This window comes from Klebsiella sp. G-Nf4 (genome assembly GCF_002810615.1).
Taxonomy (GTDB): domain Bacteria; phylum Pseudomonadota; class Gammaproteobacteria; order Enterobacterales; family Enterobacteriaceae; genus Klebsiella; species Klebsiella variicola.
Genome location: NZ_PION01000014.1, coordinates 55845 through 112776, shown reverse-complemented (window position 1 = coordinate 112776; position 56932 = coordinate 55845). Strand labels below are relative to the sequence as shown.

The window sequence follows — 56932 nt, the reverse complement described above, 5'->3', positions numbered from 1 at the left end:
TACGAGCAAAAAGCCCAGCAGGCGAAGCTGGAGCAGGCGCGTAACGAACGGAAAAAGACCCTTTCCGGGCTGGAGTCCTCCATTCAGCAGGGTCAGCAACAGTTAAGTGAAATGCGGGCTAACGAATCGCGCCTACGCGGTCGTATCGCCCAGGCGGAGGCTGCCGCCAAAGCCCGAGCCGATCGGGAAGCACGCGATGCACAGGCGGTGCGCGACCGCCAGCAGGAAGCGTCGCGCAAAGGCACCACCTATAAACCAACGGAAAGCGAACGTTCGCTGATGTCACGCACCGGCGGGCTGGGCTCGCCGCGCGGCCAGGCGTTCTGGCCGGTTCGCGGTCCGCTCCTTCATCGATATGGCGAACAGCTGCAAGGTGAACTACGTTGGAAAGGGATGGTTATCGCCGCGTCTGAAGGCACCGAAGTCAGAGCCATTGCCGATGGTCGGGTCATTCTGGCCGACTGGCTGCAGGGCTATGGTCTGGTGGTGGTGGTCGAACATGGCAAAGGCGACATGAGCCTGTATGGCTATAACCAAAGCGCGCTGGTCAGCGTCGGTACGCAGGTTCGTGCCGGTCAGCCTATCGCGCTCGTAGGCAGCAGCGGCGGTCAGGGCCGTCCGTCGCTCTATTTCGAAATTCGCCGCCAGGGTCAGGCGGTCAATCCACAGCCGTGGTTGGGAAGATAAGTTTTGCTTCAATTTCGCGCAATTGCTCTTGCCGTAGCCGGTTCGCTGGCTCTGGCGGCGCCAGCGTTCGCTGGCAAACTCTCCATCGTTATTGACGATTTTGGCTACCGCCCGCAGACCGAGAATCATGTGCTGGCGCTGCCGTCAACTATCTCCGTCGCCGTGCTGCCGAACGCGCCGCACGCCCGGGAAATGGCCACGAAAGCGCATAATCTGGGCCATGAAGTGCTCATCCACCTGCCGATGGCGCCGCTCAGCAAACAGCCGCTGGAAAAAGACACCCTGCGCCCCGAGATGAGCAGCGAGGAGATCGAGCGCATCATTCGCGAGGCTTACGGCAAAGTCCCCTACGCCGTCGGGCTGAATAACCATATGGGCAGTGCGATGACCTCCAACCTGTTTGGCATGCAGAAGGTGATGCAGGCCCTGGAGCGCTACAATCTCTATTTTCTCGACAGCGTCACCATCGGCAACACCCAGGCCATGCGCGCCGCGCAGGGCACCGGGGTGAAGGTGATTAAGCGCAAGGTGTTTCTTGACGATACGCAGAATGAAGCCGATATCCGCACCCAGTTCAATCGCGCCATCGCCCTGGCGCGGCGCAACGGTTCGGCGATAGCCATTGGCCATCCGCATCCGACGACGGTGCGGGTGCTGCAGCAGATGGTCTATAACCTGCCGCCGGATATCACGCTGGTGCGCCCGAGCAGCCTGCTCAACGAGCCACAGGTCGACAACTCGACGCCAAACTATGCTCAGCCGCCTGCGCAACAAACGCTGCCAACGCCGCAGAAACCGCGTAATCCGTTCCACGGCGTGAAGTATTGCAAGCCGAAGCGCCCGCTGGAGCCCGTGAACGCCAGCCGCTTCTTCACTATCCTCAGCGACAGCATCAGCCAGAGCGCGCTGGTCCAGTACTATCGCCTCAAATGGCAGGGCTGGGACAATCCCGGCAACTAGACCACTCAGGGGTCCGTTCGCTTTTGCGCGACGGGCGCCTGGTTATCTTCGTGGGCGTACCACGCCTTAAAATATTTGAGAAAGCTGTAAAACGTGGCGTACAGGCCAGTGACTACGCCGACCTTGCCATAGCGCCATGCCCCGCTAAACAGATACCACTTAAAGAAAGCGCCAATCGCGCTGACGATCCCCCGCGTCAGCGAAGGTTTGACCGGCTGGTGCTTCACCAGCCGGGTGGTATAGCTGTTCAGCTTATTAAACACTTCATGCAGCGAATAAAAGGTGTCATGGCGAACGAAGCCCGGCAGCCTGACGGAGCGTGCGTGTCCAACCACCTGGTCATCCACCGGCCGGTCGTTAAACCGCGCCTGCTGGCGGTTAAAGAGTCGCACCGGGTAATCCGGCGAGGAAATGGGGTAGATCGTCCGCACCTGCGTGCCGAGCACAAACCAGTAGCGCGGCAAACGCCAGGCGCAGGTTGGGTCTGGCTCCTCGCCCGCTTTTAACGCCTGAATGGCCGCCACTACGTCGTTATCAAGAATCTCATCGCTGTCCATGCACAGCACCCAGTCATGGCTGGCCAGCCCAATGGCATAGTTCATCTGGGCGCCGTGGGCTTTATAGGCATGATGATGGACGGTGAGACCAAACTGCTGACAAATAGAGACCGTTTCGTCGGTGCTGCCGGAGTCGACGACGATACATTCATCGGCCACCTTCAGCAGCGGCGGCAGCACCTCCATCAGCAGGCGCGCAGAGTTACAGGTCAGTAAGCATACGGAGAGTTTAAGCATGATAGTTACAAAGTTAAACCGCGACTAAACACACTGTATAAGCGAATAACCGTAAAATCGATGTAGAAATTGTGCGCTTAATATTAAGCAGGCTAAAAATGTTATCCAAATCTAAATTAAGGCGCCCGCAGGCGCCTTTTTTGCTGATTTTTACAACAGACCGGAGGCGTTATTCCCAGCTCAGAACCACTTTACCGGACTGGCCGGAGCGCATCGCGTCAAAACCTTTCTGGAAGTCATCAATGCCGAAGCGGTGGGTGATGATGGGTGAAAGATCCAGACCAGACTGGATCAGCGCCGCCATCTTGTACCAGGTCTCGAACATTTCGCGACCATAGATACCTTTGATAAACAGCCCCTTGAAGATGACCTTGGTCCAGTCGATGGACATATCCGACGGCGGGATACCCAGCATCGCGATGCGGCCGCCGTGGTTCATGGTATCGAGCATGCTGCGAAACGCCGGCGGCGCGCCGGACATCTCCAGACCCACGTCAAAACCTTCGGTCATGCCCAGCTCGGCCATCACGTCATTGAGGTTCTCTTTCGCCACGTTCACCGCGCGGGTCACGCCCATTTTGCGCGCCAGCTCAAGACGGTACTCGTTGACGTCGGTGATCACCACGTTACGCGCGCCGACGTGTTTCGCCACCGCCGCCGCCATCACGCCGATCGGACCGGCGCCGGAAACCAGTACATCTTCCCCGACCAGATCGAAGGAGAGCGCGGTGTGTACCGCGTTGCCGAACGGGTCGAAGATAGACGCCAGGTCATCAGAAATATTGTCCGGGATTTTAAAGGCGTTAAAAGCCGGGATCACCAGATACTCGGCAAAGCAGCCCGGGCGGTTGACGCCCACGCCGATGGTGTTACGGCACAAATGGGTGCGGCCCGCGCGGCAGTTGCGGCAGTGGCCGCAGGTGATATGCCCTTCGCCGGAGACGCGGTCGCCAATCTTAAAGCCGCGCACTTCCTGACCAATCCCCACCACTTCACCGACGTATTCGTGACCGACCACCATCGGCACCGGAATGGTCTTCTGCGACCACTCATCCCAGTTGTAGATGTGCACGTCGGTTCCACAAATGGCGGTCTTGCGGATTTTAATCAGCAGATCGTTATGGCCGACTTCCGGTTCCGGTACGTCGGTCATCCAGATGCCTTCTTCCGCTTTCAGTTTGGATAACGCTTTCATCTCACACCCTTATTAGGCGATGACGCCCAGTTGTTTGCCGATGCGGGTAAAGGCTTCCACCGCACGCTCAATTTGTTCAGGGGTATGCGCCGCCGACATCTGGGTGCGAATACGCGCCTGGCCTTTCGGTACCACCGGATAGAAGAAGCCGGTGACATAGATCCCTTCTTTCTGCAGCTCGCGGGCAAAGTTCTGCGCCACCACCGCTTCACCCAGCATCACCGGAATGATGGCGTGGTCGGCGCCCGCCAGCGTAAAGCCCGCCGCGGTCATTTTTTCGCGGAACAGACGCGCGTTAGCCCACAGGCGATCGCGCAGGTCTGCGCCCTCTTCAACCATCTCCAGCACTTTGATGGAGGCGGCCACGATGGCCGGCGCCAGAGAGTTGGAGAACAGATACGGACGGGAACGCTGGCGCAGCCACTCAACCACCTCTTTACGCGCGGCGGTGTAGCCGCCGGAGGCGCCGCCCAGCGCTTTACCCAGCGTGCCGGTGATGATGTCGACGCGACCCATCACGTCGCAATATTCATGAGAGCCGCGGCCATTTTCGCCGACGAAGCCGACGGCGTGGGAGTCATCGACCATCACCAGCGCATCGTATTTATCCGCCAGGTCGCAAACGCCTTTCAGGTTGGCGATCACGCCATCCATCGAGAAGACGCCATCGGTGGCGATCAGCACGTGACGCGCGCCGGCCTCGCGCGCTTCTTTCAGACGCGCCTCCAGCTCCTGCATGTCGTTGTTGGCGTAGCGGAAACGCTTCGCTTTACACAGACGCACGCCGTCGATGATCGAGGCATGGTTCAGGGCGTCGGAGATAATGGCGTCTTCCGGCCCGAGCAGCGTTTCAAACAGGCCGCCGTTGGCGTCAAAGCAGGAGGAGTAGAGGATCGCGTCTTCCATACCGAGGAAATCGGCCAGCTTCTTCTCCAGCTGCTTATGCGTATCCTGGGTGCCGCAGATGAAACGGACGGAGGCCATCCCGAAGCCGTGGCTGTCCATGCCGGATTTCGCCGCGGCAATCAGTTCCGGGTGGTTCGCCAGACCCAGATAGTTATTGGCGCAGAAGTTAATCACGTGGCTGTCGCCGACGGTAATGTCCGCCTGCTGCGCCGAGGTGATGATCCGCTCTTCTTTGAACAGGCCTTCGGCCCGAGCGGTTTCCAGATTACTCGTTAACTGTTTGTAGAAATCACCACGCATTGCAACTCTCCAGATTCGGCAAAATTTGGCACATATTACCCAAAGCTATACGCTGATACGAGATGATGCAGGCCTGAATGAATTATTTGCAGCATAAATCACGTCAGCCCAGCACCTTATTCTGCGAATGGCTGTAGGCTTGCTCATGTGGTGATATGATATGAGCATTCATGCCCGGATTGTCTTCGGGCTCCCAACTTCAAAGGTACAGTTATGATCATCGTTACCGGCGGCGCAGGCTTTATCGGCAGCAACATCGTTAAAGCGCTGAATGACAAAGGCATCACCGACATTCTGGTTGTCGACAATCTGAAAGACGGCACCAAGTTTGTGAACCTGGTTGACCTGAACATCGCTGACTACATGGATAAAGAAGACTTTCTGATCCAGATTATGGCGGGTGAAGAGTTCGGTGAAATCGAAGCGATCTTCCACGAAGGCGCGTGCTCTTCCACCACAGAGTGGGATGGCAAGTACATGATGGACAACAACTATCAGTACTCTAAAGAAGTGCTGCACTACTGCCTGGAGCGCGAGATTCCGTTCCTGTACGCCTCTTCCGCGGCCACCTACGGCGGGCGCACCAGCGACTTCATCGAGTCCCGCGAGTACGAACAGCCGCTGAACGTCTACGGCTACTCCAAATTCCTGTTCGACGAATACGTCCGCCAGATCCTGCCGGAAGCCAATTCGCAGATCGTCGGCTTCCGCTACTTCAACGTCTACGGGCCACGCGAAGGCCACAAAGGCAGCATGGCGAGCGTAGCTTTCCACCTCAACACCCAACTGAATAATGGCGAAAGTCCGAAACTGTTTGAAGGCAGCGACGGCTTCAAGCGCGACTTCGTCTACGTGGGCGACGTTGCCGCCGTTAACCTGTGGTTCTGGGAAAACGGCGTTTCCGGGATCTTCAACCTCGGCACTGGCCGCGCGGAATCCTTCCAGGCCGTCGCCGATGCGACCCTGGCGTACCACAAGAAAGGCAGCATCGAGTACATCCCGTTCCCGGACAAACTGAAAGGCCGCTACCAGGCGTTCACCCAGGCGGATCTGACTAACCTGCGCAAAGCGGGCTATGACAAACCGTTCAAAACCGTTGCCGAAGGCGTAACGGAATATATGGCCTGGCTGAATCGCGACGCGTAAGAAACAAGCATGAAAATATTGGTGATAGGCCCGTCTTGGGTGGGCGACATGATGATGTCGCAAAGTCTTTATCGTACGCTCAGGGCGCGCTATCCCCAGGCGATTATCGACGTGATGGCGCCAGCCTGGTGCCGTCCGTTGCTATCGCGCATGCCGGAAGTGAACGAAGCGATCCCGATGCCGCTGGGCCACGGCGCGCTGGCTATCGGCGAACGCCGCAAGCTCGGCCACAGCCTGCGCGAGCGTCGCTACGATCGTGCCTACGTGCTGCCGAACTCGTTTAAATCGGCATTAGTCCCTTTCTTTGCCAACATCCCGCTGCGCACCGGCTGGCGCGGCGAGATGCGCTACGGCCTGCTCAACGACGCCCGGGTGCTGGACAAAGACGCCTGGCCGCTGATGGTGGAACGCTACGTGGCGCTGGCCTACGACAACGGCGTGATGCGCTGCGCCAAAGATCTGCCGCAGCCGCTGCTGTGGCCGCAGCTGCAGGTCAACGATGGCGAAAAATCACAGGCCTGCAACGCCTTTAATCTCTCAAACGAGCGGCCGATCATCGGCTTCTGCCCCGGTGCGGAATTCGGACCGGCAAAGCGCTGGCCGCACTATCACTATGCTGCGCTGGCGAAAAAGCTTATCGACGATGGCTATCAGATTGCGCTTTTCGGCTCGGCCAAAGACAACGATGCCGGCAAAGAGATCATCGCCGCCCTCAGCAGCGAGCAGCAGGCCTGGTGCCGTAATCTGGCGGGTGAAACCCGGCTGGAACAGGCCGTGATCCTGATTGCCGCCTGTAAAGCTGTAGTGACTAACGATTCGGGACTGATGCACGTCGCCGCCGCGCTGGACCGCCCGCTGGTGGCGCTGTACGGTCCGAGCAGCCCGGACTTCACCCCGCCGCTGTCGCATAAAGCGCGCGTGATCCGCCTGATTAGCGGCTACCACAAAGTGCGCAAAGGCGATGCCGCGGAAGGCTATCATCAAAGCCTGATCGACATCACGCCAGAACGCGTCCTGCAAGAGCTGAACGAATTGTTGACGGAAAAAACCGAGCACGAGGAAGCGTAACGGATGCGGGTATTGATCGTAAAAACCTCGTCCATGGGCGACGTGCTACACACGCTGCCCGCGCTAACCGACGCTGCGCAGGCCATCCCCGGCATTCGCTTCGACTGGGTGGTTGAAGAGGGTTTCGCGCAGATCCCCTCCTGGCATGAAAACGTCGACCGGGTCATTCCAGTGGCGATTCGCCGCTGGCGTAAAGCCTGGTTTTCCGCGCCGATTAAAGCGGAGCGTCAAGCCTTCCGCGAGGCTGTTCAGGCGGTAAAGTATGACGCCATCATCGACGCCCAGGGGCTGGTGAAAAGCGCCGCGCTGGTCACTCGCCTGGCACACGGCGTGAAGCACGGTATGGACTGGCAAACGGCCCGCGAGCCGCTGGCGAGCCTGTTTTACAATCGCCGCCATCATATCGCGAAACAGCAGCACGCGGTGGAGCGTACCCGTGAGCTGTTCGCCAAAAGCCTCGGCTACGCGAAACCCCAGACCCAGGGGGATTACGCCATTGCGCGCCATTTCCTGCAGCACGAGGCTAGCGCTACCGCGCCCTATCTGGTGTTCCTGCACGCCACCACCCGCGACGATAAACACTGGCCAGAAACCCGCTGGCAGGAGCTTCTCGATCTGCTGGCCGACAGTGGCGTCCGCATTAAGCTGCCGTGGGGCGCCCCGCACGAAGAGTCGCGGGCAAAACGACTGGCGGAAGGACGTGAGTATGTTGAAGTGCTGCCGCGCATGAGCCTTGAGCAGGTGGCGCAGGTCCTGGCCAGCGCCCGGGCCGTCGTCTCGGTCGATACCGGACTGAGCCATTTGACCGCTGCGCTGGATAAACCGAACTTCACGCTCTACGGCCCGACCGATCCGGGGTTGATTGGCGGATACGGTAAAAACCAGCATATCGTCAGGCCGGAAAACAGCACCAGCACCAGCGATATTCCGGCCAGTCGGGTTCATCTTCTCCTGCAAAATCAGGGGCTGCTCTGATGGGATCCCTGTTTAAACAGATCTACCGCTATACACGCCCTCGCGCTTATCGCCACAATGAAAATCTGTGGCCTTTTACCCGCATTACGCGCGCGCCGAGCGGCGAAATCAGCGCGTTACGCTATAAAGGGAAAACGGTGCCGCTGGTCAGCCTGAGCGCGCTGAAAAACAGCATGCAGGGCGAAGTCCTGCTGACCGCTACCGGCCCCTCGACCCGTAATATCGACTTTTCCCTGTTATCGAAAACGATCCCGGTAATGGGCGTCAATGGCGCCTGGCATCTTGCCGACCGGCTGCACTTTTCGCTCTATACCATCGTCGACATGGAATTTTTCGATAAGAAGCCTGATATTATCCGCGCCATTGTCAGCCAGCCGGAGATTCTGCTGTTCACCACCATGCACGGAATTGCCAAGATCCTCGATCGCTATGGGGACGCACTACGCTGCCGTTTGGCGTTGATTGAGGACGGTTGCTATAAGATTTACCAGCCGAAAGTCGCCAGCGAAGCGATAAAGCGCACTTACCAGCAGAATGCGGCGATGTGCTTTCATCCCCAGCGCCCGGATATCTGCTTTAGCACCGATATTCGCCAGGGCATCTTCGATGCCGGCACGGTGGTCTACTGGGCGCTGCAAATTCTCGCCTGGCTGGGTTTCAATACTATCCTGGTGAGCGGCCTGGATATGACCAACTTTAACCAGCCGCGATTCTATGAAACACAACAAGAAAAATTGCCTTCGTACCTGGCAACAAAAGTGGATACCCTCGTCATGCCCTCCTTTGCGCATGCCGCTCAGGTACTGCAGCAACGTCAGGTCCGGGTGATTAATTTTTCTCCAGAAAGCGCTGTGCCGGATACTATCTTCGAAAAGGTTGCGTTTAATGAGTACTTTAAAAATGAGTAACTACGCCAGACAGGGTTACTCGATTGTCTTTCCTTTATTTTTATTTTTCAGCGCGATTTTTTGCATGTCCACCCGGACCAATAATCTGCTGCATTTATCGATCCTGCTGCTGTTGCTGTCGCTGGTACGCCAGGAAAACCGCCAGGCGCTGGCCGGGGTGTTACGCGAGCAGTGGCAGACCTGGACGCTGCTGGCGGCTTTCTTTATCTATTACGCCCTCAGTAACCTGTGGGGGCATACGCCGCAGCATATTGACTCGCCGATCACCCACGGCGTGTATCTGACGGGGTATCTGTTGCTGATGGCGATGCTGCTCAGCGACGGACAAACCCGCCGTCTGGCCATGCTGGCGGTGGTTGGCGGGATCACTGTGCTCTCCCTGTGGACGCTGATTATCGACCACACGCTGGTCCTCACTGCACGAGCGGTCTCCCCCGAGAACCCCGGGCCAACGAACGTTATCGACCTTGCCGGTTACTGCGGCATCGGCATTTTAATCTGCGGCATGCTACTGAAAGAAAAAGCCAGCCACTGGCTCTATCTGCCGATCGCCATCATGCTGGTGATGCTGCTGCTCACCCAAAGCCGTGGGCCGATCATCGCCCTGGTACTGGCGGTCGGCTGTACGCTGCACCTGCACGTCTTCACCCGCCGCAACCTGCTGATCGCCGCGGCGCTGGCCGTGCTGGTAGCGCTGCTTTTGGTCATGACGCCGGTGGGTGACATGCTGCTCGCCCGTTTCGAGGAGCTTGGCACCCAAAGCGGGCTGCGCCTGAGCATCTGGCATCATACGCTGTCGGAGATGGCCAGCCAGCCGTGGCTGGGGCGCGGCTTCAGCTATGAACTGGATTTCATCAACTACAGCGGCGAGCACATCACGACCACCCACAGCGTGTATATGGGTGCCCTGCTGAAAGGCGGCATTGTAGGGTTACTGCTGCTGCTGGCGGTCATTGCCTGTGGGCTATGGCAGGCGTGGCGCAAGCGCCGCACCGACAGCCGCTACAGCCTGGCGATCCTGTTTTACGCGCTGGTTTTTATGGCCTCGCAGGGGATGTTTATCATTAGCAACCCACGGGAGACCTGGGTGCTGTTCTGGCTGCCGATGGGCATTGCGCTCAGCAAAGGGTTGGCGGAAAAACGCTAACAAAAAGGGCCGTCAGCGGCCCTTTTTTATATTCACTTTTAAATCAACCGCGGGCGGCGACCAGCCGGTCGGCCTGCTCTTTAATCACGGGCCACACCGACTCAATCGCCACATCGGCGACATTCGCTTCTTCACAAACGATCTGCTTCGCCTTGTCATAGCCCGGCGCCCAGATGTGATAGCCGGGCAGCCCGGTATCCTTGAGTTTGCGCTTGTTATAGACCGCCACCATCGGTTTATCGAAGGCACGGGCGATATGCACAATTGAGGTGTCCGGCGTAATGACTAAATCACAACTGCGGATCACTTCGACGGCGGAGTTGATGGTGCTGTCGGCGATGTACAGCGCCAAATTCAGCCCAAGCTGCCGAATTTTCTCACTGCGCCCCACCATCACGATACAGACCCGGTAAGGCAGAGCATGTAGCCGCTCGACCAGGGCCGCCACCTGATGACGACAGAAGTCTTTATCCTCGGAGGCGGTAAAAGGGTTAATGGCGATGCGCAGTTCGACCTCTCCGGCCTGGGAAAGCAAGCGAGCCACTTTCTCCCGCTCATGGCGACAGCCGGGGAGATGATAGTGATATGGGTGGTCGTCAACGATGCCAAACAGCTTCACCACCTGTTTATAGCGCTGGGAAATATGGCTGTTGCTGTCAAAAAAAGCGATCGAATGATCGTAAAGTTTATAGGGCTCTTTATTAAAACCAATCACGCTGGCCGCCCGTAAATCGGCGAGTAATTTAAAGCGTTCATAGCTGGTCACGTCATCAAAATCGATAACTGCATCAAAACCTACCGCCCGCAACGTATTTAAGGACATACGCGGCCGATATAAATATACTTGCTGAATGAATTCTGAGCCTGCTAATATTTCGCAGCATATTGGTCCGGTTAACACCGAAACCTGATATCCCCGTTCGGCCAGTATTCTGGCGCAGCCGGTCGTGACCACCATATCGCCGACTTTATCGTCCAGGCGCAATAGCAGCACGCGACGGACAGCCGCTGGGTCAAAGGCTTTACGCGCTGGCTTATTTCTGTATCGATAGTTAATTAAATTAAATTTAATGCCGCGGAAAAAAGCATTCTTTTTCCGCGTTAATTGTTTAAGGATACGCATACGGTACCTTGAGCTGTGTTAGCGCTGTGTAATTTTCCGCTGGTAATATTCTGCCAACGTCATGCCCTTCACCTGCGGCGCCAGCCAGCTAAAAAAGGCTTCAAGGTCAGCGTATAAACGCTCAATATCCCGTTCATTCTGGAACGTAGGGCTGCCGCCGGGCATATACTCTGAAGAGTGGAGCATATATTCCACGTAGTCATTGCCCTGCGTCAACGTTTGTTCGACGACTTTTTTCATCGTCTCCACGTTGCCGCCCATCGGACGCAGCCAGTGTACGGAGGGGGAACGCACTTTACCCCGCAGGCGATCGTAGCCCTGCTTCACGCTATTCATCCACGCTGAGTGCTTGTACTGAATGCTCATCGGCACTTCCAGCAGCGGAGAGTGGCCTTCGCGGCTGATATCATTTTCATCGAGAAAATAGGCATGCTGCGGGAAGCGGCGATAATCGGTCCCGCCATCGCCCTGCGGCGCCCCCTTGGCGGTCTTCCAGTTCACCCGCGGGGTCACCGAGCAATCCACCTGATAACCGTGCTCCACCAGCAGACGCGCATAGCGCTCGTCAAAGGCCCAGCGCCCGGCGCGATGGCTGACCATTTTGGTCTGGAAAGTATCCTCCAGCAGATGCGTCATATAGTCGACTTTCTCACGCATCATGGCATCGCTGTATTCAATGAGATAAGGCTTATGACGCCAGTCATCGGCGGTCAGCGGCTCGGTCGGCGGGCTGTTCCACGCATGCAGATGCATGCCGACTTCCGCGGTGCCGCGGGCAATCACGTCTCTGGCGAATTCGATATAAAAGGGGTCGATGGCCATTTCATAGTTGGTCAAATAGACCGGTTTAAAGCCATACTTTTCGCAAAGCTGCTGAAAACGCGGGAGATAACGCGCATTCTCGGTGGTGATGCTGTCATGTTTTTGCCAGAGGTTATCGCCCTCTGTATCAATCGTGATGAGAAATGCGGGATTGTGCACGAAAACGTCCTCAGGCCATACGTATCAGGTCATGGTAGAGCAATACAACGCTTCTCTCAATCTGTCTGATCCCCTAGAATCGGAACCCTTATCCTGGATGAAGAACAGAGTATGACGCCTGAAACCCTCTCCCGCGGCCCGTTGAACCCGGCGCGGATCCTGGTCATTAAGCTGCGCCATCATGGCGACATGCTGCTGATCACGCCGCTTATTCACGCGCTGAAACAGCAGTATCCCGCCGCCAGCGTGGATGTGCTGCTGTATGAAGAGACCCGGGATATGCTCGCCGCCAACCCCGATATCCATCATATTTATGGTCTCGATCGCCGCTGGAAAAAGCAGGGAAAAAGGCATCAGTTGAAGATGCAATGGCAGCTCATTCAGACGCTGCGTCAGCAGCGATACGATATGGTGCTTAACCTTGCTGACCAGTGGCCGAGCGCGATTATCAGCAAACTGACCGGCGCCGCGACGCGGATTGGTTTTGATTTTCCGAAGCGCCGCCACCCGTTCTGGCGCTATTGCCACACCGCGCTAGCCTCCACCCAACAGCACAACCAGCTGCATACGGTACAGCAGAATCTCTCTATTCTCGCTCCGCTCGGTCTCCCGTTGAACGACGCGCCGGCGCGGATGGGCTACAGCGAAGCAGACTGGGCCACCAGCCGCGCCCTGCTGCCGGAGGAGTTCCGGGAAAACTACATCGTCATCCAGCCAACGTCGCGCTGGTTCTTTAAATGCTGGCGCGAAGATCGTATGAGCGCGCTGATCAACGCGCTATCCGCCGAGGGGTACGCGGTCGTGCTCACCTCCGGCCCCGACGATAGAGAGAAGAAAATGGTGGACACCATCATCGCCGGCTGCCCGCAGGCGCGTCTGCACTCTTTAGCCGGCCAGTTAACGCTGCGCCAGCTGGCGGCAGTGATCGATCACGCCCGCCTGTTTATCGGCGTCGACTCGGTGCCGATGCATATGGCTGCGGCTCTCGGCACTCCGCTGGTCGCCCTGTTCGGCCCCTCGAAGCTGACCTTCTGGCGTCCGTGGCAGGCGAAAGGCGAAGTGATCTGGGCCGGCGACTTCGGTCCGCTGCCCGATCCGGACGCCATCAACACCAACACCGAAGAACGTTATCTCGATTTAATTCCTACCGACGCCGTAATCGCAGCGGCGAAAAAGGTACTGGCATGAGTAAATTCAGGCTGGCTCTGGTGCGGCAGAAGTACCGCCCGGACGGCGGTGCAGAACGGTTTGTCTCCCGCGCGCTGGAAGCCCTCGACAGCAGTCATCTGCAGCTGAACGTCATCACCCGCGAATGGCAGGGGCCGGTGAAACCGGACTGGCAGATCCATATCTGTAACCCACGTAAATGGGGGCGCATCAGCCGCGAACGCGGGTTTGCCAACGCCGCGCGCGCGCTCTGGCAGCGTGAGTCCTTCGACCTGGTGCAGAGCCATGAACGTATTCCCGGCTGCGATCTCTACCGCGCTGGCGATGGCGTTCATCGCCGCTGGCTGCAGCAGCGCTCGCGCATTTTACCGGCCTGGAAAAGCCGCCTGCTGTTCGCCGACCGTTACCACCGCTACGTCATGCAGGCGGAGCGCGAGATGTATGAAGACTCACACCTGCGCGGGGTGATCTGCAACGCCGAGATGATCAAGCGCGAAATTATCGAAGACTTTGGCCTGCCGGCGGAGAAGATCCACGTTATTTATAACGCCATTGATAACCAGCGTTTTCTGCCGCCGGGCGAAGACACCTTTGCCGCCTTACGCGCCAAATGGCAGCTACCGCTGCAGGCAACCTGCCTGATTTACGTCGGCTCCGGCTTTGAGCGCAAAGGACTGGCGGCGGCAATTCGCGCCATCGCCCCGACCGATCGCTATCTGCTGGTGGTTGGCAAAGATAAGGATCAGCCGCGCTATCAGGCGCTGGCGAAGAGTCTCGGCTGCGAAGCGCGCGTGCGCTTCTTCGGCATGCAGTCGGAGACGCTGCCCTTCTATCAAATGGCCGATGGTCTGCTGCTGCCCACCCTCTACGATCCGTTCCCCAACGTCATTCTCGAGGCAATGGCCTGCGGTCTGCCGGTGATCACCACCACCGGATGCGGCGGAGCGGAGTTTATCGTCGACGGCCACAACGGTTACGTCTGCGACGCCCTGGATATCCCGGCGCTGCAGCAAGCGGTGATGGCTCTGCCGCCGCGCGCGCTGGGCTCTGCGCAAGGCGGCCGCGCCCGCGAGCGCATTATGGCCTGCACCAGCGAGCGACTCTCCACCCAGCTGCTTTCTCTTTATCAGGATCTGGTGAAATAACGATGCGCATCTTATTTGTGATTGACGGTTTACCCGGTGGCGGCGCGGAAAAAGTGGTCCTGACCCTGGCGGCACAGTTCCTGCGCGACGGCGATCGGGTGTCGCTCATTTCGCTGCGCGATGTCTGCGAGTACCCGTTACCCGAGGGGCTCGACTACCAGGTGGTGGCCGATCGTTGCCGCAAACCGTGGCGCAAGCTGACTGAGCTGTCCCGCCGCGCCCGCCAGCTGGACGCCGCGGTCATCCGGGCCGAAAAGCAGGGACAATTTGACCTTGTACTTTCCAACCTGCACAAAACCGACCGCATCGTCGCCCGCAGCCGGGCGCTGCGCGAGCGTAACGTCTGGTTCTGTCTGCACGGCGTATTCTCTGCCTCCTATCTCGGGCACCGCACCGGCTTTGACCGCTGGATGAAGCAGCAGAAAATTAAGCGAATTTACCAGGGTCGCAACGTGGTGTCGGTTTCCGACGCCGTGGGACGTGATCTGGTAGAAGCCTTCGCCCTGCGTCCGGCACAGCTGAAAACCATCTACAATCCCTTCGATATCACTGCCCTGCGTGCCGAGGCGGAAGCCGAGAGCGAGCGACCGGACGGCGACTATCTGATTCACGTCGGCCGCTTCCATCCGGGCAAACGCCACGACCGCCTGATTGAAGCCTATGCGCAAAGCGGCATTGACGCGCCGCTGGTGCTGTTAGGCCAGGGAAAACCGGAGCAAGAGCAGCGCCTGCGCCAGCTGGCCAAAACGCTGCAGGTTGACGATCGGGTGTGGTTCAAGGGTTTTCAGAAAAACCCCTTACCGTGGATCAAAGGCGCACGGATGCTGGTTTTAAGCTCCGATAGCGAAGGATTCGGCAATGTGGTGGTGGAAGCGCTGCTGTTGCATACGCCGGTTGCCAGCACCCGCTGCCCCGGCGGCGTCACCGAGATCCTCACCGGCGAACTTGCCCGCGGTCTGGCGGATCTGACCAGTCCGGCGCTGGCTCAGACGATGCAAAGCATTTACCATAACCCGCCGACTATCGACGACGCCGCGCTGGAAAAATTCAGCGTCGTGTCCATTTGTCAGCAGTATCGTCAGCTGCAGCGCACCTGACGCCGTTAGTTAACCAGGATCGAAGATTTATGAGTCAAACGCCTTTATTGAGCATCGTGGCTGCCGTCTACAACGGTGAGAAATTTCTTGCGCAATTCTTTGAGTGCCTTGAACAGCAGCAGCTGGAAAGCTATGAACTGATCCTGGTGAACGATGGTTCGACGGACAACAGCCTGGCGGTGATCGCCGAATGGCGGGATCGGCTGCAGAACGTCCAGGTACTGGAGCAGGAAAACCAGGGCGTCTCGGTCGCGCGCAATACCGGCCTCGCCGCCGCCAGCGGCAAATATCTCGCGTTTCCGGATATCGACGACAAACTCTATCCGGGCATGTATCGCACGCTGCTGGAGATGGCGGAGAAAGAACATCTCGATATCGCGACCTGCAACGGTACCTACGTGTACGAAAAGCGCCGTGAGAGTCACCCGATCTTCCCGCTGGATCGCCTGCCCTCGACCAGTGTGCTGCCGGGCCATGTCTGGCTCAAGCAGGCCCTGGACTCGCGGAAGTTTCTGCACGTCACCTGGCTCAACATCTATCGCCACGACTTTATCCGCCAGCACCACTTCCATTTCGAGCCCGGCCTGCGCCATCAGGATATCCCGTGGACGACAGAGGCGCTGCTGGCCGCGGAGCGCGTGCAGTACACCAGCCAGCAGTTCTATGATTACTACATCCACTCTGAGTCGGTGTCGCATAAGCCGGACAACGACGACACGCTGATGCGTTCGGCGCGCCACTATATGAAGATTCTGGAGATGCTGGAGGCGATCAACCAGCGCTACCCGGATAAAGTGCGCCATATCGCCGCCTGTCGCTGGCAGATCGCCAAAGAAGGCCTGGGGATCATCCACACCTTCGACAGCATGAAAGATGAGTCGAAAAAGCATGTTATTATTAAAGAATTCTTCGACCGCGGTATCTGGCGGTTAATCTGGAAAAACGCCTGTACTTTCCGTTTACGCTGGCGCCTGGGACGCCGTTATCTGCGTATTAAGCGTTATCGCCACGCGGTATAGACCAAAAACCCGCTGTTTCCGCCAAAGAGATAGCTTTACGCGGGCTAAATGCTTAGAATTTGCCCGCCAAAACAGAGAACGGATAAATAGTTTGGAATTGCTTTATACCACCCTACTTTACCTTATTCAGCCGCTGGTGTGGCTGCGGCTGCTGCTGCGCAGTCGTAAGGCTCCTGCCTATCGTAAACGCTGGGCGGAACGCTATGGCTTCTGTCAGAACAAGGTAGAGCCGGATGGCATTCTGCTGCACTCCGTTTCCGTCGGAGAAACCCTGGCCGCCATTCCGCTGGTTCGCGCTCTGCGCCACCGCTACCCGTCGATGCCGATCACCGTCACCACCATGACGCCGACCGGCTCCGAGCGCGCCATGTCGGCGTTCGGCAAAGATGTCCATCACGTCTATCTGCCCTACGATCTGCCCGGCGCCATGAACCGCTTCCTGAATACCGTTCAGCCGAAGCTGGTTATCGTTATGGAAACCGAGCTATGGCCGAATATGGTGGCCGCGCTGCATAAGCGTAAGATCCCGCTGGTGATCGCCAACGCCCGCCTCTCTGAACGTTCCGCTAAAGGCTATGCCAAACTGGGCGGTTTTATGCGCCGTCTGTTAAGCCGTATTACGCTTATCGCCGCGCAGAATGAAGAGGATGGCAACCGCTTCCTCGCTCTGGGGCTGAAGCGCAACCAGCTGGCGGTCACCGGTAGTCTGAAATTCGATATCTCCGTCACCCCGGAGCTGGCGGCCCGCGCGATTACGCTGCGCCGCCAATGGGCGCCGCACCGCAAGGTATGGATTGCCACCAGCACTCACGACGGCGAAGAACAAATCATCCTGCAGGCGCATAAAAAACTGCTGGAGACCTTCCCGAACCTGCTGCTGATCCTCGTTCCTCGGCATCCGGAGCGCTTCCCCGATGCGCGTGAGATGGTGCAAAAGGCCGGAATGAGCTTTACTCTGCGCAGCACCGGCGAGATCCCCTCCTCCAGTACCCAGGTGGTGATTGGCGATACCATGGGTGAACTGATGCTGCTCTACGGCATTGCCGACCTCGCCTTCGTTGGCGGCAGCCTGGTGGAACGCGGCGGTCATAACCCGCTCGAGCCGGCGGCGCATGCCATTCCGGTGCTGATGGGGCCGCATACCTTCAACTTCAAAGATATCTGCGCCAAGCTGCAGCAGGATGATGGCCTGATCACGGTCACCGACGCCGACTCGCTGGTCAGGGAAGTGTCCACGCTCCTGACCGATGAAGACTACCGCTTGTGGTATGGCCGTCACGCAGTGGAAGTGCTGCACCAGAACCAGGGCGCGCTGTCGCGTCTGCTCAAGTTACTGCAACCTTACATGCCGCAACGGAGTCATTAATGTCGAACCGACTTTCCGTGGTGATGATCGCCAAAGATGCAGCGGACCTGCTGCCGGATTGTCTGGACTCCGTTAGCTGGGCAGATGAAATCATCGTCCTCGACTCTGGCAGTACCGACAACACCGTCGAGCTGGCCCGCCGCCTCGGCGCCCAGGTCTATACCCATACCGACTGGCGAGGCTATGGCATTCAGCGCCAGCGCGCGCAGGACTATGCCACCGGCGACTGGGTGTTGATGATCGATACCGATGAGCGCGTCACGCCAGAACTCAGGCAGGCTATTCTTAAGGTGCTGGCAGCGCCGCAGCGCGGCGCTATCTACAGCATCGCTCGTCGCAACTACTTTCTCGGACGCTTTATGCGCCACAGCGGTTGGTATCCCGATCGCGTGCTGCGCCTGTACGAACGCGCCCGTTACCGCTATAACGATAATCTGGTCCATGAATCGCTGGATAGCCTGGGCGCAGAGGTCATTCCGCTAACCGGCGATCTCTTGCATCTGACCTGCCGCGACTTCGCTGGCTTCCAGCAAAAACAGCTGGCGTATGCTGCCGCGTGGGCGCTTGAGCGCCACCGCAAGGGCAAGAAGACCTCGATGGCGGGAATTTTCAGCCATACCCTGGGCGCGTTCCTGAAAACGCTGCTGCTGCGCGGTGGGGTGCTGGACGGTAAGCAGGGCTGGTTACTGGCGATGGTCAACGCGCAGTATACGTTTACGAAATATACCGAGCTGTGGGCGCTGAGCCACGGCTACTCGGAGAAAGGGTAATCATGAGCACAAAAGCGATCTATCCGGGTACCTTTGATCCCATCACCAACGGTCATATCGACATTGTCACCCGCGCGGCGAGCATGTTCGATAAAGTGGTGCTGGCTATCGCCGCGAGCCCGAGCAAAAAGCCGATGTTTACCCTCGACGAGCGTATCGCGCTGGCCACTCAGGCAACAGCGCATCTGGTTAACGTGGAGGTTATCGGCTTTAGCGACCTGATGGCCAGTTTCGCCCGCGCGCAGCAGGCCAATATTTTAATTCGCGGCCTGCGGGCGGTGGCGGATTTCGAGTATGAGATGCAGCTGGCCCACATGAACCGCCACCTGATGCCCACCCTCGAGAGCGTGTTCCTGATGCCGTGCAAAGAGTGGTCGTTTATCTCTTCCTCACTGGTGAAGGAAGTGGCGCGTCATCAGGGCGACGTTTCTCATTTCCTGCCAGCTAACGTCCACCAGGCGCTGTTGAATAAGCTGAAGTAACGCATCTATCTGCTGGGGCATGAGCCACGCAGGCTGGCGCTGCACTGCGCCGCCGGCCCATCCACACCGGCTCTGTCCCGGTCTTTGTGCCAGGTGGCGCTACGCTGACCTGGCCTACAAACATCCCCGGCCCACCAGATGCGCACCCGCAGGCTCGCTGACCGGGCCTACAAACGTTCCTGTTCCTGAGAACTACTTCTGGCACTGACGGCAATAAAAGGTCGCGCGCTGGGCATGTTTGGTCCCGACAACCGGCGTGCCGCAGATCCGGCACGGTTCGCCCTTGCGGCCATAGACCTGCAGCTCCTGGGCAAAATAGCCCGGCTTGCCATCGCTTTGCAGGAAATCCTTCAGCGTCGTGCCTCCCTGCTCTATCGAACGCAGCAGGACCAGCTTAATCACTTTCACCAGTTGCTCACACTCTTCCCGCGATAGTGAAGAAGCCAACCTGTCGGGATGGATCCCGGCCGAGAACAGCGATTCGCTGGCGTAGATATTGCCGACCCCTACCACCAGCTTGTTATCCATCAGCCAGGGTTTGATCGCAGTTTTTTTCTTCGCGCATTTCTGCTGAAGATAGTCGGCGTTAAATTCATCGCTGAGCGGCTCCGGGCCAAGATGCGCCAGTACCGGATGGCCTTCCAGCGTATTGGTCCACAGCCAGGCGCCAAAGCGGCGCGGATCGGTATAGCGCAGCACCTTGCCATTACTCATGACCAGGTCAACGTGATCGTGTTTTTCGGCCGGTAGCTCTTCGCTCAGGATACGCAAACTCCCCGACATCCCGAGATGGACGATGATCCAGCCGTCCGGCAGTTCCAGAAGCAGGTATTTGGCACGACGCCGCACGCTGAGCACGGGTACATCGCTCAGGCGATAAATCTCTTCGGAAACCGGCCAGCGCAGCCGTCCATTGCGCACAACGGCGTGCAGAATGGTTGCGCCAACCAGGTGCGGCTCGATGCCGCGGCGGCTGGTTTCAACCTCTGGTAATTCAGGCATGATTTTCCTCCATTTACCCGACGTATTGTGCTTCACGGGCAGGGGACTGAAAAGGGAGTATGTGAAAGCAATATGGGGAAGTTTTAAAAACAAAAAACCCCGCCGAAGCGGGGTTTTTATACAAGGAGGCTAAAATTATTTGATTTTAGCTTCTTTGTAGATAACGTGCTGACGTACAACCGGATCGTACTTTTTCAGTTCCATTTTTTCCGGTTTGGTACGCTTGTTCTTCGTGGTGGTGTAGAAGTGACCAGTACCAGCGGAAGAAACCAGCTTGATTTTCTCACGAATACCTTTAGCCATGATTTATTTCCTCTAAGTACTTAGTACTTTTCGCCACGGGCACGCAGTTCAGACAGAACTGTATCGATGCCTTTCTTATCGATTACACGCATACCTTTAGCAGATACGCGCAGGGTGACAAAACGCTTCTCGCTCTCAACCCAGAAACGGTGAGAGTGCAGGTTCGGCAGGAAACGGCGTTTAGTCGCGTTCAGTGCGTGGGAACGGTTGTTACCGGTCACCGGACGCTTGCCAGTAACTTGGCAGACTCGGGACATGTCTATTCTCCAAAAATCAAATTAGCTCGAGCTTCGTATGGGGTATTGGCGCCTCGTCAGGCTTTACAGCCTGGTCATCGCAGTTCAATGTGAACTCTCGACTGCCAGGCCCAAATGCCAAACCCGAGATTCTCAAAGGTGGCGTAGTATACGCTGACTCGGCGATGTGCTCAAGTCCCGAACAGACAAAGATCCCGAAGGATCGCCAGTTCGGGGCTAAATCCAGCCACGTTCGGCAAAAGATACATACGCACCGCGGCCGATGACCAGATGGTCAAGCACGCGTATCTCCATGAATCGACAACATTTTACCACCCTTTCGGTAATCAGCCTGTCAGCCTGGCTCGGCTCCGGACTCCCGGAGGGATGATTATGCGCAAGGATCACGGCGGCAGCGTTCACTTTGATGGCTTCGCGTACAATTTCTCGCGGATGCACCTCAACGTGGCTAAGAGTACCAGAAAAAAGGCGACTATGTTTCAACACGCGGTTCTGATTATCTAAAAAGATCACCATAAAGATCTCGCGCTCCTCTTCCGTGAGCTGGCTTTGTAAAAATTCCCGCGTCATTGAGGGGCTGACCAGCGCAGCCTCCTCAACCAGCTGCGAGCTAAAATAGCGTCGCGCCAGCTCGGCAATGCCCTTCAGTTGCGCATATTTCGCCAGTCCCAGTCCATCCACAGCTATCAGTTGCGCTTTATCCGCGGAAAGCAGAGCGTAGAGCGAGCCAAAACGCTGCAGTAACGCCTGCGCATAGCTGAGCACATCCTGACGGCGCGTGCCGACACGCAGAAACAGCGCCAGCAGCTCAACATCCGTTAGCGCTTCGATGCCATACTGCAGCATCTTCTCCCGTGGCATCAGATTTTCCGTTCCGTCCATGCGCCCTCCTGCGTTAATCAGGCTATCCTGGCACAGCCTGACGGCGCTGCCGACCCGCGGCTTTTCACCCTGCGTAGCAGCTCGCAAAGTGAATGCCCACCAGAGGCACGACGGCGACAGGATTGTGATAAGATGCGCGGATTCTGGTCTACGGCAACAGGAATACATCATGATGACTCTGGCGGGTAAAAAAATCGTCCTGGGCGTCAGCGGCGGTATCGCGGCGTATAAAACCCCGGAACTGGTGCGCCGACTGCGTGAACGCGGCGCGGAAGTGCGTGTCGCAATGACGGAGGCGGCAAAAGCATTCATCACCCCACTCAGCCTGCAGGCGGTATCCGGCTATCCGGTTTCCGACAGCCTGCTCGATCCGGCGGCGGAAGCGGCCATGGGCCATATTGAGCTCGGAAAATGGGCCGACCTGGTGATCCTCGCCCCGGCAACCGCCGATTTAATTGCCCGCGTGGCGGCCGGCATGGCCAACGATCTGGTGTCGACGATCTGCCTCGCCACCCCTTCCCCGGTTGCCGTGGTGCCCGCCATGAATCAGCAGATGTATCGCGCGCAAGCCACCCAGCACAATCTGCAGACGCTCGCTTCCCGCGGCCTGCTGCTGTGGGGACCGGACAGCGGTAGCCAGGCCTGCGGCGACGTCGGCCCGGGGAGAATGCTCGATCCGTTAACCATCGTGGAGATGGCCGCGCAGCATTTCGCCTCCCCTGTCAAAGATTTGCAACATCTCAACCTCATGATTACCGCGGGCCCGACCCGTGAGCCGTTGGATCCGGTGCGTTACATCAGCAACCACAGCTCAGGCAAGATGGGCTTCGCGATTGCTGCCGCTGCCGCGCAGCGTGGTGCGAAGGTCACTCTCGTCAGCGGCCCGGTATCGCTACCGACACCGCCGTTTGTGCAGCGCATTGATGTCACTACCGCACTGGAAATGGAAGCGGCCGTCCAGGCCAGCGCACAACAGCAGCATATTTTTATTGGCTGCGCCGCGGTGGCGGATTACCGCGCTGCCGCCATCGCCGAAGATAAAATTAAAAAACAAGGTGATGAATTAACAATAAAAATGATTAAAAACCCCGATATTGTCGCTGGGGTTGCGGCGCTAAAAGCGCATCGCCCTTACGTCGTTGGGTTTGCCGCCGAAACGAATAATGTGGAAGAATATGCGCGGCAAAAACGTGCCCGCAAAAACCTCGACCTGATTTGCGCCAACGATGTTTCTCAGCCTAATCAGGGCTTTAATAGCGATAGCAACGCATTACACCTTTTCTGGCAGGATGGGGAAAAGCGCTTACCACTTGAGCGCAAGGAACTCCTGGGCCAATTATTACTCGACGAGATCGTGACCCGTTATGATGAAAAAAATCGACGTTAAGATTCTGGACCCGCGTGTCGGCCAGCAATTTCCGCTGCCGACCTATGCCACCTCCGGCTCCGCCGGACTTGACCTGCGAGCCTGTCTCGACGACGCCGTAGAGCTGGCGCCGGGTGCAACCACGCTGTTGCCGACGGGCCTTGCGATTCATATCGCCGATCCCTCTCTGGCGGCGGTGATCCTGCCGCGCTCCGGCCTGGGTCATAAGCATGGCGTGGTGCTGGGCAACCTGGTGGGGCTCATCGACTCCGATTACCAGGGGCAACTGATGGTGTCCGTCTGGAACCGCGGTCAGCAGAGCTTCATCATCGAGCCGGGCGAACGTATCGCACAGATGGTCTTTGTGCCGGTCGTGCAGGCGGAATTTAACCTGGTGGAAGAGTTTGACGCCACCGACCGCGGCGAAGGCGGCTTCGGTCACTCAGGGCGTAAATAAGCCCAGCAACACGGAACCTGCATCCCAACGCGCATAATGCAATAACATCACCGCAAACTCAGGTTTGCGGTCGCATTGTGGATGTCTGCCTGACAAGTGCTTATTTTCAGGGGTATTTTAAAACATGGCAGAAAAGCAAACTGCGAAACGGAATCGTCGCGAAGAAATACTTCAATCTCTGGCGCTGATGCTGGAATCCAGCGATGGTAGTCAACGTATTACCACCGCGAAACTGGCGGCTTCCGTCGGCGTCTCTGAAGCCGCGCTGTATCGCCATTTTCCCAGCAAAACCCGCATGTTTGACAGTCTGATCGAGTTCATTGAAGACAGTCTGATTACGCGCATCAATTTGATTTTGAAAGATGAAAAGGACACGACCGCGCGCCTGCGCCTGATCGTTCTGTTGATTCTTGGGTTTGGCGAGCGTAATCCTGGGCTGACGCGTATCCTCACCGGGCACGCGCTGATGTTCGAACAGGACCGGCTACAGGGCCGCATCAACCAGCTTTTTGAACGCATCGAAGTACAGCTGCGTCAGGTGATGCGCGAGAAAAAAATGCGTGAAGGCGAAGGCTACACCCTCGACGAAACCCTGCTGGCCAGCCAGCTGCTGGCCTTCTGCGAGGGCATGCTGTCGCGCTTTGTGCGCAGCGAGTTCAAATATCGTCCGACGGATGATTTCGAGGCCCGCTGGCCGCTGGTCGCCGCACAGCTGCAGTAAATCCTCACATGCAGCCGCCAGGCTGCATGATTCTCCTCGCAATCTGCGTAAGTTTGTTGCAAATCCCAGGGCCATTGGTTGAATTGCCCAATGCGCGTTTCCGCTTTCCTTTCCTACTATCCAGCTTGCTGATCGTTTCACCCTCCCCCAACACCACCCGACAAGGAGAGATTTGATGGCGACGTCACGGCGGGATTTATTGAAGATAGGCGGGTTGGCAACCGCATCACTACTAGTCAGTCAAAAAAGCTTCGCAGCATGGGCCCCTTCGGAACGCTATCCTGACCCACGCATCGTGGCCGTCGATGACAGCTTTCGTCGCTATATGCTTGCCAGCGCAAAGGTTGAACGCATCGCCAGCGGCTTCCGTTGGGCGGAAGGCCCAGTCTGGTTCGGCGACATGCGAATGCTGCTGTGGAGCGACATTCCGAATAACGCCATCATACGCTGGGATGAAATCAGTGGAGAAACCAGCGTCTTTCGCTACCCGGCCAATTATAGCAATGGCCACGCCCGCGACAGACAGGGGCGCTTAATCAGTTGCGAGCACGACACCCGCCGCATTACGCGTACCGAATACGATGGATCTGTCACCGTACTGGCCGATAGCTACCAAGGTAAGCGCCTCAATTCCCCAAACGATATCGTTGTGAAGTCAGACGGTACCATCTGGTTTACCGACCCGCCATTTGGCATCAGCGGCTTTTACGAAGGCCACAAAGCAACGCCAGAATTGCCGCAAAACGTCTATTGCCTGGAGCCGGAAAGCCGCAAACTAAGCGTGGTATTGGGCGACATAAAAGGGCCAAATGGTTTGTGTTTCTCGCCGGACGAAAAGACCCTGTACGTGGTGGAAAGCCGGGCGACACCGAACCGCTTAATTCTGGCGTGGGACGTGGAAGGCAATACGCTGAAAAATAAACGGGTGTATCTCGACTGTGGCAAAGGTACCGCCGATGGGATCGCCTGCGACGCAGACGGCAATCTGTGGTGCGGATGGGGAAGCGGAAACGAAGAACTCGACGGCGTGCGGATCTTTAACCCTCAGGGTAAGCATATCGGCACCATTCAACTGCCGGAGCGCTGCGCGAACTTGTGTTTTGGCGGCGAACAGCGCAATCGGCTGTTTATGGCGTCCAGTACGTCAATCTATTCGCTGTACGTCAATGCGCAGGGCGCTAAGCTGGTATAGAGGAAATATCCGGCAGCCGAGGCTGCCGGATGCATCATCAGATGCCGTAGGCTTCACGATAGGCGCGAACTGACGCCAGATATTCCGCCATCTCGGGTTTCTCTTCCAGATAAGCGATCAGCTCTTTCAGAGTGATGATTGAGATCACCTGGCAGCCGTAATCACGCTCCACTTCCTGAATGGCGGAGATCTCGCCACGGCCGCGCTCCTGACGATCCAGGGAGATCAGTACACCCGCCAGCTGCGCGCCCTGGGCCTGGATAATCTCCATGGATTCGCGGATCGCCGTACCGGCGGTGATCACGTCATCCACCAGCATCACACGCCCCTGCAGCGGGCTGCCAACCAGATTGCCACCTTCACCGTGAGTTTTTGCCTCTTTGCGGTTAAAGCAGTAAGGCAGATCGCGGTCATGATGCTCGGCTAACGCCACCGCGGTGGTAGTGGCGATCGGAATACCTTTATAGGCCGGGCCAAACAGCAGGTCGAACTCAATCCCGGAATCCACCAGCGCCTCGGCATAAAAACGGCCCAGCAGTGCCAGATCGCGCCCGGTGTTAAACAGGCCGGCGTTGAAGAAATAGGGACTCTTGCGCCCGGATTTCAGCGTGAACTCGCCAAACTTAAGAACCTGCTTGCTAAGCGCAAACTCAATAAACTGGCGCTGATACGGCTTCATGGATTCGCTCCTTTAGTACTGTCATCATTGTCGGACTACGCACTCTCCCTTCGCAGGTGTAATGAAGGATAAAGCGCAAAAAAAAGGCGACTTCTCAGTCGCCTTAATCATTAATTTTCTAACGCCGCCTTCTGCGTCGTGATAATGGATTCGATCCCCCCTCGGGCTAACGCCAGGAGAGTGAGGAGCTCTTCATGGGTGAACGGCTCGCCTTCTGCCGTGCCCTGCACCTCAATAATGCGGCCATCTTCGGTCATCACCACGTTCATATCGGTTTCCGCGGCGGAATCTTCGATGTACTCCAGATCGCAAATGGCTTCGCCATTAACGATACCAACGGACACCGCGGCCACCATCCCCTTCATCGGGTTGGTTTTCAGCTTGCCGGCTGCCACCAGCTTGTTCAGCGCATCGGCCAGCGCCACGCAGGCCCCGGTAATAGACGCGGTCCGGGTGCCGCCGTCTGCCTGCAGCACATCGCAGTCGAGGGTGATGGTGAATTCGCCCAGCGCTTTCAGGTCAACCGCCGCGCGCAGCGCGCGAGCGATCAGACGCTGAATTTCCATCGTCCGGCCGCCCTGCTTGCCTTTTGCCGCTTCACGCGCGTTACGCGTGTGCGTTGAGCGCGGCAGCATGCCATATTCGGCAGTGATCCAACCCTGTCCCTGTCCTTTCAGAAAACGCGGAACGCCTTCGTCAATGGAAGCGGTGCACAGCACTTTGGTATCACCGAATTCGACCAGCACGGAGCCTTCAGCGTGTTTTGTGTAATTACGGGTCAGGGTGACGGGACGCACCTGATTAGCGCTACGGCCTGCTGGACGCATGATAGAAATCTCCGGCTTGAAACGAATGTGGGGCGCATTATACGAATTTCATGGCGAAAAGCCTATGCCAACACGTGCCGGGCGCACACATAATGTCAGTCCAGCGTTTTACGATAAGATTTCAACCCCACGCCAATCACAATCACCGCCAGGCCGATCAACGGCAAAAGATCGGGTAATAATGCCATCGCAGAATATCCTTTCAACATGATGCCCTTAACCAGTCGGATGAAATAGGTCAGCGGTAAACAGGAGCCAATGGCTTTCGCCCAGTCAGGCATACTAATAAAGGGGCTGATAAAACCGGAAAGCATAATGGAAGGAATAAAGTAAAATGACGACATTTGCAGCGCCTGCAGTTGGTTTTGTGCCAGGCCAGAAATACCAATCCCGATTGACAGGCAAAGAAAGACATAAATTAACAACACAAAAAATAGCAGGAAGACGCTACCGTGAAGGGGAATATCGAACAACAGAACGGCGGCAATCAGAATCAAGGTCGCCTGAAACAAACCAATGATAACAAAAGGTGTTATTTTCCCAATGATGACCTCAAGTCCGGATAACGGAGAGACCAGTAAATTTTCTAACGCCCCGTTTTCTCGCTCACGGGTAATAGACAGGGCGGTCATCAGGATCAAGGTTGTACTGAGTATCGATCCCATAATACCTGGAATAGTATTAAACTGGGTAATCCCCTCCGGGTTAAACATGCGATGGATAATAAGCTCAAAATCATCCTCGTTTTGCTCTACACGCATGTCGCCCGGCAAATCGTGTTGAAACATCGATTTCGCAACCTGCACAAGGGCGCTGAGCGCATTCCCCGTGGTTATCGGATCGATGGCATCCCCCTGAATTAACAGCTGAGGCTTTTCTCCACGCAACATCTTGCGCGTGAATCCCTCAGGAATCGTCACGATAAAAGTGACATCTCCTCGAACAAACGCTTTCTGAGCTGCTTCTTCTGAATCGACAGGAATCATCGAAAAATACCCTGTATTTTGCGCTTCCGTCACAAAAATCTGACTCATGCGTTCGGTATCATAATTTAATAAAGCGGTAGGAAGATTATGGGGATCCATATTGATGGCATAGCCAAGAATGATCAGCTGAAAAATAGGTGTCAGGAGCACCATACTGATGCTGACTTTATCACGACGTAATTCATGGATTTCCTTAATAACCACACCGATCCAGCGAGTAAAGGAGAAGCTTAAATTAATTTTTTTCACAATCGTTTTTCATCAAATAGGTAAATGCATCTTCCAGATTGGTATCCACCTGGCAGAACTCATAGCCCTGTTGTGTAAATGCAAAAAGCGTGGACTTTAACTTCGCTTCATCTCTGGAAGTAATATAAAGCTGATTGCCAAAAATGACCGTTTGCTCAATATCCGGCAAGCGCTGTAGCTGGTTTTCAAGCATCGTCAGACCGGCGCCGCTCGTTCGCATGGTGATCAGATTCTGGGACGCGATAATCGACGCAATAGTGCCATTTGCCAACAGGCGGCCATAAGACAGATAGGCAACCTTATGGCAACGCTCGGCCTCATCCATATAATGCGTGCTCACCAGTATCGAAATACCTCGGTCCGATAGCTGGTGCAGCATTTGCCAGAACTCGCGCCGCGCTTTTGGATCCACGCCAGCGGTTGGTTCGTCCAGAAACAGCAAAACAGGTTCATGCAACATGCAGGCGGCAAGGGCCATTCTTTGCTTCCAACCGCCAGAAAGCTCCTTAGCCAGCTGGTGCTGTCGGGTTGTGAGACCTAACTCTGAAAGCGCGTGTTCAACCCGGGCCTTACGCTGATCGAGGCTATACAACCGCGCGATAAAAAGTAAGTTTTCCCGGATGGTTAAATTTCCCCACATCGAGAAATACTGGGTCATATAACCTATCTTTTTTTTTATTTTTTCCCGCTGTGTAAAGATGTCCATGCCCAGACAAGAGCCTTCACCTGAATCCGGGGTAATCAAACCACACATCATCCGAATCGATGTTGTTTTCCCGCTACCGTTCGGCCCAAGAAAACCATAAATTTCGCCTTTTGCCACCTGCAAAGAGAAATCCTTTACGACGTGATGCTCACCAAAATACTTATTGAGATTTTTTACATCAATACAAAGATTATTCATTACCAATAACCTCCACATCAAACGGCTGGCCGATTTTCATCCGCTCAGCCTGCTTCCGGGCAGGAACAGCCTCAGCCATAAAAATGAGTTTCTCCCGGCGTTTCGTACTATAAATAACCGGAGGCGTAAATTCCGCTTCAGGACTGATGTAGTTAATCACGCCAGCAATGGGCTCAGCGCAACCATCGCATATCAGTTTTACCTTAGTTCCGATTTTAAATTTACCAAGCATCGCCTCGGGTATAAAAAAGCGTACTTTTATATTCTCAGGAGGTAACAGACTAATTATTGGTCTGCCGGCAGTGGGCCGTTCCCCGGCACGATAAATAATATCGAAGACTTTAGCATTGACCGGAGAAACAATCGTCGTTTGCTGGACATCCCAAAGCGCCTTGTCACGTTCGAGTTTTGCCGCGGCCACCATCGAGAGCTGTTTGCTAATCTCATCCTGACGGGCAGGCAGTTGCCGCGCTTTGAGTTGATTAATTAACTCTTCAACCTGCGCGCCTTTTTGCGTTAACTCATCCCGGATATCCTCCCATTCTGCGAGCGAGATGGCGCGACTGGCGTAAAGATTACGATACCGCTCAAGCTGACGCTTTACCTGGGATTCCGCCGATCGTGCTTTTTTAATCTGGGCACGAATAATATCCAGCTCTTCAGGCCGCTCTCCCGACTCCAGATTTCGCAATAATGCGCTCTCTGCAGAAAGTTTTTCCTCAGCTCGCAGGAAAATATTTTGCGCATCAAAGGACTCAATCTTCACTAACTCTTGCCCAGGCGTGACATTATCTCCTTTCTTAATGAATAGCTGTTCAATTTTTGCAGTGGAAGAATAAGAAAGATAGACAAATTCGCCATGTGAATAACCAGATAACCTGTTCTCCGGTTTGTTATCACACCCCGTTACAATCAGCATTGCTACCAAAACAAAAAATATATTTACTGGCTTTTGCATTAAAACGCATCCGTACGCATAGAGTTTTTCATTACTGATGTCTGGATTGAATTATTCTCATTCCAAACCCTAACGTTATCGTCAGTTTAATCCTTTAAATAATGCTTAAAGTATATTTCATTCAATTTATCGAGAGCACTCAGGTTTAACCCAGCGATCGAGTGAAAAGCATCATCTTTTGTGAATGCAAGAATCGACGATCCGCCTGGAGAAAACCATTTAGCGCTCTGTTTAAAAGGCCATGGTAGTTCATAACCTTTTTCTCTCAGTAAATCGTTAAGCACACGCCAGTCGTCTCTAAAATCATTTCCGGAAAATGGGCTATCACTTTGTGCACCTTCTGCAGTGAATAATTGAATTGGCGTACAAAAGTTAACCGAACTGGGAAAGTACATATTATAAAAGCTTACAATGAGTTTCTGCACCTCTTCAGGAAAAGAGCCGGGGATCGTCAACACACCTAACAAATATTTATAGTCTGGATATCTTTTTATAAAATCAAATATCCCGCGCCATAAATAATCAAGAACATTACTTTTTTGATAAGGCTTCTGGATAAATCCACGGCCGATTTCCACACACTGGCTTAAACAGGAATAGGCATTATTATGGTACTTGAACAGGCTGTTGCTATAGAGGCCTGTTATTCCATGTTGCGCTAACTGCTCACCAACGGGTATTAGACGATAGGCACCCAGTATTTCTTCATCAGAAGGATCCCATAAAATGATATGGTAATAGGTTTCATCAAAAACATCATTATCTCTGTCTTTACCGGATCCAGCGCCAATATCGCGATAACAGCGCTCGCGTAAGCGCCCTAACTCATCGATAATGGGTGAGGTTCCGTGAGTATTGCTGCGATATATCAATAGTTTTCTACCATCATCAAATTGTCTTAATACTTCACATTCTTCTATTGCATTTATTAAACTCTCTCGACTGCCTGTTAATTCTTGTGGAGAAACCGTATCTACAAGCGCCGGGCCATTCTCTCCGATGCTCTGGAGATGCATCAAACATACATTTGCCGCGGCAGACAGATCTTTATTAAATCGATTAAACGAAGATAAGGCTATTTGCTGCCCCACTTTGATTTTCATGGTCTTACCACGATGGCGTAGCGCTTCACGAATAATCATTATATTTGACAGTTGCCGCCAGACCGTCGCAGCAAAATAATAAGTTTTGCTGTTTGACCCCGTAATATGAACAGGCACCAGCGCCGCGTTGTTTCTCATCGCCAGTTGTAAAAAACCGGGATTCCATTGATGTTCCTGTAAACCTGAGAGAGACCAGCTAGCCAGCTTACCTGCAGGGCAAATAATCAACACACCACCGTTCTTCAGATGATCGTTCATCTCCCTGAATTTCTTATGGCTCATTTTACCAGCCATATTCTCAATACCAATGGTAAGTTCTGCTACCTGTGGGAATATCATTGGCAAAATATGGTTAGCCACGATTTTTATATCTTTTCTAACCTGAGAGACAGTATGTATTAAAGCAATACCATCCATCACCGTCGGATGATTTGAAATAACAACCGTAGCACCGTGTCGGGGTATATTATTAAATTCAGAGTATTCCGTCTCACATCGAACGTTAAAAAAATCAACGACAGAAGTAACCCAGTCTACGCCATTTCTATTAATTAACCGTTCATCATTTATTAAACGAGAGAATACCTTACTGCCAAACGCGGCGCTGAAAACCCATTTTTTCCAGCATGGTATATTAGCATCAGGAAAAAACTCTCTAATGATCCTGTCAAAGATAGCGTTCATATTAAAATCCTTTTCATAGAACTAATCTAAAACGACTATACTCGTGATCTTTCTGTCGGACAATACCGTCCAAAATGAAAAGCCACTAATACAGAATTAATGGGTATAGTTGAAGTGATAATATTCATAGCGACAATGTAAACAATGCCATGTTTAATATATATGCCGTAATAAATTCAAAAAAAACATACATAGTGCTTACAGGTAATGCACCATAGCATTTCGCGTATTTATATTTGGCACAAAATCATCACGCTGAGCAGATTTTGTGCCAGGAAACTAACCCGTATAATACCACCTGGGTTTGATGCTCATACCAAATAATATAAAACCATTAACTACAGAAAAACGTAATATGCCACAGCTGTCAGCGCAGCTCGCAAAAATTATTTATTCAGCAAACCTAAATAATATAACCACATAAAACTTTACAGCATAATTGACGTAAAGTTGCTAATACAAAAAGTCTTATTTCTACCCACAACAGAAGCATACCGTTCACTTAACTTAGTAATTGCATGAAATACATTGCGGTTATGCCCCTCAAAACAATCGCCATCCAGGTATTTCATCACTATTCCTGTTAAGTCACCGCCCGCATAGCTATAATCCTTGCATTCATTATTACGAAAACAGGAACGTCTATGATCCGCAGTATGACCGCCTATGCCCGCCGTGAAATCAAGGGTGACTGGGGTAGCGCCGCATGGGAGCTGCGCTCGGTAAACCAGCGCTATCTGGAAACGTACTTCCGCCTGCCGGAGCAGTTCCGTAGTCTGGAGCCCGTGGTACGCGAGCGCATTCGCGCCCGCCTGACTCGCGGTAAAGTCGAATGCACCCTGCGTTTTGAACAAGATCCCAGCGCGCAGGGTGAACTCATCCTCAACGAAAACCTGGCGAAGCAGCTGGTCAACGCTGCCAACTGGGTGAAAATGCAGAGCGATGAAGGGGAAATCAATCCGGTTGATATCCTGCGCTGGCCGGGCGTGATGGCTGCCAAAGAGCAGGATCTCGACGCCATCGCAGCCGACATTCTGTCAGCCCTGGACGGCGCGCTGGACGACTTCATCGTCGCCCGCGAAACGGAAGGCCAGGCCCTGAAAGCGCTTATCGAGCAGCGGCTTGAAGGCGTGAGCGGCGAAGTGACCAAAGTTCGCGCTCATATGCCGGAAATTCTTCAGTGGCAGCGCGAGCGTCTGGTTGCCAAACTGGAAGACGCGGAAGTGCAGCTGGAAAATAACCGTCTTGAGCAAGAGCTGGTGCTGATGGCGCAGCGTATCGACGTTGCCGAAGAGCTGGACCGCCTCGAAGCGCACGTTAAAGAGACCTACAACATCCTGAAAAAGAAAGAGGCTGTGGGTCGCCGTCTCGACTTTATGATGCAGGAGTTCAACCGTGAGTCGAACACCCTGGCGTCAAAATCGATTAACGCCGAGGTCACCAACTCCGCGATTGAGCTGAAGGTACTGATCGAGCAAATGCGCGAGCAAATCCAGAATATCGAGTAAGCTAAGGCACACTACTAAAGGCCGGTTTTCCGGCCTTTTTTTCATTTATTTCAGAAGAAATATTTTTTATCCAGGATCCTGCAGGTTAAAAACGCCCCTGCCGCGCACAGCAGCATCGGGGCCAGATAGCTGTGATCCATGTGGGTGAACTCCATCACCAGCGCCACCGCCGTGAGCGGCATCTGCATTGAGGCGGCGAGAAACGCGGCCGCCCCCACCAGGGCGAAGCTGCTTTTATCTCCGCCAGGGAAGCCGAGCTGCCAGAGTGCGCAGAGCAGCAGACTAACCAGTCCGCCTACCGCCAGCCCCGGGGTTAACAATCCGCCTTCCGCGCCGCCGCGCAGCACCGCCAGGATCACCACCATCTTCAACACTAACAGGATAGCGACGGTATAAAGAGGCAGCCCGTCGCTGAGCGCCAGCTGCATTGGTCCCTTGCCATTGCCCGGAAGCTCGGGGAAATAAAGGCTCAGAATGGCAAGAAGGGAAAAACCCAGCAGACAGAACACCGGCATCTGCCAGTTACTTCGGACGCGTGAACGCGCCGCGCTGGTCGCTTTGCGAAAAAGCCAGGCGCCGGTGCCAAGAATCGGGCCCGCCAGAATCGCCCACCAGAGAAAGGTGTACGGGAGTGCGCTGGAAACAAAATGGTATTGCGATTCATCCCCTAACCCCAGGGTGGCCGTCCAGGCGGCAATCGCCGAGGTGACCATCGCCGCCAGCGTTTTTTCCCAGCTAAACGACAGCAGCATGACCTCAAGGCTGAACAACGCCCCTGCCAGCGGGACGTTATACACCGCCGCCAGACCCGCGCCCGCCCCACAGGCAATCAGTGTCCGGGTTTCATCTTCCAGCAGGCCCAGCTTACGCGCCACCATCCCGGCTCCCAGCGCGCCCATTTCCCGGGGCGCCACTTCGCGGCCAAGCGGGGAACCCAGCGCCACGGTGACGATCTGCAGCAGGGCATGGATCGTTGTGGTGCCCGCAGGCATGGGTGCGGAAGGGTTGGCCACCGCCGCCGCAATGGAAACCCGCTTCTGCCCATAGCGACCAAGCAGCCACCAGCCAAATCCGGCGACGACGCCGCCAGCCACGATTGCCGCGATGCGACGTGGCCAGGACGACTCCGTGACGCCCTGTAAAAATGACACCGAACCGACGATCTGCCCGGCACTGTAGCCAAAAGCCAGGTGCTGTATCGCATGTAAAATCAGCGCCAGCACCATGCCGGACAGGCCAGCCAGAATCCCGGTTAATACCACGGCTATCAGACGAGTCAGATAATTTTTATTCCCGGCGGCTACACTCATTTCTCAGGCCTTGAAGAAGAAAAATAAAAGAATAAAGGTCGAGACTTAAACATTAGGTATTCATCGTGTTTTCAATATAGATGCCTATCTTTCCATTTATCATTACTTTTTCTAATCAATAAAAATTAATACAAAATCAACAAACCTTTAAACAAAGCCATCACAGGCACTATTGTCATTAATTTTTCCTGGCGTAAATGATTCGCTTTAGAAAATCTCAATCGTGATCCTGCGCACAAATCGTTAACCTGCCCGCCATTACCTGGGGGGATCTATGCTGCTTCATGTTCTGTATTTAATCGGTATTACCGCGGAAGCCATGACCGGCGCGCTGGCTGCCGGGCGCCGGCGAATGGATACGTTTGGCGTCATTATTATCGCCACCGCGACCGCGCTGGGCGGGGGTTCCGTTCGCGATATCCTGCTGGGACATTATCCTCTCGGCTGGGTGAAACATCCGGAATATGTCATTATTGTCGCTGTCGCCGCCGTCCTTACCACCATTGCCGCTCCGGTGATGCCGCACCTTCGTCGGCTGTTTCTGGTGCTGGACGCGCTGGGACTGATCGTGTTTTCCATCATCGGCGCGCAGATCGCCCTGGATATGGGCGAAGGTCCGATCATCGCCTCTATCGCGGCGGTCATTACCGGCGTTTTTGGCGGCGTACTGCGCGATATGTTCTGCAAACGCATTCCGCTGGTCTTCCAGAAAGAGCTGTATGCCGGGATCTCGTTTGCCGCAGCCGTACTCTATATTGCCCTGCAACATTACGTCAGCAGCCACGATGTGGTGGTGCTAGCCACGCTGCTGTTCGGCTTTACCGCCCGCATGCTGGCGCTGCGCTGGAAACTGGGGCTACCGGTCTTCCACTACACCCATGATACCCACTAGCCGCCTCAAAACCCGGAGATGCGCTGCCCGCTAAGCCATTGCGCCAGCGCCACCACATCCGGATGGTGCAGGAAGGCCACCAGCTGGCGGGCTCTGATCTCCCCCACGCCCGGCAGCGCGCGCCATTGCGCTTCACTTTTTGCCGCCAGCAGATGCCAGTTCTCGCTTTCGAGCTGCGCCAGCGCCCCCTGAGGCACCGGGAGCCCCATCGCCAGCACCCAGCGGATAAAAGGCCGTTTGCGAACGAGATCAAATTGATGCCAGAGGTGCTGCCCACGGGCGGCGGAGATCCCTGGCACCGCCTGCAACTGCTCCATCGTAAGCGCCAGCCAGGAAAAAATATGCGTCATCGGGTTTTGCTGCTGAATGGCGCGCCATAAATTTGCCCCCACGCCATCGACATCCAGCGCTGACTTTGATGACAGCCAGATCAGCCGGGAAAGAAACTGTTCGCTGCACTCAGGGGTGGCGAAATAGCAGCTTAGCGCATTGAATTTCGCCGGCGGCGGCGTCGGTTTATGGCGCTCGGCCGTCCGCCAGACGACGGCGTCGATCCGAGGAATACCCTGCCCTGCCAGACTGATCTGCAGCTGATCGCCAACCCCAATATCCAGCGCCTGCCAGCGGGCCACAGAGCCAACATTAACCCGCTGCACGCGTTTATCATCCAGCCGCTGGGGCTCAAGCTGGGCCACGACGTTGAACCTGCCGCTGCGGCCGGTGCTGAAATGGATCGCCCGTACCTCCATCACCTGCGAGGCCGGAGGATACTTCCAGGCCGCCAGCCACTCTCCCTTTCCGGGAGACCAGTCACGCCCAGGAGGCTCACGACCTTCACGTACAATCACACCATCACTTACGAAGGGAAGCGGCGAGCGATACCAGCGCTGACGCCATTGCGCCACCTGTTCGACGCGTGTCACCGGGTGGGTATATTGCCCGCTGTACTTAAACCCCGCCTGCGTCAGCAGCTGCTGTCGACGGCGCATATCCGACGGGCCGTCTGGCCAGGCCCAGATAAAAACGTCCAGTTGACCGAGCGCTGCCGCCGCGTCGGCTCGCATCATCAACCCGGCGACTTTCGCCCGCGCGTTCATCCCCCCAGCCTGCTGCTGAACATGGTCGTCCCGGCGCAGAAATAGCTCCCCCTGCAGCACGCTGTTGGCCAGTTCTCCGGTCGTCACTTTTACCAGCGCCGGGATCTGCCGCGCTCGGGCGGTCCATGCTTCACCGCGCAGACCATCGCCGCGGCTAATGGCCTGAACCAAACTCCCCTGGCGATAGACCAGGGTCACCGCCACACCGTCCACTTTAGGTTGTACCCACAGGTCGTTTTTATTTTTCATCCAGCGGGCAACGCTGGCGCCATCGGCCAGTTTGCGCACGCCGGTATGCGCCACCGGATGACGCGTATCGCCCGTCGGCGGAGGCAGATCGTCATCCTCAGGCGTCTCGTCCGGAAAACATTGCCGCCACTGCGCCAGCCGCAGAGTGAGCTGGTCATAAACGTCATCGCTTACCTCACTGGCGCCTTGTCGCCAGTAGGCCTCTTTCCAGGCGACAATTTGCTGATGAAGGCGTGAAATCTCCTGCCTTCCTTTGGCCGGCGGCCAGTCCGGACACGTCGCCAGCGCGCTGGCAGAGAACATCCCCATCGCCAGCCACCACCCTCCTTTTCGCATAGCATTCCTCTCCTTCGTCACCTGGCGGAGAGTCTGCTGTAGAACACCGCGAACCGCGATGGGTACTTTTGCGCCTTGCGAAGCGCCTTCCAGGATTTACGCCTCATTGCAGCAACGGCTGGCGAATTCAGGAAAACGGCAGGCAAAATGAAAGAAACCGCGGCAAAAAGTGTGACAATGACTGCGTCACGCCGCGGCGACGTGTATAATAGGCTCGTATGTAGGACCTCTTTCGATAACCACATACAAAAGACACTCATGGCTCAAGGCACGCTTTATATTGTTTCCGCCCCTAGCGGCGCGGGTAAATCCAGCCTGATTCAGGCTTTATTAAAAACCCAACCGTTGTATGACACCCAGGTATCGGTTTCCCATACCACGCGGGCGCCGCGTCCGGGTGAAGTGCACGGCGAACACTATTTCTTCGTGAATCACGACGAATTCCGCTCGATGATTGGCGAAAACGCGTTTCTGGAACATGCAGAGGTCTTTGGCAACTATTACGGCACGTCGCGTAAAGCGATCGAGCAGGTGCTGGCGACCGGCGTCGATGTCTTCCTCGATATCGACTGGCAAGGTGCGCAGCAGATCCGTAAAAGCATGCCCGGCGCACGCAGCATTTTTATTCTGCCGCCGTCAAAAGATGAACTGGACCGTCGCCTGCGCGGCCGCGGCCAGGACAGCGAAGAGGTAATCGCGAAACGGATGGCCCAGGCCGTTGCGGAAATGAGCCATTACGCGGAATATGATTACCTGATTGTGAACGATGATTTTGACACCGCCCTGAGCGACCTGAAAAATATCATCCGCGCTGAACGTCTGCGCATGAGCCGCCAAAAGCAGCGACATGGCGCTTTAATCACCAAACTATTGGCAGACTGAACCCACATTCAGTATCATGCCCAGTCATTTCTTCACCTGTGGAGCATTTTAAGTATGGCACGCGTAACTGTTCAGGACGCTGTAGAGAAAATTGGTAACCGTTTTGACCTGGTACTGGTCGCCGCGCGTCGCGCTCGTCAGATGCAGGTAGGCGGAAAGGATCCGCTGGTACCGGAAGAAAACGATAAAACCACCGTTATCGCACTGCGCGAAATCGAAGAAGGTCTGATCAACAACCAGATCCTCGACGTACGTGAGCGCCAGGAACAGCAAGAGCAGGAAGCCGCTGAATTACAAGCCGTTACCGCGATTGCTGAAGGTCGTCGTTAATCACACAGCGGGTCGCCCTTGTATCTGTTTGAAAGCCTGAATCAGCTGATTCAAAACTACCTGCCGGAAGAGCAAATCAAGCGCCTTCGGCAGGCGTATCTCGTTGCACGTGACGCTCACGAGGGTCAGACACGTTCAAGCGGTGAACCCTATATCACGCACCCTGTCGCGGTAGCCTGCATTCTGGCCGAGATGAAGCTCGACTATGAAACGCTGATGGCCGCGCTGCTGCATGATGTGATTGAAGATACCCCCGCCACCTACCAGGACATGGAACAGCTTTTTGGTAAAAGCGTTGCCGAACTGGTAGAGGGGGTGTCGAAACTTGATAAGCTCAAGTTTCGCGATAAGAAAGAGGCGCAGGCCGAAAACTTTCGCAAAATGATCATGGCGATGGTGCAGGACATCCGCGTCATCCTCATCAAGCTTGCCGACCGCACCCACAACATGCGTACTCTGGGCTCGTTACGCCCGGATAAACGCCGCCGCATCGCCCGCGAAACGCTGGAAATTTACAGCCCGCTGGCGCACCGTTTAGGTATCCATCACATCAAGACCGAGCTCGAAGAGCTGGGCTTTGAAGCGCTGTACCCTAACCGCTACCGCGTCATTAAAGAGGTGGTCAAAGCGGCGCGCGGCAACCGTAAAGAGATGATCCAAAAGATCCTCTCCGAAATCGAAGGACGGTTGCAGGAAGCGGGCATCCCCTGCCGCGTCAGCGGTCGCGAAAAGCATCTGTACTCCATCTACTGCAAAATGGTGCTCAAAGAGCAGCGTTTTCACTCGATCATGGATATCTACGCCTTCCGCGTCATCGTCCATGATGCCGATGTCTGCTACCGCGTGCTCGGCCAGATGCACAGCCTCTACAAACCGCGTCCAGGTCGTTTCAAAGACTACATTGCCATTCCGAAAGCGAACGGCTATCAGTCTTTGCACACCTCGATGATCGGCCCCCACGGCGTCCCGGTTGAGGTACAAATTCGTACCGAAGACATGGACCAGATGGCGGAGATGGGGGTTGCGGCGCACTGGGCTTATAAAGAGCACGGCGGCGAAAGCAGCACCACCGCGCAAATCCGCGCTCAGCGCTGGATGCAAAGCCTGCTGGAGCTGCAGCAGAGCGCCGGTAGCTCGTTTGAATTTATCGAGAGCGTAAAATCCGATCTGTTCCCGGATGAGATTTACGTTTTCACCCCGGAAGGTCGCATTGTCGAACTGCCCGCTGGCGCCACGCCGGTGGACTTCGCCTACGCGGTGCATACTGATATCGGCCATGCCTGCGTTGGCGCACGCGTCGACCGCCAGCCTTATCCGTTGTCGCAGCCGCTCTCCAGCGGCCAGACTGTCGAAATTATCACCGCGCCGGGCGCACGCCCGAATGCCGCCTGGCTGAACTTTGTCGTCAGCTCGAAAGCGCGCGCCAAGATCCGTCAGCTGCTGAAAAACCTTAAGCGCGACGATTCGGTCAGCCTTGGCCGTCGTCTCCTCAATCACGCACTGGGCGGTAGCCGCAAACTCGCCGAGATCCCGCCGGAAAATATCCAGCGCGAACTTGACCGCATGAAGCTGGCCTCGCTTGACGATCTGCTGGCGGAAATCGGTCTGGGCAATGCCATGAGCGTCGTGGTCGCCAAAAATCTGCAGCAGGGCGAAGCCTCTGCCGCACCGGTACCGGCTAACGCCTCGAACCACGGACATCTGCCGATCAAAGGCGCCGATGGCGTGCTGATTACCTTCGCCAAGTGCTGTCGTCCGATTCCAGGTGACCCGATCATCGCCCACGTCAGTCCGGGTAAGGGGCTGGTTATCCACCATGAATCCTGTCGTAACATTCGCGGCTATCAGAAAGAGCCGGAGAAATTTATGGCGGTTGAGTGGGATAAAGAGACCGCTCAGGAGTTCATCACCGAAATCAAGGTGGACATGTTTAACCACCAGGGCGCGCTGGCTAACCTGACGGCGGCGATCAACACCGCGTCTTCCAATATCCAGAGCCTGAATACGGAAGAGAAAGATGGCCGCGTATACAGCGCCTTTATCCGCCTGACCGCGCGCGACCGCGTGCATCTGGCGAATATCATGCGCAAAATCCGCGTCATGCCGGACGTGATTAAAGTCACCCGTAACCGAAACTAGCTTTATGAACTCAAAGCGCTACGAGCGTATCTGCGAGATGCTCGCCAGGCGTCAGCCTGACCTGACGGTCTGTATGGAGCAGGTCCATAAGCCTCATAACGTCTCTGCGGTCATTCGGACCGCAGATGCCGTTGGCGTACACGAAGTGCATGCCGTCTGGCCAAGCAGCCGGATGCGTACCATGGCCTCCGCCGCCGCGGGCAGCAACAGCTGGGTGCAGGTGAAAACCCACCGCACCATCGCAGATGCCGTCGGCCACCTGAAAGGCCAGGGCATGCAAATTCTCGCCACTCACCTTTCCGACAAAGCCATCGATTTTCGTGAAATCGACTATACGCGCCCAACCTGTATCCTGATGGGTCAGGAGAAAACCGGCATCACCCAGGAAGCGCTGACGCTGGCAGACCAGGACATCATTATCCCAATGATCGGCATGGTACAGTCGCTGAACGTCTCCGTCGCCTCGGCGCTGATCCTTTACGAGGCGCAGCGCCAGCGGCAAAACGCCGGGATGTACCAACGCGCCAACAGCATGCTGCCGCCGGAAGAGCAGCAGCGCCTGCTGTTCGAAGGCGGTTATCCGGTGCTGGCCCGCGTCGCCCGACAAAAAGGTCTGCCTTACCCCCACGTCAACGAGCAGGGCGAAGTGGAAGCCGATGACGCATGGTGGGCTACCATGCAGGCAACGAGGTAAACCTGATGTCAGGCCGCCTGCTCGATGCCGTTCCGCTCAGCTCACTCACCGGTGTGGGCGCTGCGCAAAGCAGTAAACTGGCGAAGATCGGCCTGCATACGGTTCAGGACCTGCTGCTGCACCTGCCGCTGCGTTACGAAGATCGCACCCATCTTTACCCGATAGCCGAGCTGCTTCCCGGGGTTTATGCCACCGTGGAAGGCGAAGTGCTCAACAGCAATATCACCTTCGGCGGCCGGCGGATGTTGACCTGCCAGATCAGCGACGGCACCGGCATCCTCACCATGCGCTTTTTCAACTTTAACGCGGCGATGAAAAACAGCCTCGCGACTGGTCGTCGGGTGCTGGCCTACGGTGAAGCCAAACGCGGGAAGTACGGCGCCGAGATGATCCACCCGGAATACCGCGTCCAGGGCGATATGAGCACCCCGGAGCTTCAGGAAACGTTAACTCCGGTCTATCCGACCACCGAAGGCATCAAGCAGGCGACCCTGCGCAAGCTCACCGACCAGGCGCTTGAGCTCCTGGAAACCTGCGCGATTAGCGAACTCCTCCCACCGGAGCTGGCGCAGGGGATGATGAGCCTGCCGGAAGCGCTGCGTACGCTGCACCGTCCGCCTCCCTCCTTGCAACTTAGCGAGCTGGAAAGCGGCAAGCACCCGGCGCAGCAGCGTCTGATTCTGGAAGAGCTGCTGGCGCATAACCTCAGCATGCTGGCGCTGAGGGCAGGCGCCCAGCGCTATCACGCCCTGCCGCTCGGCGCCAACGATACCCTGAAAAACCAGCTGCTGGCCTCCCTGCCCTTTAAGCCCACCGGCGCGCAGGCGCGGGTTACCGCCGAGATCGAACACGATATGGCGCTGGACGTGCCGATGATGCGCCTGGTGCAGGGCGACGTTGGCTCCGGCAAAACGCTGGTCGCCGCGCTGGCCGCCGTGCGCGCTATTGCCCACGGCAAACAGGTGGCGCTGATGGCGCCCACCGAACTGCTCGCCGAGCAGCATGCCAATAACTTCCGCAGCTGGTTTGAACCGCTGGGCATAGAAGTCGGCTGGCTGGCGGGCAAGCAAAAAGGCAAAGCCCGTCAGGTACAGCAGGACGCTATCGCCAGCGGCGAAGTGCAGATGATTGTCGGCACTCACGCCATCTTCCAGGAGCAGGTGCAGTTTAACAGTCTGGCGCTGGTGATTATCGACGAACAGCACCGCTTCGGCGTGCATCAGCGGCTGGCGCTGTGGGAAAAAGGTCAGCAGCAGGGGTTCCACCCGCATCAGCTGATCATGACCGCGACGCCAATCCCGCGCACCCTGGCGATGACCGCCTATGCCGATCTCGATACCTCAGTTATCGACGAGCTGCCGCCAGGCCGAACCCCGGTGACCACCGTCGCCATCCCGGACACCCGGCGCAGCGATATTATCGACCGCGTACGCAACGCCTGTACCCATGAAGGCCGCCAGGCCTATTGGGTCTGTACGCTGATTGAAGAGTCCGATCTGCTGGAAGCCCAGGCGGCGGAAGCGACCTGGGAAGAGCTCAAACTAGCGCTGCCGGAACTGAATATCGGCCTCGTCCACGGGCGGATGAAACCGGCGGAGAAGCAGGCCGTGATGCAGGCCTTCAAGCAGGGCGAAATGCATCTGCTGGTGGCCACCACGGTGATAGAAGTCGGCGTCGACGTGCCTAACTCAAGCCTGATGATTATCGAAAACCCGGAACGTCTGGGTCTGGCGCAGCTGCACCAGCTCAGAGGGCGAGTCGGGCGCGGCGCGGTCGCTTCCCACTGCGTGCTACTCTATAAATCGCCACTCTCCAAAACGGCGCAGAAACGCCTGCAGGTCCTGCGCGACAGCAACGACGGTTTCGTCATCGCCCAGAAAGACCTCGAAATCCGCGGTCCCGGCGAGCTGCTCGGCACCCGCCAGACTGGCAACGCCGAGTTTAAAGTGGCGGACTTGCTGCGCGATCAGGCGATGATCCCCGACGTTCAGCGCATTGCTCGCCATATTCATGAACGCTATCCGCTGCAGGCCCAGGCGCTTATCGAGCGCTGGATGCCGGAAACCGAACGCTATTCCAACGCGTAGCGCGCGCTTTTGCCGCGCTGCGGGCAATTTTTCTACACAACGAGTGGATTATGAAACGAGAACTGGCCATCGAATTTTCGCGTGTCACCGAAGCCGCCGCGCTGGCGGGCTATAAATGGCTGGGCCGCGGCGATAAGAATACCGCCGACGGCGCAGCGGTTAACGCCATGCGCATTATGCTTAACCTCGTCAATATCGACGGCACCATCGTCATCGGCGAGGGCGAAATCGATGAAGCGCCGATGCTCTATATCGGCGAAAAAGTGGGTACCGGCAAGGGCGATGCGGTAGATATCGCCGTCGATCCCATCGAAGGCACCCGCATGACGGCGATGGGCCAGGCCAACGCCCTGGCGGTGATGGCGGTCGGCGATAAGGGCTGCTTCCTCAACGCGCCGGATATGTATATGGAAAAGCTGATCGTCGGCCCGGGCGCTAAAGGCGCTATCGATCTCAATTTGCCGCTGGAAGAGAACCTGAACAATATCGCCCGCGCCCTGAACAAGCCGCTGGGCGAGCTGACCGTCACCGTGCTGGCGAAACCGCGCCATGACGCGGTCATTGCCCAGCTGCAGCAGCTGGGCGTGCGCGTATTCGCGATTCCCGATGGCGACGTCGCGGCCTCTATTCTCACCTGCATGCCAGATAGCGAAGTCGACGTGCTGTACGGCATCGGCGGCGCGCCGGAAGGGGTGGTTTCCGCCGCGGTGATCCGCGCCCTGGACGGTGATATGCAGGGGCGTCTGCTGGCTCGCCACCACGTGAAGGGCGACAACGAAGAGAACCGCCGCATCGGTGAAAACGAGCTGGCGCGCTGCAAAACCATGGGCATTGAAGCGGGCAAAGTGCTACGTCTGGATGAAATGGCGCGCAGCGATAACGTCGTCTTCTCCGCCACCGGGATCACCAAAGGCGATCTGCTGGACGGCATCACCCGTAAGGGCAACATGGCCACCACCGAGACGCTGCTGATCCGCGGCAAGTCGCGCACTATCCGTCGTATCCAGTCGATTCATTACCTCGACCGTAAAGATCCGGACATCCAGCAGCACATCCTGTAATACCGCTTTTTCTCCTCCAGGCAACCGTCCGCAGGCGGTTGCCCTGTTCTTCGTTTATATTTGATCAATAGAGCTTTCTTGCACCTTCGGGGTGGAAATCTTGCTCGTCTGGACCGAAGATAAGGCATCGCTTGGCAACAGGAGAAGACGATGGCGGACTGGGTTAGCGGCAAAGTGACAAAAGTGGAGTACTGGACGGATGCCTTGTTCAGTTTGTACGTGCGGGCGCCTGTTCATCCGTTTACCGCCGGGCAGTTTACCAAGCTCGGGCTGGAAATCGACGGAGAACGCGTGCAGCGCGCCTACTCCTACGTCAACGCCCCCGGCAATCCCGATCTCGAGTTCTATCTGGTCACCGTCCCGGAAGGCAAGCTGAGCCCGCGTCTGGCGGCGCTAAAGCCGGGCGATGAAGTTCTGGTGGTGAGTGAAGCGGCAGGTTTCTTCGTCCTCGATGAAGTACCGGATTGCGATACGCTGTGGATGCTGGCGACCGGCACTGCCCTCGGGCCATACCTGTCAATTTTGCAGGAAGGCAAAGATCTTGAACGCTTTAACAACCTGGTGCTGGTCCACGCCGTCCGCTACGCCGCGGACCTGAGCTATCTGCCGCTGATGCGCGAACTCGAGCAGCACTATGCCGGTAAACTACGCATCCAAACCGTGGTCAGCCGCGAAACTGTGGAAGGCTCGCTGACCGGCCGGGTGCCGTTCCTGATTGAAACCGGCGCGCTGGAAGAGGCGGTCGGGCTGGCGATGAACACCGACACCAGCCACGTCATGCTGTGCGGCAACCCGCAAATGGTGCGCGATACCCAACAGCTGTTAAAAGAGACCCGGCAGATGACCAAACATCTGCGTCGCCGGCCGGGCCATATGACAGCGGAGCACTACTGGTAATCAGGCGTCCGCTTTCCAGCGCACGTCCTGGGTCTCCTTGCCGAACTTATTCTCGCCCTGGGTGCCGACAAACGCCCCCAGGTCGATCAACATCATGACGATAATCAGCGTCGGCACAAAGCGCCCGACGCCCCACTGCCAGACCTGCGGCAGCATCGCCCAGTTCCCCGCCAGCAGCATCCACGCCAGAATCATCAGCAGCGCCCACAGCCCGGATTTGCCGCGATCGTGCAGCCGTTTCACCACCACCGCCGCCGTCGGCCACAGCAGGCAGACGATAATAAACGCCGCCGTCTGCAGGTTGAGAAGATTGCTGCCTGCCAGGGTAAACAGGGCGCTCATGGTCACCAGCCAGATGGCAATCCAGATCCAGAAATCGCGGCGGCCAATGCGCCCTTTAATTGAGAATAACCACTGCTGTAGGGTCATGCGTTTTTCCTTATCATCATCGTCTGCGTAGTTTACCCTGGCGTCGTGACTTTTTGACAAGCGCCGCGCTTCCCGATTTAATCGTCAGCAGGCAAAAAAAGGAACGACGGGCATGAAGAAGTGGACAATCTTGTGTTTAAGTGGGCTGATGGGCCTGACCGTCGGCCCGCACGCGTTGTCCGCAGAAAGCGAATCGGCGACAGCGGCGCCCTACCTGCTCTCTGGCGCACCGAGTTTTGACCTGTCGATCAGCCAGTTCCGGGAAAAATTTAACGCCGATAACCCGAAGCTGCCCCTGAACGAATTCCGTTCCATCGCCACCAGCCGGGATCAGGCTAATCTGACCCGCGCCGCCAGCAAAATTAATGAAAATCTCTATGCCTCGACCGCGCTGGAGCGCGGCACGCTGAAGATCAAATCCATGCAGATCACCTGGCTGCCGATCCAGGGGCCGGAGCAAAAGGCGGCGAAAGCCAAAGCGCTGGAGTATATGAGCGCCATGATCCGCGCCTTTGTCCCCACCCTTAGCCCGGCGCAAAGCCAGCAAAAGCTGCAGAAACTGCTGACCGCCGGCAAGGGCAAACGCTACTTTGCCGATACCGAAGGCGCTGTACGCTATGTGGTGGCAGATCATGGCGAAAAGGGTCTGACCTTCGCCATTGAACCGATTAAGCTGGCGTTATCTGAAACGCTGGAAGGCAACAATAAATGACAAAAAGCAAAGCCTTTCCAGTGACGAGTCTCTATACTGTTTCACAGACCATGCTGCCCTCTGGGGCGGCTATATTCCTTAATTCGCTTAAGTAGCGTGGAGAATTAAAATGCGACATCCTTTAGTGATGGGTAACTGGAAACTGAACGGCAGCCGCCACATGGTAAACGAACTGGTTGCGAACCTGCGTACCGAACTGGCTGGCGTAAGCGGCTGTGCAGTTGCCATCGCCCCGCCGGAAATGTATCTGGACCTGGCTAAACGTGCGGCAGAAGGCAGCCACATTCACCTGGGCGCGCAGAACGTTGACGTGAACCTGTCCGGCGCATTCACCGGTGAAACCTCCGCCGAAATGCTGAAAGATATCGGCGCACAGTACATCATCATCGGCCACTCCGAGCGTCGTACCTACCACAAAGAATCCGACGAGCTGATCGCGAAGAAATTCGCTGTGCTGAAAGAGCAGGGTCTGACCCCGGTACTGTGCATCGGTGAAACCGAAGCCGAAAACGAAGCGGGCAAAACCGAAGAAGTTTGCGCACGTCAGATCGACGCCGTGCTGAAAACACAGGGCGCTGCCGCTTTCGAAGGCGTGGTTATCGCTTACGAACCCGTATGGGCTATCGGTACCGGCAAATCCGCCACCCCGGCTCAGGCTCAGGCGGTGCACAAATTCATCCGTGACCACATTGCTAAAGCTGACGCGAAAATCGCTGAGCAAGTGATCATCCAGTACGGCGGTTCCGTTAACGCTGGCAACGCAGCAGAGCTGTTCACCCAGCCGGACATCGACGGCGCGCTGGTTGGCGGCGCCTCCCTGAAAGCTGACGCTTTCGCGGTGATCGTTAAAGCAGCAGAAGCAGCGAAAAAAGCGTAATTCGCTTTTCCCGGTGGCGACACGCGACCGGGGTGACTGACAACGCTCCGGAGCCCGGCTTAGCACAGCACAAGCCGGGCTTTCTTTTGCCGTTACAGTTTCCCCAACAGCTGATACCACGCGTAGTCCAGCGGCAGCAAAATCAGATAACTCACCGCCGCCAGCGCCAGACACAGTTGCATCCCCGCCCTCGCCGGGACCTTGCCTAACCCCATCGCCACCACAATCGGCGACGCCTGATAGGGCAGCAGCGGCGTGGAATACCCCAGTACCTGAATCATGATCACGCTGAGCAACGGGAAACCGGTCGCGTCGGCAAAGCTCTGCGCAAAAGTGGTATACAGCGCCGGCACGCCGTTGGCGGTCATAATAAAGTTCAGCGCGCTGGTAATCCCGGTCAGAGCGAGGAAGCTGGTGAACGGATTGTCTTTATCCAGCGGCATCACCTGCAGCAGCGCATTGCCCACCGCGCCGCCAATTCCGGTTTGGGTAACGGCGATCGCCAGTCCCAGAATCCCGGCGACGTAAATACAGGTACGCATATTCACCCCGCTGGCAAACTCCTCGCCGTTGATAAAGCCCACCCGCGGCAGCAGCGTGACCACCGCTGCCGCCAGGCCGGTCCACGCCGGGCCGACGCCGTGCCAGCTCTCGGTCACCCATAGCGTGAGGACGACCGCCAGCAGCCACGCCAGACGTTTCTCGTCGCGGCTCATCGGCGGCAGCGGCGCCAGGTCACGCGGTGGATGCGGCTTACCGGGAAACAGCCAGCAAATCAGCGCCACCAGCACAGCCCCTTTCAGCCAGCCAAGCACCGGCGTATGCAGCAGTAAATAGGGAACATAATTCAGATGGATACCGTACGAGCCTTCCGCCGCCCCGCTCATCACCAGATTTGGCACGTTAGCGGGCAAAATCGTCGCCGAAAGCTGAAAGGTGCCGAACCCCACCGCCAGCGCCAGGCCGAACCAGCCGCGGCTGCCATCGACAATGCCCGCGCGGCGGGCCATCGCCGCCACGATCGGCATCAGCAGCGCGATACGCCCCATGTTGGAAGGCATCACAAACGCCAGCGCGTAGCTCAGCAACACCACGCTACCGACCATCCGCGGCCAGGAGTCAGTGAGCCGCGCAGACAGCGCCTGCGCCGCCCGGTCCGCCAGCCCGGTTTTACGGATCGCGATACCGAGCACAAAGCCGCTGAACACCAGCCAGAACGCCGAAGAGGCAAAGCCGCCGAAGATCACCTCCGGTGGAGCGATTTTCGCCATCATCGCCGCCGCGAAGAACAGCAGCGCGGTGATAAACTCCGGCAGCAGCGACGTCGCCCAGAGCACAATGGTGACGCCGACAATCAATGAAGGAAGGAACAGCGGGTGGGTAAGCCAGAGCGACATGCCTGTCTCCTGTCGTTTTTTTCAGCAAGAATACGACGACAGGTAAGACAGGTAAACGCCAGAACTAGTGGCTTGCGTTAAGAATGGCGCAGCGATGATCCTGAATTTCTTCCGCTGAAGCCCGGTTCAGGGTCAGCAGGTTACGCTCCGTCGCCAGCAGCACCAGCGAGCCGTCGCTCTGCTGTGCCATCGCCAGCGCGAAGCGTCCCATATGTTCGCGCGCTTCCGGCACCTCTTCCGCCAGCATCAGGAACGGGCTGCGCTGGGCCAGTTCGGCCTCCGTCACCCGGCGCGCCAGGTATTCATGACCCTGAAGCCCGCCCGGCAGCGGCAGCCAGCGGCTGCTGACCGCGGCCGCATCCTTATCTAACTGCGCGCGTACATCGGGGCGCAGGCAGGATATATGAATATGGAAATGGTTTTGCGTGCGTCCGCTGCGCGAGTTGATCGCCAGCGATACCGCGTTATCAGGAACTGGCGCGCCGTGACGCTGACTCATGATTTCTCGTCCCTGCCAGGCCTGCCAGAAGAAGTTCGGCGTCAGCGGATCCAGCAGCAGCGGGCTTTCGGTGCCGTTAATGCGGTAGGTCGGCATCAGCAGATATTGCAGCGGGCCATTGCGGTCTTTAAACAGCACGTAGCCGCCCTTGAGGTTCACTTCCGCACACGGCGACGGGTTTTGCTGCTGTTGCTGATGGGGTACGCACTGCTGCAGAACAATCTTGCGTAATGCGTCCGGGTTGCCGGAGTACAGCCAGTAGTAGCCGCCCGCCAGTGCCGCGAGGATCGCCACCAGCAGCGCCAGCAAAAAATATCTTACTCTTCTCATTATCGTTCCCTGTTAAGCCTGAAGCGGAAGAGTAACGTAATTTGATGACTAAATGAAAACAGATGGTGGGCGGGGAGTTATCCCGGGTAGCGGCTGACGCCTTACCCGGGATATGCACGGCGCAGAACTGTAGCCCTGCTAAGCGTAGCGCAAGCAGGGCCAAGAGGATTAACGCTGGCTAATCTGGTCGAAGGTGCCGCCGTTAGAGAAGTGCTCTTTCTGCGCTTTCGTCCAACCACCAAACTCCTGATCGATGGTAAACAGCTTCAGTTTCGGGAACTCATTGGCGTATTTTTTCGCGACATCAGGATCGCGAGGACGGTAGAAATTCTTCGCCGCAATCTCCTGGCCTTCCGGTGAGTAGAGATACTTCAGGTACGCTTCCGCCACCTGGCGCGTGCCTTTCTTATCCACCACTTTATCGACCACAGAGACGGTCGGCTCAGCCAGAATCGACTCACTCGGGGTCACGATTTCAAACTTGTCTTTGCCCAGTTCGTTGGTCGCCAGCAGCGCTTCGTTTTCCCAGGCGATCAGTACGTCGCCGATGCCGCGTTCTACGAAGGTATTGGTCGAACCGCGCGCGCCGGAGTCCAGCACTTCAACGTTTTTATACAGTGCTTTGACGAATTCCTGGGCTTTGGCCTGGTCGCCGTGATTCTGATGCAGGGCATAGCCCCAGGCAGCCAGGTAGTTCCAGCGGGCGCCACCGGAGCTTTTCGGGTTCGGGGTAATGACCGACACGCCCGGTTTGATCAGGTCGTTCCAGTCATGGATCTGTTTCGGGTTGCCCTTGCGGACGAGGAACACGATGGTTGAGGTATACGGTGCGGAGTTATCCGGCAGGCGTTTCAGCCAGTTTTTATCGATACGGCCGCGTTCAGCAATGGCGTCTACGTCGTAGGCCAGCGCCAGCGTGACCACATCCGCTTCAATACCGTTAATCACCGAGGTCGCCTGTTTGCCAGAGCCACCGTGCGACTGGCGGATCACCACGTTGTCGCCGGTCTCCTGCTTCCAGTGCGCGCTAAACGCTTTGTTGTACTGTTCGTACAGCTCGCGCGTTGGATCATAAGATACGTTTAATAGTTGAATGTCTTTTGCCAGAACGCTGGCGGATGCCAGCAACAGAGTTAACCCTACGCCCCACTTATTCATCGCACCGCTCTCTTTATGTGTGTTGTGATGGGTTAAGCGTGCCAGAAAGCGATTCAATGATTAAAGAATAAAAAAAGATTGGCTATAACTTGCGGATATAAAGAAATGAGTAAGGATAGCCCCCTCCCGGACGGGAGAGGGCGCGAAGCGATTAGACTTCTTCCATGCGGCCCAGCAGCGCCTGCAGGCGATCCTGCCAGCCCTGCTGTTGCTCTTTCAGCTGGCTGTTTTCGCGCTCCAGCTCTTCACGACCATGCTGCGCGCTCTGAACTTCCTGAACCAGGGTGTTGTTCTTTTCTTTCAGCTCTTCGATTTCCATCTGCAACAGAGTGATGGTATCAATCGCCTGCTGAACTTTAGATTCTAATTTCTCAAACACTTCTAATGACATCGTCATACCTCTCCTGAACTTGCAAGGCGTTGATAGAAACTCGTGTTTCGTATACGCGGTCCCGCCTTAACGAAAATTAGCGCACTTAGCGGTGTTATCGTCGATTGTATGAATCCCCGCCGCCCCTGTCCAGCGGCAAGCCGCGCAGATTGCGGTTTGCAACACTTTTCAGCCTTTACCTGGTGCTTTCAGCGCAGTTCGCTCGTACTTCATGGGTCATTGTTAATTTTATGGTTAACAAAATGCGAGGTGAAACGCTCCGGCACCGGTCTCAATGCGCGCGGATGGCGCGAAAACGCTCATTTTCTTGACGTGGTACACACATTTGAAGTTCGATATTTCTCGTTTTTGCTCGTTAACGATAAATTAACACTATGCCTACATGGCAATATGGTCGTCTGTGACCACCCTACATACAATAATCATCACAACGCTTCAGGATTCGATTATGAGCCAAACATCAACCTTAAAAGGCCAGTGCATCGCAGAGTTCCTCGGTACCGGGTTGTTGATCTTTTTCGGCGTTGGGTGCGTGGCTGCGCTCAAGGTCGCGGGAGCCAGCTTCGGGCAATGGGAAATCAGCATCATCTGGGGTCTGGGCGTCGCCATGGCGATCTACCTGACCGCTGGGGTCTCCGGTGCGCACCTTAACCCTGCGGTGACTATCGCACTCTGGCTGTTCGCCTGCTTCGATGGCCGCAAAGTGGTCCCTTTTATTATTTCGCAATTCGCTGGCGCCTTTTGCGCTGCGGCATTAGTTTACGGGCTTTATTACAATCTTTTCCTCGATTATGAAACCACCCACCATATGGTCCGCGGCAGCGTAGAAAGCCTCGATCTGGCCGGCATCTTCTCCACCTATCCGAACCCGCATATCAATTTTGTGCAGGCCTTCGCGGTAGAGATGGTGATTACCGCTATCCTGATGGGCGTCATCCTGGCGCTGACCGACGATGGCAATGGCGTACCGCGCGGTCCGCTTGCTCCGCTGCTGATCGGCCTGCTGATTGCGGTGATTGGCGCCTCCATGGGACCGCTGACCGGTTTCGCCATGAACCCGGCGCGTGATATCGGCCCGAAAGCCTTCGCCTGGCTGGCTGGCTGGGGTGACGTCGCCTTCACCGGCGGCAAAGATATTCCTTATTTCCTGGTGCCGCTGTGCGCACCGGTGGTCGGCGCGGCACTGGGCGCGTTCAGCTATCGTAAGCTGATTGGCCGCCATCTGCCTTGCGACACCTGCGTGGACGAAGAGCAACAGAGCCCTTCCTCTTCGACCACTCAACATAAAGCTTCGCTGTAATCTGACTACGGGACACCGACTATGACCGACAAAAAATATATCGTTGCGCTTGACCAGGGCACTACCAGCTCCCGGGCCGTTGTGATGGATCATGATGCCAATATCGTCAGCGTCTCCCAGCGAGAATTTGAACAAATTTATCCTAAGCCAGGCTGGGTTGAGCACGACCCGATGGAGATTTGGGCTTCGCAAAGCTCTACGCTGGTAGAAGTGCTGGCGAAAGCTGACATCAACTCCGACGAAATTGCCGCCATCGGCATCACTAACCAGCGTGAAACCGCCATCGTATGGGAGCGTGAGACCGGTAAGCCCATCTACAACGCCATCGTCTGGCAGTGCCGCCGTACCGCGGAGATCTGCGAACAGCTCAAGCGTGACGGGATGGAAGAGTATATCCGCAAGGCCACAGGCCTGGTGGTGGACCCCTACTTCTCCGGCACCAAAGTGAAATGGATCCTCGACCATGTCGAAGGTTCCCGTGAACGTGCGAAACGCGGCGAGCTGCTGTTCGGCACCGTTGACACCTGGCTTATCTGGAAGATGACCCAGGGCCGCGTGCACGTTACCGACTACACCAACGCCTCACGTACCATGCTGTTCAACATCCACGAGTTGGACTGGGACGACAAAATGCTCGACGCGCTGGACATTCCGCGCGCGATGCTGCCGGAAGTGCGTAAGTCATCCGAAGTGTACGGCCAGACCAACATCGGTGGTAAAGGTGGGACCCGTATCCCTATCGCCGGGATCGCCGGTGACCAGCAGGCGGCCCTGTTCGGCCAGCTGTGCGTCAAAGAAGGGATGGCGAAAAACACCTATGGCACCGGCTGCTTTATGCTGATGAACACCGGTGAAAAAGCGGTAGCCTCAACGCATGGCCTGCTGACTACCATTGCCTGCGGCCCGCGCGGCGAGGTGAACTATGCCCTGGAAGGTGCGGTGTTTATGGCCGGCGCGTCTATTCAGTGGCTGCGTGACGAGATGAAGCTCATCAGCGATGCGTTCGACTCCGAGTACTTCGCCACCAAAGTGAAGGATACCAACGGCGTATACGTGGTACCCGCGTTCACTGGTCTTGGCGCACCATACTGGGACCCGTATGCCCGCGGCGCGATTTTCGGCCTCACCCGCGGCGTAAACTCGAACCACATTATCCGTGCGACGCTGGAGTCCATCGCCTATCAGACCCGCGATGTGCTGGAGGCGATGCAGGCTGACTCCGGTATTCGTCTGCACGCCCTGCGCGTGGACGGTGGCGCGGTGGCCAACAACTTCCTGATGCAGTTCCAGTCCGATATCCTCGGCACCCGCGTGGAGCGGCCGGAAGTACGCGAAGTGACGGCGCTGGGCGCGGCCTATCTGGCGGGTCTGGCAGTCGGCTTCTGGCAAAATCTGGATGAGCTGCAGGAAAAAGCGGTCATTGAGCGCGAGTTCCGCCCGGGTATTGAAACCACCGAGCGCAACTTCCGCTACAGCGGCTGGAAGAAAGCGGTGAAACGCGCGTTAGCGTGGGAAGAGCACGACGAAGCGTAAGATTGTGGAGGTATTCCCGGCTTGCGGCGTAAACGCCTTAGCCGGGCTACAAAACCCCAAACAGCACGATCTTGTAGCCCGGACAGGTGCGCAGCACCGCCTCCGGGTTTTTTATCAGCCAAACATCGGCAGCAGCAGGTATAGCTTAATCACCAGCGCGTTAACGATATCGATAAAGAACGCTCCCACCATCGGCACCACCAGGAAGGCCATATGTGACGGGCCAAAACGGTCGGTGATCGCCTGCATATTAGCAATCGCCGTCGGCGTTGCACCCAGACCGAAGCCACAGTGGCCCGCCGCCAGCACCGCGGCATCGTAATTCTTACCCATCATCCGATAAGTGACGAACACCGCATACAGCGCCATCGCCAGCGATTGCACCGCCAGGATAATAATCATCGGCAGCGCCAGCGAGGCCAGTTCCCACAGCTTGAGGCTCATCAGGGCCATGGCGAGGAACAGCGACAGGCTGACGTTGCCCAGCACCGATACCGCCCTATCGAACACCCGATACAACCCCGCCAGCGCCAGGCTGTTGCTAAGGATCACACCGATAAACAGCACGCAGACGAAAGTCGGCAGCTCGAAGACGCTGCCCGCCAGCAGTTGCGCAACCACCTTGCCTACCGTCAGACAGATGGCAATCAGGGCGATACTTTCGATCAGTACCAGCGAGGTGATCACCCGCCCCACGTCCGGTTTTTCAAAGGCGGTTGGCGCCACCTGATCGTCCGGTGTGCCGTCCGGAGAGGAAGAGTGCTTCACCAGATAGCGTGCCACCGGGCCGCCGATCAGGCCGCCCAGCACCAGGCCGAAAGTCGCGCAGGCCATCGCCACTTCGGTGGCGTTGGCAAAACCGTAGCGTTCAACGAACAGCTTGCTCCACGCCGCCCCGGTGCCGTGGCCGCCGGATAAGGTAATCGACCCGGCCAGCAGGCCCATCAGCGGATCCAGCCCCAGCAGCGTCGCCATGCCGATACCGAGGGCATTCTGCAGCAGCAGCAGACCGACCACCACAATCAGGAAAGTGCCCAGCACCTTGCCGCCAGCCCGCAGGCTGGCGAGGTTGGCGTTAAGACCGATGGTGGCAAAGAACGCCAGCATGAGCGGGTCTTTCAGACTCATATCGAAATCAATTTCGATATCCATGCTTTTCTTCAGCACCAGCAGCGCCAGCGCCACCAGCAAACCGCCGGCAACAGGTTCAGGGATGGTGTATTGCTTGAGGAAGGGAACAGTTTGTACGAGTTTTCTGCCGAGTAATAGCACAAGCGTTGCGGCAACGAGCGTCGATAAGGTATCGAGGTGAAACATAAAAAGCTCCTTATGGGCGCATGATCCATTCACACGCGACGATATTCCTGGTGTCTTTAGCTTCTCATCATGAGGAGTCAGAGGGGGATTTTACGCAGAACGGCGGAAAAAATGACAGAAAAAGATATTTTGTATCACCAATGATGCGATTTAGCATACAAAATGTTAATAACCTCGTTGCGCATATTCACGGCATAAATTTTTATGACCAAATGCTGGCAAACGTTTGCTTTTGGTCTACAGTCCGATAAAATTCCCGCTTTGCCACCTTGGGATTGCTTGTGATGTCCGTTAACACCGCAGAGTCAGAAAATGCGCAACCGGTTGCGCATAAATCAGCTAGCGAATTAATCTACCGCCTCGAAGATCGTCCACCGCTACCGCAAACCCTGTTCGCCGCCTTCCAGCACCTGCTGGCGATGTTTGTCGCGGTGATCACTCCAGCGCTGTTAATCTGCCAGGCTCTCGGTCTCCCGGCACAAGATACCCAACATATCATCAGCATGTCGCTGTTCGCCTCCGGCGTCGCTTCCATTATTCAGATTAAAGCCTGGGGCCCCGTCGGCTCCGGATTGCTTTCCATTCAGGGTACCAGCTTCAACTTTGTCGCCCCGCTGATCATGGGCGGTACCGCGCTGAAAACCGGCGGCGCCGACGTCCCCACCATGATGGCCGCCCTGTTCGGCACCCTGATGCTGGCCAGCTGCACGGAAATGGTGCTCTCCCGCGTCCTGCACCTGGCGCGCCGCATCATTACCCCGCTGGTCTCCGGCGTGGTGGTGATGATTATCGGCCTGTCGCTGATTCAGGTCGGACTGACTTCCATCGGCGGCGGCTACGCGGCGATGGCCGACCACACCTTCGGCGCGCCGAAGAACCTGCTGCTGGCGGGCATCGTGCTGGCGCTGATTATCATCCTCAACCGCCAGCGTAATCCCTATTTGCGCATCGCTTCGCTGGTGATCGCCATGGCGGCGGGCTATCTGGCGGCGTGGTTCCTCGATATGCTGCCGGCCAATACCGCCCCGACCAACAGCAGCCTCATCACCGTGCCGACGCCGCTCTACTATGGTCTCGGTATCGACTGGAGCCTGCTGCTGCCCCTGATGCTGGTGTTTATGATCACCTCCCTGGAAACCATCGGCGATATCACCGCCACCTCCGACGTCTCCGAACAGCCGGTTTCCGGCCCGCTGTATATGAAACGCCTGAAAGGCGGTGTGCTGGCTAACGGCCTCAACTCCTTTGTTTCCGCGGTCTTCAACACCTTCCCGAACTCCTGCTTCGGCCAGAACAACGGCGTGATCCAGCTGACCGGCGTTGCCAGCCGCTACGTCGGCTTTGTGGTGGCGCTGATGCTGATCGTCCTCGGCCTGTTCCCGGCGGTGAGCGGCTTCGTGCAGCACATCCCTGAGCCGGTGCTCGGCGGCGCTACGCTGGTGATGTTCGGCACCATTGCCGCGTCCGGCGTGCGCATCGTCTCCCGTGAGCCGCTGAACCGTCGGGCGATCCTGATTATCGCCCTGTCACTGGCGGTGGGCCTCGGCGTGTCGCAGCAGCCGTTGATCCTGCAGTTCGCCCCAGACTGGCTGAAAAACCTGCTCTCCTCGGGGATTGCCGCCGGTGGTATCACAGCCATTGTTCTGAATTTAATTTTCCCGCCAGAAAAAGCCTGATCTGACGCGCTCCCGGTCGTGCTAT

General features: G+C 56.5%; 55 protein-coding genes (1 of these 55 running past the window's edge). 32 read left to right on the top strand and 23 right to left on the bottom strand.

Features of this window, described 5'->3' with window-relative positions; genetic code table 11:
* Together envC and CWM57_RS23815 are read left to right on the top strand one after the other, a co-directional pair.
* Window positions 1-687 carry the 3' portion of a murein hydrolase activator EnvC gene (gene envC, locus CWM57_RS23820; RefSeq protein ID WP_061152967.1) on the top strand. The gene continues 585 nt to the left of window position 1, outside the view, so only the last 687 of its 1272 coding nucleotides appear in the window; its start codon lies beyond the left edge, outside the window; it ends in the stop codon at window positions 685-687.
* 3 nt (window positions 688-690) lie between these two features.
* Window positions 691-1647, top strand: coding sequence for a divergent polysaccharide deacetylase family protein (locus CWM57_RS23815; protein ID WP_100676483.1), 957 nt, complete (start codon window positions 691-693; stop codon window positions 1645-1647).
* Window positions 1648-1652: 5 nt separating this feature from the next.
* Here CWM57_RS23815 and CWM57_RS23810 read toward each other — a convergent pair whose 3' ends face one another.
* The 3 genes from CWM57_RS23810 to kbl all read right to left on the bottom strand — a co-directional run bounded on the left by CWM57_RS23810 (window position 1653) and on the right by kbl (window position 4842).
* The gene (locus CWM57_RS23810) at window positions 1653-2441 is read right to left on the bottom strand and encodes a glycosyltransferase family 2 protein (RefSeq protein WP_061152965.1); all 789 of its coding nucleotides are present in this window, start codon (window positions 2439-2441) and stop codon (window positions 1653-1655) included.
* A gap of 169 nt (window positions 2442-2610) precedes the next feature.
* Window positions 2611-3636 (bottom strand): L-threonine 3-dehydrogenase, encoded by a 1026-nt coding sequence (gene tdh, locus CWM57_RS23805; RefSeq protein WP_004205051.1) that lies wholly within the window; start codon window positions 3634-3636, stop codon window positions 2611-2613.
* 12 nt (window positions 3637-3648) lie between these two features.
* The gene (gene kbl, locus CWM57_RS23800; protein WP_012967063.1) at window positions 3649-4842 is read right to left on the bottom strand and encodes a glycine C-acetyltransferase; all 1194 of its coding nucleotides are present in this window, start codon (window positions 4840-4842) and stop codon (window positions 3649-3651) included.
* 213 nt (window positions 4843-5055) lie between these two features.
* Here kbl and rfaD point away from each other — a divergent pair, with 213 nt between their 5' ends.
* From rfaD to CWM57_RS23775, 5 genes are read left to right on the top strand one after another with little or no spacing between them, the layout of a single operon-like run.
* Window positions 5056-5988, top strand: coding sequence for an ADP-glyceromanno-heptose 6-epimerase (gene rfaD, locus CWM57_RS23795; protein WP_061152963.1), 933 nt, complete (start codon window positions 5056-5058; stop codon window positions 5986-5988).
* A 9-nt stretch (window positions 5989-5997) separates the two neighbouring features.
* Window positions 5998-7056, top strand: a complete 1059-nt coding sequence (gene rfaF, locus CWM57_RS23790; protein ID WP_100676482.1) for an ADP-heptose--LPS heptosyltransferase RfaF — start codon at window positions 5998-6000, stop codon at window positions 7054-7056.
* A gap of 3 nt (window positions 7057-7059) precedes the next feature.
* A complete protein-coding gene (rfaC, locus tag CWM57_RS23785; RefSeq protein WP_100630971.1) occupies window positions 7060-8031 on the top strand; it encodes a lipopolysaccharide heptosyltransferase RfaC in 972 nt (323 codons plus the stop codon).
* Window positions 8031-8939, top strand: coding sequence for a sugar glycosyltransferase (locus CWM57_RS23780; protein WP_088717452.1), 909 nt, complete (start codon window positions 8031-8033; stop codon window positions 8937-8939). Before rfaC ends, CWM57_RS23780 begins: the two co-directional genes overlap by 1 nt.
* Window positions 8917-10086: an O-antigen ligase family protein gene (locus CWM57_RS23775; protein WP_165784250.1), complete on the top strand. Its 1170-nt coding sequence runs from the start codon at window positions 8917-8919 to the stop codon at window positions 10084-10086. The genes CWM57_RS23780 and CWM57_RS23775 overlap by 23 nt, the downstream gene beginning before the upstream one ends.
* A gap of 43 nt (window positions 10087-10129) precedes the next feature.
* Here CWM57_RS23775 and CWM57_RS23770 read toward each other — a convergent pair whose 3' ends face one another.
* Window positions 10130-11209, bottom strand: a complete 1080-nt coding sequence (locus CWM57_RS23770) for a glycosyltransferase family 9 protein (protein ID WP_165784249.1) — start codon at window positions 11207-11209, stop codon at window positions 10130-10132.
* 18 nt (window positions 11210-11227) lie between these two features.
* The gene (locus CWM57_RS23765; RefSeq protein ID WP_012540311.1) at window positions 11228-12190 is read right to left on the bottom strand and encodes a polysaccharide deacetylase family protein; all 963 of its coding nucleotides are present in this window, start codon (window positions 12188-12190) and stop codon (window positions 11228-11230) included.
* Window positions 12191-12301: 111 nt separating this feature from the next.
* Here CWM57_RS23765 and rfaQ point away from each other — a divergent pair, with 111 nt between their 5' ends.
* From rfaQ to coaD, 7 genes are all read left to right on the top strand, one after another.
* Window positions 12302-13378: a putative lipopolysaccharide heptosyltransferase III gene (gene rfaQ, locus CWM57_RS23760; RefSeq protein WP_100630969.1), complete on the top strand. Its 1077-nt coding sequence runs from the start codon at window positions 12302-12304 to the stop codon at window positions 13376-13378.
* A complete protein-coding gene (locus tag CWM57_RS23755; RefSeq protein ID WP_100676481.1) occupies window positions 13375-14502 on the top strand; it encodes a glycosyltransferase family 4 protein in 1128 nt (375 codons plus the stop codon). Before rfaQ ends, CWM57_RS23755 begins: the two co-directional genes overlap by 4 nt.
* Before the next feature lie 2 nt (window positions 14503-14504).
* Window positions 14505-15599, top strand: coding sequence for a glycosyltransferase (locus tag CWM57_RS23750; RefSeq protein WP_100676480.1), 1095 nt, complete (start codon window positions 14505-14507; stop codon window positions 15597-15599).
* 29 nt (window positions 15600-15628) lie between these two features.
* On the top strand, window positions 15629-16618 hold the full coding sequence (locus tag CWM57_RS23745) for a glycosyltransferase (RefSeq protein WP_100676479.1): 990 nt from the start codon (window positions 15629-15631) through the stop codon (window positions 16616-16618).
* A 91-nt stretch (window positions 16619-16709) separates the two neighbouring features.
* Window positions 16710-17984, top strand: a complete 1275-nt coding sequence (waaA, locus tag CWM57_RS23740) for a lipid IV(A) 3-deoxy-D-manno-octulosonic acid transferase (RefSeq protein ID WP_008806838.1) — start codon at window positions 16710-16712, stop codon at window positions 17982-17984.
* On the top strand, window positions 17984-18754 hold the full coding sequence (locus CWM57_RS23735) for a glycosyltransferase family 2 protein (RefSeq protein ID WP_008806837.1): 771 nt from the start codon (window positions 17984-17986) through the stop codon (window positions 18752-18754). Before waaA ends, CWM57_RS23735 begins: the two co-directional genes overlap by 1 nt.
* 2 nt (window positions 18755-18756) lie before the next feature.
* Window positions 18757-19236: a pantetheine-phosphate adenylyltransferase gene (coaD, locus tag CWM57_RS23730; RefSeq protein WP_008806836.1), complete on the top strand. Its 480-nt coding sequence runs from the start codon at window positions 18757-18759 to the stop codon at window positions 19234-19236.
* 192 nt (window positions 19237-19428) lie between these two features.
* Here the strand turns inward: coaD and mutM are convergent, their stop codons facing one another.
* The 4 genes from mutM to radC all read right to left on the bottom strand — a co-directional run bounded on the left by mutM (window position 19429) and on the right by radC (window position 21680).
* Window positions 19429-20238: a bifunctional DNA-formamidopyrimidine glycosylase/DNA-(apurinic or apyrimidinic site) lyase gene (gene mutM / locus CWM57_RS23725; RefSeq protein ID WP_061152954.1), complete on the bottom strand. Its 810-nt coding sequence runs from the start codon at window positions 20236-20238 to the stop codon at window positions 19429-19431.
* A gap of 135 nt (window positions 20239-20373) precedes the next feature.
* Window positions 20374-20541 (bottom strand): 50S ribosomal protein L33, encoded by a 168-nt coding sequence (gene rpmG, locus CWM57_RS23720; RefSeq protein ID WP_002922510.1) that lies wholly within the window; start codon window positions 20539-20541, stop codon window positions 20374-20376.
* A gap of 20 nt (window positions 20542-20561) precedes the next feature.
* Window positions 20562-20798, bottom strand: coding sequence for a 50S ribosomal protein L28 (gene rpmB, locus CWM57_RS23715; protein WP_002436699.1), 237 nt, complete (start codon window positions 20796-20798; stop codon window positions 20562-20564).
* A gap of 216 nt (window positions 20799-21014) precedes the next feature.
* Complete coding sequence (gene radC / locus CWM57_RS23710; RefSeq protein ID WP_061152949.1) at window positions 21015-21680, bottom strand: RadC family protein; 666 nt, start codon at window positions 21678-21680, stop codon at window positions 21015-21017.
* A gap of 172 nt (window positions 21681-21852) precedes the next feature.
* On the opposite strand from radC, the gene coaBC reads away from it, so the two are divergent.
* The 4 genes from coaBC to CWM57_RS23690 all read left to right on the top strand — a co-directional run bounded on the left by coaBC (window position 21853) and on the right by CWM57_RS23690 (window position 25416).
* Window positions 21853-23067, top strand: coding sequence for a bifunctional phosphopantothenoylcysteine decarboxylase/phosphopantothenate--cysteine ligase CoaBC (coaBC, locus tag CWM57_RS23705; RefSeq protein WP_074387093.1), 1215 nt, complete (start codon window positions 21853-21855; stop codon window positions 23065-23067).
* Window positions 23045-23503: a dUTP diphosphatase gene (gene dut / locus CWM57_RS23700; RefSeq protein WP_012540306.1), complete on the top strand. Its 459-nt coding sequence runs from the start codon at window positions 23045-23047 to the stop codon at window positions 23501-23503. The genes coaBC and dut overlap by 23 nt, the downstream gene beginning before the upstream one ends.
* Window positions 23504-23627: 124 nt before the next feature.
* The gene (gene slmA, locus CWM57_RS23695; RefSeq protein ID WP_008806831.1) at window positions 23628-24224 is read left to right on the top strand and encodes a nucleoid occlusion factor SlmA; all 597 of its coding nucleotides are present in this window, start codon (window positions 23628-23630) and stop codon (window positions 24222-24224) included.
* Between the two features lie 175 nt (window positions 24225-24399).
* Window positions 24400-25416, top strand: coding sequence for an SMP-30/gluconolactonase/LRE family protein (locus tag CWM57_RS23690; RefSeq protein WP_077268425.1), 1017 nt, complete (start codon window positions 24400-24402; stop codon window positions 25414-25416).
* Between the two features lie 37 nt (window positions 25417-25453).
* Here the strand turns inward: CWM57_RS23690 and pyrE are convergent, their stop codons facing one another.
* The 6 genes from pyrE to CWM57_RS23660 all read right to left on the bottom strand — a co-directional run bounded on the left by pyrE (window position 25454) and on the right by CWM57_RS23660 (window position 31806).
* Entirely contained in the window at window positions 25454-26095 is a 642-nt protein-coding gene (gene pyrE, locus CWM57_RS23685) for an orotate phosphoribosyltransferase (protein ID WP_008806829.1), read from the bottom strand.
* A gap of 110 nt (window positions 26096-26205) precedes the next feature.
* Window positions 26206-26922 carry a ribonuclease PH gene (gene rph / locus CWM57_RS23680; RefSeq protein ID WP_002922602.1) on the bottom strand — a complete coding sequence of 239 codons (717 nt, stop codon included), beginning with the start codon at window positions 26920-26922 and terminating at the stop codon, window positions 26206-26208.
* Between the two features lie 95 nt (window positions 26923-27017).
* Window positions 27018-28157, bottom strand: a complete 1140-nt coding sequence (locus CWM57_RS23675; RefSeq protein ID WP_100676478.1) for an ABC transporter permease — start codon at window positions 28155-28157, stop codon at window positions 27018-27020.
* On the bottom strand, window positions 28144-29061 hold the full coding sequence (locus CWM57_RS23670; protein WP_074386950.1) for an ABC transporter ATP-binding protein: 918 nt from the start codon (window positions 29059-29061) through the stop codon (window positions 28144-28146). The genes CWM57_RS23675 and CWM57_RS23670 overlap by 14 nt, the downstream gene beginning before the upstream one ends.
* Entirely contained in the window at window positions 29054-30019 is a 966-nt protein-coding gene (locus CWM57_RS23665; RefSeq protein WP_100676477.1) for an HlyD family secretion protein, read from the bottom strand. The genes CWM57_RS23670 and CWM57_RS23665 overlap by 8 nt, the downstream gene beginning before the upstream one ends.
* 86 nt (window positions 30020-30105) lie before the next feature.
* Window positions 30106-31806 (bottom strand): lysophospholipid acyltransferase family protein, encoded by a 1701-nt coding sequence (locus CWM57_RS23660; protein ID WP_100676476.1) that lies wholly within the window; start codon window positions 31804-31806, stop codon window positions 30106-30108.
* A 644-nt stretch (window positions 31807-32450) separates the two neighbouring features.
* Here CWM57_RS23660 and CWM57_RS23655 point away from each other — a divergent pair.
* On the top strand, window positions 32451-33314 hold the full coding sequence (locus CWM57_RS23655; protein WP_061152943.1) for a YicC/YloC family endoribonuclease: 864 nt from the start codon (window positions 32451-32453) through the stop codon (window positions 33312-33314).
* Window positions 33315-33364: 50 nt separating this feature from the next.
* On the opposite strand, the gene CWM57_RS23650 is transcribed toward CWM57_RS23655, so the two are convergent.
* Window positions 33365-34624 carry a chloride channel protein gene (locus CWM57_RS23650; protein ID WP_074386947.1) on the bottom strand — a complete coding sequence of 420 codons (1260 nt, stop codon included), beginning with the start codon at window positions 34622-34624 and terminating at the stop codon, window positions 33365-33367.
* Between the two features lie 274 nt (window positions 34625-34898).
* On the opposite strand from CWM57_RS23650, the gene CWM57_RS23645 reads away from it, so the two are divergent.
* The gene (locus tag CWM57_RS23645) at window positions 34899-35516 is read left to right on the top strand and encodes a trimeric intracellular cation channel family protein (protein ID WP_074386946.1); all 618 of its coding nucleotides are present in this window, start codon (window positions 34899-34901) and stop codon (window positions 35514-35516) included.
* A gap of 5 nt (window positions 35517-35521) precedes the next feature.
* Here the strand turns inward: CWM57_RS23645 and ligB are convergent, their stop codons facing one another.
* On the bottom strand, window positions 35522-37198 hold the full coding sequence (ligB, locus tag CWM57_RS23640; protein WP_100676475.1) for an NAD-dependent DNA ligase LigB: 1677 nt from the start codon (window positions 37196-37198) through the stop codon (window positions 35522-35524).
* Window positions 37199-37456: 258 nt separating this feature from the next.
* Between ligB and gmk the strand changes: the two genes are divergently transcribed.
* From gmk to fpr, 7 genes are all read left to right on the top strand, one after another.
* Complete coding sequence (gene gmk, locus CWM57_RS23635; RefSeq protein ID WP_002922664.1) at window positions 37457-38080, top strand: guanylate kinase; 624 nt, start codon at window positions 37457-37459, stop codon at window positions 38078-38080.
* A gap of 54 nt (window positions 38081-38134) precedes the next feature.
* Complete coding sequence (gene rpoZ, locus CWM57_RS23630) at window positions 38135-38410, top strand: DNA-directed RNA polymerase subunit omega (RefSeq protein ID WP_000135058.1); 276 nt, start codon at window positions 38135-38137, stop codon at window positions 38408-38410.
* Window positions 38411-38428: 18 nt separating this feature from the next.
* Window positions 38429-40549 carry a bifunctional GTP diphosphokinase/guanosine-3',5'-bis pyrophosphate 3'-pyrophosphohydrolase gene (gene spoT / locus CWM57_RS23625; RefSeq protein ID WP_074386944.1) on the top strand — a complete coding sequence of 707 codons (2121 nt, stop codon included), beginning with the start codon at window positions 38429-38431 and terminating at the stop codon, window positions 40547-40549.
* Window positions 40550-40553: 4 nt separating this feature from the next.
* On the top strand, window positions 40554-41243 hold the full coding sequence (gene trmH / locus CWM57_RS23620; protein ID WP_074386943.1) for a tRNA (guanosine(18)-2'-O)-methyltransferase TrmH: 690 nt from the start codon (window positions 40554-40556) through the stop codon (window positions 41241-41243).
* Between the two features lie 5 nt (window positions 41244-41248).
* Window positions 41249-43330, top strand: coding sequence for an ATP-dependent DNA helicase RecG (gene recG / locus CWM57_RS23615; protein ID WP_100676495.1), 2082 nt, complete (start codon window positions 41249-41251; stop codon window positions 43328-43330).
* Between the two features lie 50 nt (window positions 43331-43380).
* A complete protein-coding gene (glpX, locus tag CWM57_RS23610) occupies window positions 43381-44391 on the top strand; it encodes a class II fructose-bisphosphatase (protein WP_100676474.1) in 1011 nt (336 codons plus the stop codon).
* Between the two features lie 150 nt (window positions 44392-44541).
* Entirely contained in the window at window positions 44542-45288 is a 747-nt protein-coding gene (fpr, locus tag CWM57_RS23605) for a ferredoxin--NADP(+) reductase (RefSeq protein ID WP_100676473.1), read from the top strand.
* Here the strand turns inward: fpr and CWM57_RS23600 are convergent, their stop codons facing one another.
* Window positions 45289-45717 (bottom strand): DUF805 domain-containing protein, encoded by a 429-nt coding sequence (locus CWM57_RS23600; RefSeq protein ID WP_004173894.1) that lies wholly within the window; start codon window positions 45715-45717, stop codon window positions 45289-45291.
* A gap of 112 nt (window positions 45718-45829) precedes the next feature.
* Here CWM57_RS23600 and CWM57_RS23595 point away from each other — a divergent pair, with 112 nt between their 5' ends.
* Together CWM57_RS23595 and tpiA are read left to right on the top strand one after the other, a co-directional pair.
* Complete coding sequence (locus CWM57_RS23595) at window positions 45830-46429, top strand: YiiQ family protein (RefSeq protein ID WP_008806815.1); 600 nt, start codon at window positions 45830-45832, stop codon at window positions 46427-46429.
* A 109-nt stretch (window positions 46430-46538) separates the two neighbouring features.
* Window positions 46539-47306: a triose-phosphate isomerase gene (gene tpiA, locus CWM57_RS23590; protein ID WP_002922909.1), complete on the top strand. Its 768-nt coding sequence runs from the start codon at window positions 46539-46541 to the stop codon at window positions 47304-47306.
* Window positions 47307-47398: 92 nt separating this feature from the next.
* Here tpiA and CWM57_RS23585 read toward each other — a convergent pair whose 3' ends face one another.
* The 4 genes from CWM57_RS23585 to zapB form a co-directional block, all read right to left on the bottom strand.
* Entirely contained in the window at window positions 47399-48703 is a 1305-nt protein-coding gene (locus tag CWM57_RS23585; protein ID WP_012540294.1) for an SLC13 family permease, read from the bottom strand.
* Window positions 48704-48767: 64 nt separating this feature from the next.
* The gene (locus CWM57_RS23580; RefSeq protein WP_074386942.1) at window positions 48768-49532 is read right to left on the bottom strand and encodes a CDP-diacylglycerol diphosphatase; all 765 of its coding nucleotides are present in this window, start codon (window positions 49530-49532) and stop codon (window positions 48768-48770) included.
* Window positions 49533-49700: 168 nt separating this feature from the next.
* On the bottom strand, window positions 49701-50690 hold the full coding sequence (locus CWM57_RS23575; RefSeq protein ID WP_061152934.1) for a sulfate ABC transporter substrate-binding protein: 990 nt from the start codon (window positions 50688-50690) through the stop codon (window positions 49701-49703).
* Between the two features lie 151 nt (window positions 50691-50841).
* Entirely contained in the window at window positions 50842-51087 is a 246-nt protein-coding gene (zapB, locus tag CWM57_RS23570) for a septal ring assembly protein ZapB (RefSeq protein ID WP_008806812.1), read from the bottom strand.
* 442 nt (window positions 51088-51529) lie between these two features.
* Here zapB and CWM57_RS23565 point away from each other — a divergent pair, with 442 nt between their 5' ends.
* Window positions 51530-52381: an MIP/aquaporin family protein gene (locus CWM57_RS23565; RefSeq protein ID WP_012967047.1), complete on the top strand. Its 852-nt coding sequence runs from the start codon at window positions 51530-51532 to the stop codon at window positions 52379-52381.
* Between the two features lie 21 nt (window positions 52382-52402).
* On the top strand, window positions 52403-53914 hold the full coding sequence (glpK, locus tag CWM57_RS23560; protein ID WP_061152933.1) for a glycerol kinase GlpK: 1512 nt from the start codon (window positions 52403-52405) through the stop codon (window positions 53912-53914).
* 114 nt (window positions 53915-54028) lie between these two features.
* On the opposite strand, the gene gltS is transcribed toward glpK, so the two are convergent.
* Window positions 54029-55231, bottom strand: a complete 1203-nt coding sequence (gene gltS / locus CWM57_RS23555) for a sodium/glutamate symporter (RefSeq protein WP_074386941.1) — start codon at window positions 55229-55231, stop codon at window positions 54029-54031.
* A gap of 284 nt (window positions 55232-55515) precedes the next feature.
* On the opposite strand from gltS, the gene CWM57_RS23550 reads away from it, so the two are divergent.
* The gene (locus tag CWM57_RS23550; protein WP_008806808.1) at window positions 55516-56907 is read left to right on the top strand and encodes a nucleobase:cation symporter-2 family protein; all 1392 of its coding nucleotides are present in this window, start codon (window positions 55516-55518) and stop codon (window positions 56905-56907) included.
* The last annotated feature ends 25 nt before the right edge of the window (window positions 56908-56932 follow it).

Excerpts from the sequence above, each read along its gene's own strand:
- rpoZ (WP_000135058.1), top strand. The coding sequence starts at position 38,135 with ATGGCACGCGTAACTGTTCAGGACGCTGTAGAGAAAATTGGTAACCGT.
- recG (WP_100676495.1), top strand. The coding sequence starts at position 41,249 with ATGTCAGGCCGCCTGCTCGATGCCGTTCCGCTCAGCTCACTCACCGGT.
- fpr (WP_100676473.1), top strand. The coding sequence starts at position 44,542 with ATGGCGGACTGGGTTAGCGGCAAAGTGACAAAAGTGGAGTACTGGACG.
- CWM57_RS23735 (WP_008806837.1), top strand. The coding sequence starts at position 17,984 with ATGTCGAACCGACTTTCCGTGGTGATGATCGCCAAAGATGCAGCGGAC.
- pyrE (WP_008806829.1), bottom strand. The coding sequence starts at position 26,095 with ATGAAGCCGTATCAGCGCCAGTTTATTGAGTTTGCGCTTAGCAAGCAG.
- glpX (WP_100676474.1), top strand. The coding sequence starts at position 43,381 with ATGAAACGAGAACTGGCCATCGAATTTTCGCGTGTCACCGAAGCCGCC.
- CWM57_RS23600 (WP_004173894.1), bottom strand. The coding sequence starts at position 45,717 with ATGACCCTACAGCAGTGGTTATTCTCAATTAAAGGGCGCATTGGCCGC.
- trmH (WP_074386943.1), top strand. The coding sequence starts at position 40,554 with ATGAACTCAAAGCGCTACGAGCGTATCTGCGAGATGCTCGCCAGGCGT.
- CWM57_RS23595 (WP_008806815.1), top strand. The coding sequence starts at position 45,830 with ATGAAGAAGTGGACAATCTTGTGTTTAAGTGGGCTGATGGGCCTGACC.
- rph (WP_002922602.1), bottom strand. The coding sequence starts at position 26,922 with ATGCGTCCAGCAGGCCGTAGCGCTAATCAGGTGCGTCCCGTCACCCTG.
- kbl (WP_012967063.1), bottom strand. The coding sequence starts at position 4,842 with ATGCGTGGTGATTTCTACAAACAGTTAACGAGTAATCTGGAAACCGCT.
- CWM57_RS23770 (WP_165784249.1), bottom strand. The coding sequence starts at position 11,209 with ATGCGTATCCTTAAACAATTAACGCGGAAAAAGAATGCTTTTTTCCGC.
- CWM57_RS23780 (WP_088717452.1), top strand. The coding sequence starts at position 8,031 with ATGGGATCCCTGTTTAAACAGATCTACCGCTATACACGCCCTCGCGCT.
- CWM57_RS23810 (WP_061152965.1), bottom strand. The coding sequence starts at position 2,441 with ATGCTTAAACTCTCCGTATGCTTACTGACCTGTAACTCTGCGCGCCTG.
- coaD (WP_008806836.1), top strand. The coding sequence starts at position 18,757 with ATGAGCACAAAAGCGATCTATCCGGGTACCTTTGATCCCATCACCAAC.
- CWM57_RS23775 (WP_165784250.1), top strand. The coding sequence starts at position 8,917 with ATGAGTACTTTAAAAATGAGTAACTACGCCAGACAGGGTTACTCGATT.
- CWM57_RS23580 (WP_074386942.1), bottom strand. The coding sequence starts at position 49,532 with ATGAGAAGAGTAAGATATTTTTTGCTGGCGCTGCTGGTGGCGATCCTC.
- rpmG (WP_002922510.1), bottom strand. The coding sequence starts at position 20,541 with ATGGCTAAAGGTATTCGTGAGAAAATCAAGCTGGTTTCTTCCGCTGGT.
- CWM57_RS23585 (WP_012540294.1), bottom strand. The coding sequence starts at position 48,703 with ATGTCGCTCTGGCTTACCCACCCGCTGTTCCTTCCTTCATTGATTGTC.
- CWM57_RS23750 (WP_100676480.1), top strand. The coding sequence starts at position 14,505 with ATGCGCATCTTATTTGTGATTGACGGTTTACCCGGTGGCGGCGCGGAA.
- mutM (WP_061152954.1), bottom strand. The coding sequence starts at position 20,238 with ATGCCTGAATTACCAGAGGTTGAAACCAGCCGCCGCGGCATCGAGCCG.
- CWM57_RS23550 (WP_008806808.1), top strand. The coding sequence starts at position 55,516 with ATGTCCGTTAACACCGCAGAGTCAGAAAATGCGCAACCGGTTGCGCAT.
- CWM57_RS23650 (WP_074386947.1), bottom strand. The coding sequence starts at position 34,624 with ATGAGTGTAGCCGCCGGGAATAAAAATTATCTGACTCGTCTGATAGCC.
- radC (WP_061152949.1), bottom strand. The coding sequence starts at position 21,680 with ATGGACGGAACGGAAAATCTGATGCCACGGGAGAAGATGCTGCAGTAT.
- rfaD (WP_061152963.1), top strand. The coding sequence starts at position 5,056 with ATGATCATCGTTACCGGCGGCGCAGGCTTTATCGGCAGCAACATCGTT.
- glpK (WP_061152933.1), top strand. The coding sequence starts at position 52,403 with ATGACCGACAAAAAATATATCGTTGCGCTTGACCAGGGCACTACCAGC.
- CWM57_RS23655 (WP_061152943.1), top strand. The coding sequence starts at position 32,451 with ATGATCCGCAGTATGACCGCCTATGCCCGCCGTGAAATCAAGGGTGAC.
- zapB (WP_008806812.1), bottom strand. The coding sequence starts at position 51,087 with ATGACGATGTCATTAGAAGTGTTTGAGAAATTAGAATCTAAAGTTCAG.
- CWM57_RS23660 (WP_100676476.1), bottom strand. The coding sequence starts at position 31,806 with ATGAACGCTATCTTTGACAGGATCATTAGAGAGTTTTTTCCTGATGCT.
- coaBC (WP_074387093.1), top strand. The coding sequence starts at position 21,853 with ATGACTCTGGCGGGTAAAAAAATCGTCCTGGGCGTCAGCGGCGGTATC.
- slmA (WP_008806831.1), top strand. The coding sequence starts at position 23,628 with ATGGCAGAAAAGCAAACTGCGAAACGGAATCGTCGCGAAGAAATACTT.
- rfaC (WP_100630971.1), top strand. The coding sequence starts at position 7,060 with ATGCGGGTATTGATCGTAAAAACCTCGTCCATGGGCGACGTGCTACAC.
- dut (WP_012540306.1), top strand. The coding sequence starts at position 23,045 with ATGATGAAAAAAATCGACGTTAAGATTCTGGACCCGCGTGTCGGCCAG.
- CWM57_RS23690 (WP_077268425.1), top strand. The coding sequence starts at position 24,400 with ATGGCGACGTCACGGCGGGATTTATTGAAGATAGGCGGGTTGGCAACC.
- tpiA (WP_002922909.1), top strand. The coding sequence starts at position 46,539 with ATGCGACATCCTTTAGTGATGGGTAACTGGAAACTGAACGGCAGCCGC.
- rpmB (WP_002436699.1), bottom strand. The coding sequence starts at position 20,798 with ATGTCCCGAGTCTGCCAAGTTACTGGCAAGCGTCCGGTGACCGGTAAC.
- tdh (WP_004205051.1), bottom strand. The coding sequence starts at position 3,636 with ATGAAAGCGTTATCCAAACTGAAAGCGGAAGAAGGCATCTGGATGACC.
- rfaQ (WP_100630969.1), top strand. The coding sequence starts at position 12,302 with ATGACGCCTGAAACCCTCTCCCGCGGCCCGTTGAACCCGGCGCGGATC.
- rfaF (WP_100676482.1), top strand. The coding sequence starts at position 5,998 with ATGAAAATATTGGTGATAGGCCCGTCTTGGGTGGGCGACATGATGATG.
- CWM57_RS23670 (WP_074386950.1), bottom strand. The coding sequence starts at position 29,061 with ATGAATAATCTTTGTATTGATGTAAAAAATCTCAATAAGTATTTTGGT.
- CWM57_RS23575 (WP_061152934.1), bottom strand. The coding sequence starts at position 50,690 with ATGAATAAGTGGGGCGTAGGGTTAACTCTGTTGCTGGCATCCGCCAGC.
- CWM57_RS23645 (WP_074386946.1), top strand. The coding sequence starts at position 34,899 with ATGCTGCTTCATGTTCTGTATTTAATCGGTATTACCGCGGAAGCCATG.
- CWM57_RS23665 (WP_100676477.1), bottom strand. The coding sequence starts at position 30,019 with ATGCAAAAGCCAGTAAATATATTTTTTGTTTTGGTAGCAATGCTGATT.
- ligB (WP_100676475.1), bottom strand. The coding sequence starts at position 37,198 with ATGCGAAAAGGAGGGTGGTGGCTGGCGATGGGGATGTTCTCTGCCAGC.
- CWM57_RS23565 (WP_012967047.1), top strand. The coding sequence starts at position 51,530 with ATGAGCCAAACATCAACCTTAAAAGGCCAGTGCATCGCAGAGTTCCTC.
- gmk (WP_002922664.1), top strand. The coding sequence starts at position 37,457 with ATGGCTCAAGGCACGCTTTATATTGTTTCCGCCCCTAGCGGCGCGGGT.
- CWM57_RS23755 (WP_100676481.1), top strand. The coding sequence starts at position 13,375 with ATGAGTAAATTCAGGCTGGCTCTGGTGCGGCAGAAGTACCGCCCGGAC.
- CWM57_RS23745 (WP_100676479.1), top strand. The coding sequence starts at position 15,629 with ATGAGTCAAACGCCTTTATTGAGCATCGTGGCTGCCGTCTACAACGGT.
- gltS (WP_074386941.1), bottom strand. The coding sequence starts at position 55,231 with ATGTTTCACCTCGATACCTTATCGACGCTCGTTGCCGCAACGCTTGTG.